The 57,671-nt window shown below is 36.9% G+C and carries 47 protein-coding genes, 2 pseudogenes and 1 riboswitch; of the genes and pseudogenes, 9 read left to right on the top strand and 40 right to left on the bottom strand.

All coding sequences use genetic code 11. The annotated features are described in order from the left end of the window. Position 1: 1 nt before the first annotated feature. The 3 genes from WMO38_RS09815 to WMO38_RS09805 are packed head-to-tail and all read right to left on the bottom strand — an operon-like array spanning position 2 to position 2,616. A complete protein-coding gene (locus tag WMO38_RS09815; protein WP_349162477.1) occupies positions 2-1,369 on the bottom strand; it encodes a citrate/2-methylcitrate synthase in 1,368 nt (455 codons plus the stop codon). Between the two features lie 38 nt (positions 1,370-1,407). Further along, positions 1,408-1,962 (bottom strand): DUF1653 domain-containing protein, encoded by a 555-nt coding sequence (locus WMO38_RS09810; protein WP_021866158.1) that lies wholly within the window; start codon positions 1,960-1,962, stop codon positions 1,408-1,410. Between the two features lie 51 nt (positions 1,963-2,013). Then, entirely contained in the window at positions 2,014-2,616 is a 603-nt protein-coding gene (locus WMO38_RS09805) for a zinc dependent phospholipase C family protein (protein WP_021866157.1), read from the bottom strand. Positions 2,617-2,777: 161 nt separating this feature from the next. Between WMO38_RS09805 and WMO38_RS09800 the strand changes: the two genes are divergently transcribed. Continuing rightward, the gene (locus tag WMO38_RS09800) at positions 2,778-3,626 is read left to right on the top strand and encodes a PHP domain-containing protein (RefSeq protein ID WP_349162475.1); all 849 of its coding nucleotides are present in this window, start codon (positions 2,778-2,780) and stop codon (positions 3,624-3,626) included. A gap of 135 nt (positions 3,627-3,761) precedes the next feature. On the opposite strand, the gene WMO38_RS09795 is transcribed toward WMO38_RS09800, so the two are convergent. The 3 genes from WMO38_RS09795 to pheA all read right to left on the bottom strand — a co-directional run bounded on the left by WMO38_RS09795 (position 3,762) and on the right by pheA (position 7,109). Continuing rightward, on the bottom strand, positions 3,762-4,943 hold the full coding sequence (locus WMO38_RS09795; RefSeq protein WP_021866155.1) for a phosphoribosylaminoimidazolecarboxamide formyltransferase: 1,182 nt from the start codon (positions 4,941-4,943) through the stop codon (positions 3,762-3,764). Positions 4,944-5,005: 62 nt separating this feature from the next. Then, a complete protein-coding gene (locus WMO38_RS09790; protein WP_021866154.1) occupies positions 5,006-5,719 on the bottom strand; it encodes an IMP cyclohydrolase in 714 nt (237 codons plus the stop codon). Between the two features lie 79 nt (positions 5,720-5,798). Beyond that, a riboswitch (ZMP/ZTP riboswitch) is annotated at positions 5,799-5,899 on the bottom strand. Positions 5,900-5,978: 79 nt separating this feature from the next. After that, positions 5,979-7,109, bottom strand: coding sequence for a prephenate dehydratase (gene pheA / locus WMO38_RS09785; RefSeq protein WP_349162474.1), 1,131 nt, complete (start codon positions 7,107-7,109; stop codon positions 5,979-5,981). A gap of 103 nt (positions 7,110-7,212) precedes the next feature. On the opposite strand from pheA, the gene WMO38_RS09780 reads away from it, so the two are divergent. Together WMO38_RS09780 and WMO38_RS09775 are read left to right on the top strand one after the other, a co-directional pair. Further along, positions 7,213-8,238, top strand: coding sequence for a DUF5050 domain-containing protein (locus WMO38_RS09780; protein WP_349162473.1), 1,026 nt, complete (start codon positions 7,213-7,215; stop codon positions 8,236-8,238). A gap of 66 nt (positions 8,239-8,304) precedes the next feature. Next, positions 8,305-8,628 (top strand): annotated as a pseudogene (locus tag WMO38_RS09775) (hypothetical protein); the annotation flags it as partial. Between the two features lie 134 nt (positions 8,629-8,762). Here WMO38_RS09775 and WMO38_RS09770 read toward each other — a convergent pair. The 7 genes from WMO38_RS09770 to argC all read right to left on the bottom strand — a co-directional run bounded on the left by WMO38_RS09770 (position 8,763) and on the right by argC (position 16,328). After that, a complete protein-coding gene (locus WMO38_RS09770) occupies positions 8,763-9,977 on the bottom strand; it encodes a class I SAM-dependent rRNA methyltransferase (RefSeq protein ID WP_349162472.1) in 1,215 nt (404 codons plus the stop codon). 58 nt (positions 9,978-10,035) lie between these two features. Continuing rightward, positions 10,036-10,482 (bottom strand): DMT family transporter, encoded by a 447-nt coding sequence (locus tag WMO38_RS09765; protein ID WP_349162471.1) that lies wholly within the window; start codon positions 10,480-10,482, stop codon positions 10,036-10,038. An 85-nt stretch (positions 10,483-10,567) separates the two neighbouring features. Beyond that, positions 10,568-11,806 (bottom strand): sugar ABC transporter substrate-binding protein, encoded by a 1,239-nt coding sequence (locus WMO38_RS09760; RefSeq protein ID WP_349162469.1) that lies wholly within the window; start codon positions 11,804-11,806, stop codon positions 10,568-10,570. A 7-nt stretch (positions 11,807-11,813) separates the two neighbouring features. After that, on the bottom strand, positions 11,814-13,010 hold the full coding sequence (locus WMO38_RS09755; RefSeq protein ID WP_349162467.1) for an aspartate aminotransferase family protein: 1,197 nt from the start codon (positions 13,008-13,010) through the stop codon (positions 11,814-11,816). A gap of 16 nt (positions 13,011-13,026) precedes the next feature. Then, positions 13,027-13,923 carry an acetylglutamate kinase gene (argB, locus tag WMO38_RS09750; RefSeq protein ID WP_021867252.1) on the bottom strand — a complete coding sequence of 299 codons (897 nt, stop codon included), beginning with the start codon at positions 13,921-13,923 and terminating at the stop codon, positions 13,027-13,029. A gap of 37 nt (positions 13,924-13,960) precedes the next feature. Then, entirely contained in the window at positions 13,961-15,184 is a 1,224-nt protein-coding gene (gene argJ, locus WMO38_RS09745; RefSeq protein ID WP_349162466.1) for a bifunctional ornithine acetyltransferase/N-acetylglutamate synthase, read from the bottom strand. A 97-nt stretch (positions 15,185-15,281) separates the two neighbouring features. Next, positions 15,282-16,328 carry an N-acetyl-gamma-glutamyl-phosphate reductase gene (gene argC, locus WMO38_RS09740; RefSeq protein ID WP_349162465.1) on the bottom strand — a complete coding sequence of 349 codons (1,047 nt, stop codon included), beginning with the start codon at positions 16,326-16,328 and terminating at the stop codon, positions 15,282-15,284. 280 nt (positions 16,329-16,608) lie between these two features. Between argC and WMO38_RS09735 the strand changes: the two genes are divergently transcribed. Beyond that, on the top strand, positions 16,609-17,838 hold the full coding sequence (locus tag WMO38_RS09735) for an argininosuccinate synthase (RefSeq protein ID WP_021867249.1): 1,230 nt from the start codon (positions 16,609-16,611) through the stop codon (positions 17,836-17,838). A gap of 346 nt (positions 17,839-18,184) precedes the next feature. Here the strand turns inward: WMO38_RS09735 and glyA are convergent, their stop codons facing one another. From glyA to WMO38_RS09685, 10 genes are all read right to left on the bottom strand, one after another. Next, a complete protein-coding gene (gene glyA / locus WMO38_RS09730; protein WP_021867248.1) occupies positions 18,185-19,426 on the bottom strand; it encodes a serine hydroxymethyltransferase in 1,242 nt (413 codons plus the stop codon). Positions 19,427-19,478: 52 nt separating this feature from the next. Continuing rightward, positions 19,479-21,986, bottom strand: coding sequence for a methyl-accepting chemotaxis protein (locus WMO38_RS09725; protein WP_349162463.1), 2,508 nt, complete (start codon positions 21,984-21,986; stop codon positions 19,479-19,481). A gap of 67 nt (positions 21,987-22,053) precedes the next feature. Further along, positions 22,054-23,850 (bottom strand): aspartate--tRNA ligase, encoded by a 1,797-nt coding sequence (gene aspS, locus WMO38_RS09720; RefSeq protein ID WP_349162462.1) that lies wholly within the window; start codon positions 23,848-23,850, stop codon positions 22,054-22,056. A gap of 57 nt (positions 23,851-23,907) precedes the next feature. Continuing rightward, complete coding sequence (hemZ, locus tag WMO38_RS09715; protein ID WP_349162461.1) at positions 23,908-25,314, bottom strand: coproporphyrinogen dehydrogenase HemZ; 1,407 nt, start codon at positions 25,312-25,314, stop codon at positions 23,908-23,910. 51 nt (positions 25,315-25,365) lie between these two features. Then, positions 25,366-25,995, bottom strand: a complete 630-nt coding sequence (locus WMO38_RS09710; protein ID WP_349162459.1) for an MBL fold metallo-hydrolase — start codon at positions 25,993-25,995, stop codon at positions 25,366-25,368. A 20-nt stretch (positions 25,996-26,015) separates the two neighbouring features. Continuing rightward, the gene (locus WMO38_RS09705) at positions 26,016-28,310 is read right to left on the bottom strand and encodes a RelA/SpoT family protein (protein WP_349162457.1); all 2,295 of its coding nucleotides are present in this window, start codon (positions 28,308-28,310) and stop codon (positions 26,016-26,018) included. 117 nt (positions 28,311-28,427) lie between these two features. Next, positions 28,428-30,251, bottom strand: coding sequence for an ABC transporter ATP-binding protein (locus tag WMO38_RS09700; RefSeq protein WP_349162456.1), 1,824 nt, complete (start codon positions 30,249-30,251; stop codon positions 28,428-28,430). A 16-nt stretch (positions 30,252-30,267) separates the two neighbouring features. After that, positions 30,268-31,932 (bottom strand): ABC transporter ATP-binding protein, encoded by a 1,665-nt coding sequence (locus WMO38_RS09695; protein WP_349162455.1) that lies wholly within the window; start codon positions 31,930-31,932, stop codon positions 30,268-30,270. A 53-nt stretch (positions 31,933-31,985) separates the two neighbouring features. After that, positions 31,986-32,822: a sugar phosphate isomerase/epimerase family protein gene (locus WMO38_RS09690; protein WP_021867240.1), complete on the bottom strand. Its 837-nt coding sequence runs from the start codon at positions 32,820-32,822 to the stop codon at positions 31,986-31,988. A 92-nt stretch (positions 32,823-32,914) separates the two neighbouring features. Continuing rightward, complete coding sequence (locus WMO38_RS09685) at positions 32,915-35,278, bottom strand: beta-L-arabinofuranosidase domain-containing protein (RefSeq protein ID WP_349162454.1); 2,364 nt, start codon at positions 35,276-35,278, stop codon at positions 32,915-32,917. Positions 35,279-35,463: 185 nt separating this feature from the next. Here WMO38_RS09685 and nrdG point away from each other — a divergent pair, with 185 nt between their 5' ends. After that, entirely contained in the window at positions 35,464-35,991 is a 528-nt protein-coding gene (nrdG, locus tag WMO38_RS09680) for an anaerobic ribonucleoside-triphosphate reductase activating protein (protein ID WP_186836510.1), read from the top strand. Between the two features lie 34 nt (positions 35,992-36,025). Beyond that, positions 36,026-36,469 carry a dUTP diphosphatase gene (gene dut / locus WMO38_RS09675; protein ID WP_349162453.1) on the top strand — a complete coding sequence of 148 codons (444 nt, stop codon included), beginning with the start codon at positions 36,026-36,028 and terminating at the stop codon, positions 36,467-36,469. Positions 36,470-36,575: 106 nt separating this feature from the next. On the opposite strand, the gene WMO38_RS09670 is transcribed toward dut, so the two are convergent. From WMO38_RS09670 to infC, 4 genes are all read right to left on the bottom strand, one after another. Next, positions 36,576-37,619 carry an FKBP-type peptidyl-prolyl cis-trans isomerase gene (locus WMO38_RS09670; RefSeq protein ID WP_349162451.1) on the bottom strand — a complete coding sequence of 348 codons (1,044 nt, stop codon included), beginning with the start codon at positions 37,617-37,619 and terminating at the stop codon, positions 36,576-36,578. A 200-nt stretch (positions 37,620-37,819) separates the two neighbouring features. Further along, complete coding sequence (gene rplT / locus WMO38_RS09665; RefSeq protein WP_021867235.1) at positions 37,820-38,176, bottom strand: 50S ribosomal protein L20; 357 nt, start codon at positions 38,174-38,176, stop codon at positions 37,820-37,822. A gap of 32 nt (positions 38,177-38,208) precedes the next feature. Further along, positions 38,209-38,406, bottom strand: a complete 198-nt coding sequence (gene rpmI / locus WMO38_RS09660) for a 50S ribosomal protein L35 (protein WP_021867234.1) — start codon at positions 38,404-38,406, stop codon at positions 38,209-38,211. 39 nt (positions 38,407-38,445) lie between these two features. After that, positions 38,446-38,940 carry a translation initiation factor IF-3 gene (gene infC / locus WMO38_RS09655; protein ID WP_186836507.1) on the bottom strand — a complete coding sequence of 165 codons (495 nt, stop codon included), beginning with the start codon at positions 38,938-38,940 and terminating at the stop codon, positions 38,446-38,448. A gap of 313 nt (positions 38,941-39,253) precedes the next feature. On the opposite strand from infC, the gene WMO38_RS09650 reads away from it, so the two are divergent. After that, positions 39,254-40,123 carry a DegV family protein gene (locus tag WMO38_RS09650; RefSeq protein ID WP_349162450.1) on the top strand — a complete coding sequence of 290 codons (870 nt, stop codon included), beginning with the start codon at positions 39,254-39,256 and terminating at the stop codon, positions 40,121-40,123. On the opposite strand, the gene WMO38_RS09645 is transcribed toward WMO38_RS09650, so the two are convergent. After that, positions 40,112-41,389, bottom strand: coding sequence for a peptidoglycan-binding domain-containing protein (locus tag WMO38_RS09645; RefSeq protein WP_349162449.1), 1,278 nt, complete (start codon positions 41,387-41,389; stop codon positions 40,112-40,114). The two genes, WMO38_RS09650 and WMO38_RS09645, sit on opposite strands and share 12 nt — an antisense overlap. A gap of 116 nt (positions 41,390-41,505) precedes the next feature. On the opposite strand from WMO38_RS09645, the gene WMO38_RS09640 reads away from it, so the two are divergent. Further along, a complete protein-coding gene (locus tag WMO38_RS09640) occupies positions 41,506-42,387 on the top strand; it encodes an N-acetylmuramoyl-L-alanine amidase (protein ID WP_349162448.1) in 882 nt (293 codons plus the stop codon). A gap of 16 nt (positions 42,388-42,403) precedes the next feature. Here the strand turns inward: WMO38_RS09640 and WMO38_RS09635 are convergent, their stop codons facing one another. From WMO38_RS09635 to WMO38_RS09600, 8 genes are read right to left on the bottom strand one after another with little or no spacing between them, the layout of a single operon-like run. Further along, positions 42,404-43,270 carry a hypothetical protein gene (locus tag WMO38_RS09635; RefSeq protein ID WP_349162446.1) on the bottom strand — a complete coding sequence of 289 codons (867 nt, stop codon included), beginning with the start codon at positions 43,268-43,270 and terminating at the stop codon, positions 42,404-42,406. Beyond that, entirely contained in the window at positions 43,254-43,745 is a 492-nt protein-coding gene (locus WMO38_RS09630; protein ID WP_021867228.1) for a dihydrofolate reductase, read from the bottom strand. The genes WMO38_RS09635 and WMO38_RS09630 overlap by 17 nt, the downstream gene beginning before the upstream one ends. 26 nt (positions 43,746-43,771) lie before the next feature. Then, positions 43,772-45,016 (bottom strand): GTPase HflX, encoded by a 1,245-nt coding sequence (hflX, locus tag WMO38_RS09625; RefSeq protein WP_349162445.1) that lies wholly within the window; start codon positions 45,014-45,016, stop codon positions 43,772-43,774. Then, entirely contained in the window at positions 45,016-46,827 is a 1,812-nt protein-coding gene (gene ptsP, locus WMO38_RS09620) for a phosphoenolpyruvate--protein phosphotransferase (protein ID WP_349162443.1), read from the bottom strand. Before ptsP ends, hflX begins: the two co-directional genes overlap by 1 nt. A 27-nt stretch (positions 46,828-46,854) precedes the next feature. Continuing rightward, on the bottom strand, positions 46,855-48,660 hold the full coding sequence (locus tag WMO38_RS09615) for a glycerophosphodiester phosphodiesterase family protein (RefSeq protein WP_021867225.1): 1,806 nt from the start codon (positions 48,658-48,660) through the stop codon (positions 46,855-46,857). Between the two features lie 55 nt (positions 48,661-48,715). Continuing rightward, positions 48,716-49,282 (bottom strand): putative ABC transporter permease, encoded by a 567-nt coding sequence (locus WMO38_RS09610; RefSeq protein ID WP_243204224.1) that lies wholly within the window; start codon positions 49,280-49,282, stop codon positions 48,716-48,718. Positions 49,283-49,331: 49 nt separating this feature from the next. Continuing rightward, positions 49,332-49,928, bottom strand: a complete 597-nt coding sequence (locus tag WMO38_RS09605) for a CDP-alcohol phosphatidyltransferase family protein (protein WP_021867223.1) — start codon at positions 49,926-49,928, stop codon at positions 49,332-49,334. Between the two features lie 28 nt (positions 49,929-49,956). After that, positions 49,957-51,168: an NADP-dependent isocitrate dehydrogenase gene (locus WMO38_RS09600; protein WP_021867222.1), complete on the bottom strand. Its 1,212-nt coding sequence runs from the start codon at positions 51,166-51,168 to the stop codon at positions 49,957-49,959. A gap of 205 nt (positions 51,169-51,373) precedes the next feature. On the opposite strand from WMO38_RS09600, the gene asnB reads away from it, so the two are divergent. Beyond that, positions 51,374-53,227 carry an asparagine synthase (glutamine-hydrolyzing) gene (gene asnB, locus WMO38_RS09595; RefSeq protein WP_186836500.1) on the top strand — a complete coding sequence of 618 codons (1,854 nt, stop codon included), beginning with the start codon at positions 51,374-51,376 and terminating at the stop codon, positions 53,225-53,227. 78 nt (positions 53,228-53,305) lie between these two features. Here the strand turns inward: asnB and WMO38_RS09590 are convergent, their stop codons facing one another. From WMO38_RS09590 to WMO38_RS09575, 4 genes and pseudogenes are all read right to left on the bottom strand, one after another. Continuing rightward, a complete protein-coding gene (locus WMO38_RS09590) occupies positions 53,306-54,076 on the bottom strand; it encodes a hypothetical protein (RefSeq protein ID WP_349162440.1) in 771 nt (256 codons plus the stop codon). A gap of 16 nt (positions 54,077-54,092) precedes the next feature. After that, a complete protein-coding gene (locus WMO38_RS09585; protein ID WP_349162438.1) occupies positions 54,093-56,012 on the bottom strand; it encodes a hypothetical protein in 1,920 nt (639 codons plus the stop codon). A gap of 18 nt (positions 56,013-56,030) precedes the next feature. After that, entirely contained in the window at positions 56,031-56,489 is a 459-nt protein-coding gene (locus tag WMO38_RS09580) for a hypothetical protein (RefSeq protein WP_186836497.1), read from the bottom strand. Between the two features lie 18 nt (positions 56,490-56,507). Next, a pseudogene (locus WMO38_RS09575) lies at positions 56,508-57,671 on the bottom strand (hypothetical protein); the annotation flags it as partial.

Below are 57,671 nucleotides of genomic sequence, written 5' to 3'. Positions count from 1 at the left end.
CTTATCGTTCACTTAAAGGAGTGTATTCATTATGCGGGCTTATACTCTTATAAGCCGGACGAATAATCTTTCCACAGTTAATAAGTTCTTCTATTCTGTGGGCACTCCATCCCGAAATTCTTGCCACCGCAAAAATTGGTGTATACAACTCATGCGGAAGGCCTAACATACTATACACGAAACCGCTGTAAAAGTCCACATTTGCACTGACACCTTTGTAAATTTTTCTCTCTTTTGCAATAAGTCCGGCAGCAATCCTTTCAACATCAGACATAAGCTTGAATTCTTTTTCCCTGTGTTTTTCCTGCGAAAGCTGTTCTACAAAACCTTTGAACACTCTTGCTCTCGGGTCTGAAAGCGAATAAACGGCATGACCCATACCATAAATAAGACCCGTTTTATCGAATGCTTCTTTGTGAAGAATTGCATCAAGATATTTAGTGAGTTCTTCTTCATCATCCCAGTTCTTAACATTATGCTTGATATCTTCAAACATCTTTACAACCTTTAAATTGGCACCACCATGCTTAGGTCCCTTTAATGATGCAAGTGATGATACAACTGCGGAATATGTATCTGTACCTGAAGATGTAACAACATGTGTTGTAAATGTTGAATTGTTACCGCCGCCATGTTCTGCATGAAGAACAAGTGCAATATCAAGAATCTCTGCCTCAAGCGGTGTAAAATTACCATCATCACGCAGAAGATGAAGAATATTTTCAGCCGTAGACATCTTAGGATCCGGCTCATGTATTATAAGGCTTCCTCCTATGTGTGAATGTTTATACGCCTGATAACTGTAAACAGCAAGAAGTGGAAGCTGTGAAATAAGCTGGATTGACTGACGTACCACATTAGGAATGCTCACATCATCTGCCTTATCATCATATGAATAAAGCATAAGCACACTTCGTGCCACAGCATTCATAATATCGCAGCTTGGCTTTTTCATTATAATATCTCTTACAAAATTAGGCGGTATACATCTGTAATATCCAAGAAGCTCTGTAAAATCTGCAAGCTGTTCATCATTTGGCATCTCACCAAAAATCAGAAGATATGTAACTTCTTCAAATCCATATCTTTTGTCCTTTGTAAAACCTGCAATAATTTCTTCAACATCATATCCACGGTAATAAAGCTTTCCGTCACATGGATGAGATATCCCATTCTCATCTGTTTCTGTAGATTTTACTTCTGAAATTTCAGTAAGTCCTGTAAGAACACCTTTACCATTCAAATCCCTAAGTCCTCTTTTTACCTCATATTTATCATACAAATCAAGACTTATTCTATTATTCTCCCTGCATTTTTCAGCGAGACTTTCAATCTCAGGTGTCACCTTTGTAAATTTCTTTTCTTCCATAAAAACCCTCCTGTTCAATTATAATATATTACATATTGTTATCTTAACCTCGTACATTCATATTTTGCGTGTGCCTGTATGCAGTGTCTAAGCGATGCATATCTTTCGTCAATGGTTCCCGGAAGCACCTCTACATCCATTGAAACCGCCATAGCATCAATAAGCTTATCATCAAGATTATCTCTTAATTCAGACAGCACCTCAAGTTTCTGTGCATACCCTTCTGCATCAAGAAACTTCATAAGTCTGTCATCAACAGCCTCGGTCTCTTCATCAAAAACCGGTAGAATCACCGGTTCATTATCCAATGAATCTTCATTACCTTTTTCATCAACGCTTACATATCCGCTGTCTTCATCGAAAAACACCTGTTCAAACCTGTATCTTTGCTTAACATCCGGATATTTAACATGGTCAACCTCACTCATAAACATATCATATGGTCTTACATATACTGCAAAATCTCCATACAGAGCCTGATATACTATCATCTTTTCCTTAGTCTCGGAGTGAATTGCAACAGCTTTTACCTGATATAGCTTATTTTTAAAATGTCTGTACAGACCTCCAATCACAGGTTCCCGTTCCTGCATAAAATCTCCTCCCTTCATGCAATCCCAATAATAATCTTATTATTTTAAAAACTATGCCACATTCGGGCGTAGTCTGTTAATATAACCATAACTTCTGTTTTCAATAAGAAGCTTTAATATTCCTCCGACAATTATATGGCACATAGCGACTATATATATACAGTCGTTGTTTACTGTACTTCTTCCGCTTACATATTGTGCGTGCAGATTCTTTATGAGCCTGCAAATATCTTCAGGCTTCCTGAAACTGTCTATAAGACTTTTATTAATATAAATCTGTTCACTGTCAATATAACTTTTCAATGCTTCTTTCAAATTTTTCTCATATATGCAATGGTCTTTTATATTACCATCAAAAACTTCATTATGCGGATATGTAAAATAATCAGCTACATAATGCGTTACTTCGCCCAGCTTTCTTACATATGCCGTAGAAATCCTTTTGTAATCATGTGAATCTACTGTAAGTTGTGAAATAAAATCCGAAACCATATCAAATGTTTCTTCCATGTTATGTTTCGTAGTTACAAATGACGGACGACAATCCGGCAGGATACTTCCAAGCAAAAATGCCTTCCTGTGGTTAATCAATAAGCTGCTGTCCATATTATCAATAAGATAAACAGCTAATGATAAGTGTGACTTTTTTCTCATGTTACAATGCCTTTCAAAGTTTACTATTAATACGTAACATATTTTATTTTAAACTTAAACGTGGTAAAATACAATAAAATTACTGTAAAATATTCGCAAAAACAATAATGTGCAATCCACTTTATGCCATTGGATTCTCATTTTAACAAAAAGGAGGATTTATGAAATCCATAGATTTACATGTTCACTCAACATATTCAGATGGAACACTCACACCATCTGAGCTGGTTAAAAAAGCTTTCTCAATAAATCTTGCTGCCATGGCTCTCACCGACCATGACACTATTGACGGGATACCTGAAGCTGTCAGCTGTGCCGCCGATTACGATATTGAACTTATACCCGGCATAGAATTAAGCACTTTCTATGACAAAAAAGAAATACACATAGTTGGTCTATATATAGATTATACTGACAAAAATTTCAAAAAAGAATTAGAATCTTTAAAACAAAGCCGTGAAAAACGTAATGAGAAAATTGCTGCCAGATTCTGTGAAATAGGAATTCCTGTATCTTATGATGAAATGAAAAAGATGTATGAAGGTGCTGTTATAACAAGAGCTAATTTTGCCGACTACCTTGTAAGAAAAGGTTATGTAAAAAGCCGCAATGAGGTATTTGACCGGTATCTTGGGGACTCAAAGCCATGTTATGTCCCTCGCGAGAAGATGCTTCCCGAAAAAGCTATCAAAATGATAAAGTCAGTCGGCGGCGTACCTGTTCTTGCACACCCTGTCCTGTATCATATGGGAAATGATCAAATGAACAAGCTGATGGATTATCTGTGTGAACATGGAATTGCCGGACTTGAAGCCGTTTATTCAACCTATACAATGGGTGATGAGCTTGAAATGAAACATATCGCCAAAGAACGAAATCTTTTAATAAGCGGCGGTTCAGATTATCATGGTGCAAACAAACCCGATATTGAACTTGGTACCGGACGCGGACACCTTTTTGTTCCCGAAGAAATTCTTACAAAAATTAAAGAATATAAAAATAACATATAACAGCTATATTCATAAATCAACCATGACCTGATATCTGCATAAATACAAAAATCCCGAAGACTTTCAGCCACAAAAGCAGCATATGAAGTTCTTCAGGATTTTCTTTTTTATACCAGTTAAAAATCTGCCTGCAAATTAGTGATGGAATAATCTCATTCCTGTAAAGCACATTGCAATATTTCTCTTGTTACATGTCTCAATTACATTGTCATCACGGATTGAACCACCCGGCTGTGCAATATATTTAACACCGCTCTTGTATGCTCTCTCAATATTGTCACCAAATGGGAAGAATGCATCTGAGCCAAGTGCAACATCTGTATTTTTATCAAGCCATGCTCTCTTTTCTTCCTTTGTAAATACTTCCGGCTTTTCAGTAAATACTCTTTCCCATTCACCATCAGCAAGAACATCCATGTAATCCTCACCGATATATAAATCAATTGCATTATCTCTGTCAGCACGACCGATATTTTCTTTAAACGGAAGATTTAATACCTTTGGATTCTGGCGTAAAAACCAGTTATCTGCCTTTGAACCTGCAAGTCTTGTACAGTGGATTCTTGACTGCTGTCCTGCACCGATTCCGATTGCCTGTCCGCCCTTTGCGTAACATACGGAATTTGACTGTGTATACTTTAATGTAATTAATGCAATAATCAAATCAATCTTTGCCTGCTGAGAAATCTCTTTATTTTCTGTAACTACATTGCCAAGAAGTTCTTCATTAATTACAAACTCGTTGCGTCCCTGTTCAAATGTAACACCATAAACCTGTTTTCTTTCAATTGGTTCAGGCTTATATGAAGGGTCTATTTTAATGATGTTATAATTGCCTTTTTTCTTTGATTTTAAGATTTCAAGTGCCTCATCTTCATATCCCGGTGCAATGATACCATCTGATACTTCATGCTGGATAAGCTTTGCAGTTGCAACATCACAAACATCTGAAAGTGAAATAAAATCACCAAATGATGACATTCTGTCAGCACCTCTTGCTCTTGCATACGCACATGCAAGTGGAGAAAGTTCTCCAATTGACTCATCTACCCAGTATATTTTCTTTAAAACATCTGTGAGTGGAAGACCAACTGCTGCACCTGCAGGAGATACATGCTTAAAAGAGGTTGCAGCCGGAAGTCCTGTCGCTTCTTTTAACTCTTTTACAAGCTGATAACCATTAAATGCATCAAGGAAATTAATATATCCCGGTCTGCCATTTAGGATTTCAACCGGAAGTTCACTTCCGTCTGCCATAAATATTCTTGAAGGTTTCTGATTAGGATTGCATCCATATTTTAACTGAAATTCGTTCATTTTATATCCTTTCTGTAGATAAACATACATCGTAAATAGTATTGCTGTTTCTTAACCTTAAATTACTTATTCTTATTGATAATTCTTGTCTCATATTTTCCAGTCTTAATATCAATAAAACGAACAAATAATGAAACTTTGTTATCCTCATTTAAGTTATTCCAGAGCATATCTGTAAATGAATCAATATCACCTGAAATCTTTACCCATGCAGGTTCTCCCTCGAAGCTTGGGAGTGGTGAGCCATCACCCATATATGTATGAATAAAACGTCCTTCACCTGCAAGTGGTGTCTCATATGAAAATGTGTATCTGTTACATGCTGCACCATTGCCGTTATTGCTCTTTAAAATTGACATTGCATAATCAAATTCACCATTTTCAAAATTAAGTATTCCTGAAATTCTAGGTGTAAAATTCGGTTCATCAGGCTCAAATTTTCTTGTTCTTAAAGACTGTTCAAATGTCTTTCCGGCTTTCATCAAATCATAAATTGTATCTGTCTGGTCGCCGTTTGTAACGATTGTACTGTTGTTAAGGACTCTTACAGGTGCATAGATGATAAGGCTTGGATCTTCAAGCTTGCTCTCATCAAATGCCTGTGTACGGATTCCTTCTCCATCCTCGACAAATACTCTGTTGCGGCTGTTAGCACTTCTACCCATAATGAAATAAGCCGTTACAGCCTTTGTGCCGTCTTCTGACTTTCCGATTACAATTCCTCTTCCCGGATAAGCACATCCTGATAATTCATTTTCTAATAATTGCATTTCCATAAACAGTACCTCTTCTAAGTTTTATTTTGTAACCTTTTCCACACGCAAAAATGCCGGCTCACCCGGACAACCTGATTAAAAAGGTCGCCCAGGCGGTCGGCATTTAAAAACTGCTATGTTCCCTGTGAGTAATCTCACTGTATGTAAAAACATACATTTCCGCCAGTCACACAGCTTATATATTTACCATACACTATTTATTTTAAAAATGCAACAGCTTAAATTAATAATTTTTTAAATAAATTGTTCACATAAAAGATTAATAATTTCCAAGAAGTTTTATCGCTTTAGCTTCTTCCTGTATTCCACGAAGTGCATTCATAACAGCCGGGTCATCAATATTCCCCTCAAAATCTATGAAAAATCTGTATTCCCAAGGTCTGCCTTCTATTGGTCTTGACTCAATCTTATTCATATTAAGTCCATTATATATAATATGGCTTAAAAGGTTATAAAGGGTTCCGGGTTCGTTAGCTGTCTCAAATACAATACTCATCTTCTTTGCATTTTTTACAAATTTTCTTGTATTTGTAACTATAACGAAACGTGTTGTATTGTTATCAAGGTCATTAATCTTTTTGGCAAGAACTGAAAGATTATAAACTTCAGCTGCTTCTTCACTTGCTATTGCAACGTGTGTCTTATCATTTTCTTCAAGCACTTTCTTTGCACTTCCGGCTGTATTTGCCTGGCTTATCTGCTGCCAGTCCTTATGCCTTGAAAGAAACTTCTCACACTGCATAAATCCCTGTGGATGAGAATAGACTGTTGTCACTTTATCAATGTCTGTTCCTTCAAGTCCCAAAAGTGCGTGCTCAACTTTTACAAATGTCTCTGCTATTATATAATTATCATATTCCTGAATAAGGTCATAAACATCTGCGACACAGCCAGCCGTCGTATTTTCTATTGGAAGGACAGCATAATCCGCTTCACCGTTTTTTACTGCTTCCATTGCATCACGCCATGTAGGCACAGCAAAGTTATTAACGTCTTTTCCAAAAAATCTTCTCATTGCAATATAACTGTATGCACCCGGAACTCCCTGATATACAACACGACAGTTCTTTTTATCTATCTCATCAATTGCTTCATATGGCTCTCTTAATGTCTGTGTAGTCTCTTCTAAGAGTCTGTATTGCATCTTTCTTGAATTAGCCATAATCTGCGAAAACAAATCATCTATGGCATGCACATTCTCAGGATCTTTCACCATCTTACTGACAGCCTCTATCTTTGCTTTTTCCCTGTCTGTATCAAGCACTTTCTTGCCTGTCTCAATTTTATATTTTGCAACATCTGTACAAAGCTGCATGCGTTCTTCAAACAAATCTACGAGCTGTCTGTCAATCCCATCAATCTTATCTCTTATCTCGCCTAAATCCAACATTACTTTCTCCAATCCATATATCCAATAGTCCATTGCATATACAAGCATTTTATGTTATTTTACTATATTATAGGTTGAATAACAAGCACGATTGGAGATTAGCATGAAAAAAATAATAACAATCATTGTCAGTATTGTTGCTGTCATTGCACTTGCAGGAGGGCTGACTTTTTCTTATTTTTCAACAAGATTTAAGTACAACTCCAAAACTGCCGTTGGAAATACTGCCGGAAACCTCAACAATAAAGGACGCTTTTGCGAATATGACGGCAAAATTTATTTTGCAAATCCATATGATGACGGACACCTTTATGTTATGAATTCTGACTGTTCAAATGCCAGAGCCTTAAACACAGATTCAGTATACTATATCAACGTCTGTGGCAATTACATTTATTATGTAAGAAATAATCTTTCTTCAGCAAAAGAAAATTCTTTTACAGGTCAGATGTTTGGTGTTTATCGTACAGACCTTGACGGACAGAATGCGGATACAATTACAACTACAAAATCCGGTATTGCCACCCTTTACGGCAATGACATTTTCTATCAATATTACAATGCAAACGAAGGAATGTATGTATACAAAGCCGGAATAGACGGAAAAGATGATAAAAAATTTTCCTCAAAAGTATATAATCTGGCAAGCGTATACAATGGCAAATTCTATTTTGCAGATACATATAACAAGAATTATATAAGTACGCTTGATGCATCAACCGGAAATGTAAGTGCATATTTTAATGTAAATGCATATCTTGTAGATGCTGCTGATAATTATATTTATTATATTGACCTTGACAAGGGATACGCCCTCATGCGTCTTAATACATCAAATAAGACACTTGAACAGCTTTACAGTCCTGCGGATGGTGGAAAAGTCATCAATTACAACCGCTACGGCAACAAAATTTTCTTTCAGGTTGAAGGCACTAACACAGGTCTTTACCGCATGAATGCCGATGGAACACAGATTGAATATATTGCTGCGGGCAATGTTTCAACAATAAACTGCACTTCACAGTATACATTTTTCCAGTATTATGAGGATAATGAGACTTTATACAGAATTCCGACTGTAAACCCTATTACAAAAGTCGAGGAAATTAAAATTAAGACTGGCAAATAATAAAAAAGCACATCATAGTTAGTTACCTTGCAGTATGTTACAGTAAAAACAGGCTGAGCTTTTAGGAAGTGGATTACCTCTATCACTATGACTATTTTTTACGTCGTACTCTATCATATATGGCGTGAGTGTTATCAGATTAAAGGCTATAAAGCAACTACAGCAGCTATTTATGATCTTGCAGGATTAAGAATTGTTTTGTGTATGATGCCTCAGAATGCCTGGCTCGGTGCATTCGCTCCGCTTTCCTGGGGAATCTATCGAAATATTCCGGTTGTACTGTGGGCTGATGTAATTCCGATGATTGGTATGCTGATGATTCCAAAAACCTGTGCGTATGTGTGGACAGTATTAATTGGCTACAAGGCAATGAAAAAAGAAATAGCATAAGATATAATCTTTGCTTTTAAGAAATTTTCAAATATAATCTTAAAACAAGCAGCATGTGAGCATAAATCCAGCCACTCCCACAGCTGCTTGTTTTATATTTATTGATGCTGACTTCCTATTTTCCTGCCAAACGCCTAACGTTCGTCCACAACCTGGAAGATGTAAAACTTCAAATAAAGTGAAGAATCTGACGCCCAGAGTACAGGATGGTCAGGTGCCTGTGTGCGGAATTCAATCTGACGCAGACGTTTATGTACATTTCTTGCCGCCTCGCCGATTGTCTTTGTAAAAAGTTCTGTATCCATAAAATGTGAGCATGAACATGTAGCAAGGTAGCCGCCGTCTTTAACAAGCTTCATCGCACGAAGGTTAATCTCCCTGTAGCCTTTTACGGCATTTTTGATTGAACTGCGTGACTTTGTGAAAGCAGGCGGGTCAAGAATTACAAAGTCAAACTTTTCGCCCTTCTTTTCAAGTTCAGGCAGAAGTTCAAACACATCACGGCACACAAATGAAACTCTGTCCTCAAGTCCGTTAAGCTTCGCATTTTCGCGTGCCTGTTCAACCCCAAGTTCTGATGCATCAACTCCAAGTACACTGGCTGCCCCTGCCATTCCGGCATTTAAAGCAAATGAGCCTGTATGTGTAAAACAGTCTAATACTTTTGCATCCGGACAAATCTTCCATATTGCTTTTCGATTGTACTTCTGGTCAAGGAAAAATCCTGTCTTTTGCCCATCCTGAACATCAACGTAATACTTTACGCCATTTTCCTCTATCATAACTTTTGTATCAAACTCTTCGCCAATAAATCCTTTGAAACGCTCAAGTCCTTCATTCAGACGTACCTTGGCATCACTTCTTTCATACACACCACGTATATTCATACCATTTTCAGCAAGAACTTTTTTAAGTTTATCAACTATCATTGGCTTGAATCTGTCTATTCCCAACGCAAGAGACTCTACTACAAGAACATCCGAAAACTTGTCAATAACAATTCCCGGAAGGAAATCAGCCTCACCAAATACAAGACGGCATGAAGACATATCAACTGTATGTTTTCTATACTCAACACAGTCACGCACTCTCTGCTCAATAAAATCCTCATCAATAACATGCTGATGTCTGCTCATCATCCTGACTGTAAGCTTTGACCTTCTGTTAATAAAACCTATTCCCATAAAATATCCGTCAAAATCATGCACTTCAACAAGTGTTCCATCAGGAGCATCTCCCATGATGCTTTCTATCTCATTATCATATACCCACATTCCGCCGGCTTTGATAGTACGTCCCTCACCTTTTTTCAAATTAACAATTCCGCATATTTTAAATAAATCTTCCATGTACTCTCCTTTACTAATATAAATTTAAATTATTGTATATTTTGATTTACATATGATTTTACTCTTTTGAATTACCACACATACTAAATATTACTACACCTGTAACTGCAACCGCAATGCCTAACAGCTTTATCCATGAAAAATCTTTTTTCTCACTTCCAAAAAGCCCTAACAATTCAATAATGTAGGCAACCGCAATCTGACTAATAACAATAGTAATCTCAGCTTTTGCAACTCCAAGGTCAGACATAGCCTTTACAACCGTATATGTTATAAATGCACCAATAACACCGCCCAGAAGCGATATCTTCGGCGACACATTAAACAGACCCATTATCTGCGGTCTTCCGTCAACAATCCACATCACAGCACATGTAAGAAATGCTGTAATCTGCACGAATCCAGCTGCTACCCATATACTGCTGCTCTTTGTAACTCCCGTATTAAACACTCCCTGGATACTCATTAATGCACCCGATAAAATTGCAATCAAAAAACCTGCCATCAGTACCTCCTAAGAATTAAATTTACTATTATTTTCAATCTAATACTTAATTATGTACTCATAACAGGTTTTTTATTCTTTATTTTTATTGGACTTTTAATTCAGATAAAAATGAATTTACTGATGTTTCTATATCAGTTCCATCCCATACCTGATGAAGCATTATATCAAATTTTGTATAAAAATATGCAGCTCCCATAAATTTTGCTTTGACATCAGCCGTTGAATATATTTCATATATTTTACCATATGTGTCCTTATATTCTTTGCTGTTAATGCTTATAGTTCTTGAACTTAGAAGCCCTGTTGTGCTGTTTACAGCAGCAGCATAATCATAGCTCAAAGCGTTGGCAACTGCCTTTGCAGTCTGGACATCGGATGAATACGGATTAACAAATGCACATAAATTTTCGGAAATATTTTCAATCTGCATATCATCTGAAAGTGCCGGAATACTACATACGCCATATGAAATTCCTGACTCAGCAATTGTATTAATATGCGAAACATCTGTAATTGTATATGCAAGTTTTCCCTGTGCAAATAAATCAGCACATGAATCAAGCGTTGTCTCGGCACGCACAATACCAAATTCGTTTCTTAATTTTACAAATTCAGTCAGCGATTTTTTAAGTAAATCTTTATCAGCACTGAGCTTTGTATTATCATCTCCGCTTTCTCCACCTATTGTAACCGAACCACACACAAGTCCGTAATTAACAAGCATGTCTGAGACATCCCATGATACGAGCTGCTCAATATTCTGATTATCATCATTAACTGTATAATTATGACAATAATCTATAAGCTGTGAAAATGTTTCTACAGAAGATGCAGCAGTTTTATTGTATACAAGAAAAGGAACATCAAATGTGACAGGATACCCATAAAGTTTACCTTTATATGATGCTGCTTCAATTGCACTGTTTCCATAATTTTTTTGTGTATATAAATCAGAATATGTACTGTTCTCAACTGTAAGTCCCATCATGCTTGCTTTTTCAAGCTCATCTGTAAGCATAAGATATACATCTGCCACGTTATCGTTTCGTACACTCTCTTCATATATATTCTCAAGATAGTTATCAGAATCAACCAAAACCGGTTCAATTGTAACAAGTTCGTTTGCAGAATGAAATCTATCCGCAACAAATTTCAGATAATCTGTATATCTGTCATCACAATACCATACTCTTATATTCTCTGCCTGCTCAATGTGAAGATTTTTTGCCGTTTTATCAATATTGACGCCACCACACGCAGCAAGCGAAAAAATCAGACAAACTGCAAGAAAAACCGCCGCTGCTCTCTTTAACTGCTTCATATAATAATTAACTCCTTGTTTCATCAAGGGCTTTTCTTAATTTAACTATCATCTCATCAACATCTTTTTCTGTTATTACAAGAGGTGGTACAAATCTTATAACATTTGTGCCAGCTGAGAACAGAATAAGACCATTATCAAGTGCATTGCAAATCACATCCTTAGGATTTAATGACAACTCAATTCCCTGAATAAGACCTACGCCCCTGTGCTCAATTACTATATCATAATCCTGAACAATCTGCTCTAATTTTTTAGCCATATATGCACCAACTTTTTGTACATTTTCAAGTACATTGAGTTTTTCAAATAATTCAAATACCTTTGCTGATGCCGCACATGCAAGCGGATTGCCACCATATGTAGTACCATGGTCTCCAGGAACAAGTGCTTTTGCAACATTTTCTTTTGCAAGAAATGCACCAATAGGAACGCCACAGCCAAGTGCCTTTGCAACTGTAACAATATCCGGCTTCACACCATACTGCTGATATGCAAACATAGAACCTGTACGTCCCATGCCACACTGGATTTCATCAAGAATAAGAAGAATTCCTTTCTCATCGCAGAGTTTTCTTACACCTTCGATAAATTCTTTTTTGGCAGGATATACGCCGCCCTCTCCCTGAACTGTCTCGAAGATAATGGCACATGTCTTATCATTCACAAGTGACTTGACACTTTCAAGATCATTGTATTTTGCAAACTTTATTCCCGGAATCATAGGACCAAATGCTTCCTGATAATGACGGTTGCCTGTTACAGCAAGAGCCCCCATGCTTCTTCCATGGAATGAATGTTCCATTGCAATAATTTCATGGTCTGTTGAGCCATCCTTTAAATATGCATATTTTTTGGCAAGTTTTATAGCTCCCTCAACAGCTTCCGTACCGCTGTTCGTAAAAAACACTCTGTCCATGCCGGAAGCCTTTGTTACAGCCTGGGCCGCCTTTACTGCAGGCTCATTGTAAAAATAATTTGATGTGTGGATGAGCTTGTCAACCTGAGCTTTTACTGCATCATTGTATTCTTTATTATTATATCCCAATGCAAATACCGCAATTCCGGCACCAAAATCAAGATATTCTTTTCCATCTGTATCATAAAGTCTTACTCCATCACCTTTGTCAAGTACAATCTGGTAACGGTTATATGTATGAATAAGCTTTTCTTCAGCTGTTTCAATAATTGTCTTTGTATCCATCATTTTTCTCCCTTAACTAGATATTTGTATTAAAAAATTTCTCTGCTTCTTTACTAAGAATAGCTGTACCAACACCCTTATTAGTAAATATTTCAAGAAGAAGACAATGCGGAATACGTCCGTCAAGAATATGAACTCTTGAAACGCCATGCTCTATCGCATCTATACAGTTATTTAACTTAGGAAGCATACCACCTCCAATTGTTCCGCCAGCAAGAAGTTCTCTTGCCTCATCAGTTGTAAGTTCAGAAATAAGAGACGACTTATCTTCATAATCCCTGTATACACCCTCAATATCAGTAAGAAATGCAAGTTTTTCAGCATTGACAGCTCTTGCAATTGCACATGCCGCATCATCAGCATTGATATTATATGAGTGAAATGTATCATCATATCCTATAGGACAGATTACAGGTATAAAATCATCTTTTAAAAGTGAAGTTATAATTGTAGTATCTACATCTTTTACTTCACCTACATAACCTATATCTTCGCCACCTGAAAGCTTCTTTTCAACCTTTAACATGCCGCCATCCTTACCGCTGATACCACACGCTTTGACACCAAGTTCTTCTATAAGTGCAACAAGACTCTTATTTACCTTATTTAATACCATTTCAGCAATTTCCATTGTAGGTTCATCAGTAACACGTAGGCCATTGATAAACTGAGGATTTCCACCTGTCTTTGATACCCACTTACTGATTTCCTTTCCGCCGCCGTGAACGATAATAGGCTTAAATCCTACCAGCTTTAACAACACAACATCCTGAATTACTTTTTTCTTTAATTCCTCGTCAACCATGGCACTTCCGCCATATTTTACAACGATTATTTTTCTGTTGAATTTCTGTATATAAGGCAATGCCTCAACGAGAATCTGTGCTTTTTTTAATTCTTCATTCATTTCCATGTCAATAATTTCTCCTTAAAATTCTTTCTTATTTTAATTATGAACGGTAGTCTGCATTAATTTTTACATAATCAAATGTAAGGTCACAGCCCCATGCCGTTGCGTTGACATCACCCTGCTTTACATCAGCTATAGCCGTTACAGGATTCTGTGAAAGAATCTTTGTTGCCTCTTCTTCACTATAATCAGTTGCCTTGCCATTTTCAACTATCTTTAACTTTCCGGCACTGCTCTCAAAGTAAATATCAACTTTTTCAGGTTCAAAATCTGCTCCGGAATATCCCATTGCACAAAGAATTCTGCCCCAGTTGGCATCATGTCCAAAAATAGCTGCCTTTGTCAGACTTGAGGTAACAATTGATTTTGCAAGTGTTCTTGCCTGTTGTCTTTCTTTTGCATTAATTACTTTTACTTCAAAAAGACAGGTACAACCTTCACCGTCTCCTGCTATCATCTTTGAAAGCTCTGTAAGTATATATGAAAGTGCTTTAAAATATTCATCGTACTCAGGTGTATTTTCCTTTATACATTCATTTTCTGCCATTCCGTTTGCCATTACAAGAACAGTATCATTAGTTGATGTATCGCCATCAACGGAAATCATGTTAAATGAATCATCTACTATTGCACTTGTCATCTTCTGAAGTGCACTCTTTTCGATATTTGCATCACTTGTGATAAAACAAAGCATTGTTGCCATATTAGGATGAATCATTCCCGCACCCTTGCACATGCCGCCTACTGTAACTTTCTTTCCTTTTATGTCAACTGTCACGGCAACCTGCTTAGATCTTGTATCGGTTGTCATAATTGCCTCTGCAGCCTGTGTTCCCGCTTCCTGTGTATCAGCAAGCATTGATGGAAGTGCATTGATTCCCGCTACCATTGTATCCATAGGAAGCTGCATTCCGATTACACCTGTTGATGCAACAAGCACAGAATTTTCAGGAATCCCAAGTGCCTTAGATACTGCCTGTGCTTCCCTAAGGCATGCATTGTCGCCCTCCTCGCCTGTGCAGGCATTGGCAACACCACTGTTAATAACAACAGCCTGTGAATATTCACTGTTATATACAATATTTTTATCCCACTTTACAGGAGCTGCAAATACTTTATTGGTTGTAAATGTACCTGCTGTAACACATGGTTTTTCAGAAAAAATCATCGCCATGTCTTTTTTTGTCTTGTTTTTGATTCCGGCATTCATACCTGCCGCCTTAAATCCTTTTGCGGCTGTAACGCCACCCTGTATAATTTCCATATTGATTAATCTCCTCACGCTGAATTTATTACGGTGTATTTATATTGTGTGATTTATTTTTCGTTGCTGTCCGGTTAATCCCACAAAATATCTACTATTATGGGAACATCGGTGCAAGCTGCAGTCCTTCATTTTCAGGAAGTCCGAATAAAAGATTCATATTCTGTACCGCCTGACCTGCAGCACCTTTAACAAGGTTATCCAAAGCACCCATCATAATGAGTCTGTGTGTTCTAGGCTCTACCTTATATCCTATATCGACAAAATTGCTTCCCTCAACCCATCGTGTCTCAGGACATACACCTTTATCCAGAACTCTCACAAAATACTCATCTTTATAATATTTATCGTATACAGCCTTTACATCATCATCTGTTACATCTTTTTTAAGATTTGCATATGCTGTTACAAGAATTCCTCTGTTCATAGGAACGAGATGCGGTGTAAATATAAGCTTTAAATCATCTCTTCCGCATGCATATCCGAGCTGTTCTTCAATCTCAGGTGTATGTCTGTGTGTTCCGACGCCATATGCTTTCATGCTCTCGTTTACTTCACAGAAAAGATTGGCAACCTTTGCACCTCTTCCCGCACCTGAAGTTCCACTCTTTGCATCAATTATAATTGTATCAGGGTCAATAAGTCCTTCCTTTACCATAGGATAAAGTGTAAGGATTGAAGTAGTTGTATAACATCCAGGGTTAGCAACTATTCTTGTATCCTTTGTAATCTTGTCCCTGTTAATCTCACAGAGTCCATAAACCGCTTCATCTATGTACTGAGGAGCTTTATGCTCGATTTTATACCATTTTTCATAAATATTTACATCTTTAAGTCTGAAATCAGCACTCAAGTCAATTATCTTTACCTTATTTAATATGTCATCATTAACAAGTGATGCACATAATCCCTGTGGAGTTGCTGTAAATATTACATCAACCTGATTGGCAAGTTCTTCCATATTATCATCCATGCAGACATCATCTACAAGCTGAAACATATTTCTGTATACATCTGCATACTTCTGGTCGATATAACTTCTCGAACCAAACCATACAATCTTTACATCCTTATGTCCAAGCAATAATCTTACAATCTCATTTCCGGCATATCCTGTCGCTCCGATAATTCCTACTTTTATCATATACTTCCTCCAATCGCATCTGCATGCATTTTGTGTATGTTTTTTATTATAGCAACTTTTTTTCTTATGTAAAGTCTTATTTGCATATTTTTTATATTTATGCATGAATTATGTATTTTATTCACATTTTTCTGCATAAAAATAATTTTGCCTATTGCTTTTTTATTATGATTGGATTATTATAAAACACATGAGATTCACAACACGAGGAGAACAGATTTCTGTCGTATATTTATAAATGCGGCATTATTTTCCCCGCAATAATAAGGAGGATTTATTTATGAAAGAAAAAGTTGTTTTAGCTTATTCCGGCGGTCTTGATACTACTGCTATTATCCCATGGTTAAAGGAGAATTTCGATTACGATGTTATCTGCGTATGTGCAGACTGCGGACAGGGCGAAGAACTTGATGGACTTGAAGAACGTGCTATTTCATGTGGTGCTTCTAAGTTATATATTGAAGATATTACAGATGAGTTCTGTGACGAATATATTGTTCCTTGTGTAAAGGCACATGCTGTATATGAGAACAAATATCTTCTTGGTACATCAATGGCAAGACCTCTTATTGCTAAGAAGCTTGTTGAAATTGCACGTAAAGAAGGAGCTGTTGCTATCTGCCACGGTGCTACAGGTAAAGGTAATGACCAGATTCGTTTTGAACTTGCAATCAAAGCACTTGCTCCTGATATTAAGATTATTGCTCCTTGGAGAAATGATAAATGGGGTCTTGATTCCCGTGAAGCCGAGATTGAATATTGCAGACAGCACGGCATACATCTTCCATTCTCTGTAGATACAAGCTATAGCCGTGACCGTAACTTATGGCATATCAGCCATGAAGGTCTTGAACTTGAAGATCCAGCTAACGAGCCTAATTACAAACATCTTCTTGTTCTTGGCAATCGTCCTGAAGATGCACCTGATGAAGCTGAATATGTAACAATGACATTTGAAAAAGGTGTTCCTACATCAGTCAACGGCAAACAGATGAAAGTATCTGATATTATCCGTGAACTTAACAGACTCGGTGCAAAACATGGCATCGGCATTATCGATATCGTAGAAAATCGTGTTGTAGGCATGAAATCACGTGGCGTTTATGAAACTCCCGGCGGAACAATTCTCTACGAAGCACATCAGCAGCTTGAAGAATTAATTCTCGATAGAGATACAACAGCGTTAAAGCTTGATATGGGCAATAAATTTGCACAGATTGTATACGAAGGAAAATGGTTCACACCTCTGCGTGAAGCTGTTCAGGCTTTCGTTGATAAAACTCAGGAATATGTAACAGGTGAAGTTAAATTCAAGCTTTACAAGGGCAATATCATCAAAGCAGGTACAACTTCTCCATATTCACTCTACAACGAATCAATCGCTTCATTCAAGACAGGTGACCTCTATGACCACCATGACGCAGAAGGATTTATTAATCTTTTCGGTCTTTCATTAAAGGTTCGTGCTATGAAGCAGGAAGAAGTTAAGAAAAACAACAACACAAAGTAAAATAACAAAAATTCATTTTGTACATAGCAAAAAAGAGCTGGTGGCTTTAACGATTGAAAATCGTAAAGCCACCAGCCCCTTTTTTATTTTATTCTTTCTATTTTTCAGTTAAATTAATACACCCCCCAATCTTTACAATGAGCAACACAAAGCCATAACTATGAGAAACACGCTCCGCGAGTTTCTCAAGTTATCGCGGCAGTCGCCAAGGTCTCGTGCAAGCACGGACTTTGGCTCGTTACACGCGTAAATTATATAACAACAAGCCGCAAAACATTATCTGTCCTGCGGCTTGTAGTTATGTATGTGTTATACAATTTTTTATTTAATTATTCATGAAATTGAATTATTCATAAAGAGGATACTTGTCTGTAAGTCCCTTAACAAGTTCCATAGCCTTTGCCTGATTCTTTTCAACATCATCAACAAGAAGAGCAATTGCTTCTGCAACAACGTCCATATCTTCTGTATTGAATCCTCTTGTTGTTACTGCTGCTGTACCAAGACGGATACCGCTTGTAACGAAAGGTGATGCAGGATCGTTAGGAATTGTATTCTTGTTACATGTGATGTTTGCAGCATCAAGAAGCTTCTCAACTTCCTTACCTGTAACACCCTTATTAATAAGATTTACAAGCATAAGGTGATTGTCTGTTCCTCCTGAAACAATATCAAAACCTCTGTTCATAAGACCTTTGCAAAGTGCATCTGCATTATCAACAATATTCTTTGCATATACCTTGAAACTTGGATCTAATGCTTCTTTTAAGCATACAGCCTTACCAGCAATTACATGCATAAGAGGACCACCCTGTATACCAGGGAATACTGACTTATTGAACTTGAACTTATCTGCGTTTTCAGCTGAACTTAAAATCATACCGCCTCTTGGTCCGCGAAGTGTCTTATGTGTTGTTGTTGTAACAACATCAGCATAAGGAATCGGGCTTGGATGCATACCACCTGCAACAAGACCTGCGATATGAGCCATATCAACCATAAGATAAGCACCAACTTCATCACAGATTTCTCTGAACTTCTTGAAATCGATTGTTCTTGCATATGCACTTGCACCTGCAATAATCATCTTAGGCTTACATTCTTTTGCAATTCTTAACACTTCATCATAATCTATAAAACCTTCAGAAGTTACACCATAAGGAACAATGTGAAAATATTTACCTGAAATATTAACAGGTGAACCGTGTGAAAGATGTCCGCCGCAGTCAAGGCTCATACCCATAACTGTGTCGCCCGGCTCTACCATTGCAAAGAATGCTGCAAGGTTAGCCTGTGCACCTGAGTGTGGCTGAACGTTTGCATACTCACAGCCAAAGAGCTTTTTAGCTCTCTCAATGGCAAGAGTTTCAACAACATCCACATATTCGCATCCGCCATAGTAACGTTTTCCCGGATAACCCTCTGCATATTTATTCGTAAGCGGGCTTCCCATAGCTGCCATAACGGCCTTACTTACAAGGTTTTCTGATGCAATAAGCTCAATGTGTGTTCTCTGTCTTGTGAGTTCGTCCTCCATAGCTTTCGCTACTTCAGGGTCGTAATTTAAAACTTCATCAAATGAATACATTGTGCAACCTCCGTATAATTATTAATTTTTTGTATATTCTATTATAATATAATCAAATCTTAAACAAGTCAATAGCATTTGCCAAAGCTGATGAATTCTGGTTAAGATTCTGTGCTGCCTCATTAAGTGCTTCAACCTGCTGAAGCTGACGGTTAGCTGTTTCTGTTACCTCTTCTGATGCCGCAGCAGTCTCCTGTGACACAGCTGAAATACTCTGAATTGCATCTATTGTCTGTGCCTTTGCATCCGCTATTGTATCAATACCGTTTGTAATTTCATCAAGATTACTTATGAGTTCTGTAAACTGTTCCTGAATCTTGTCAAATACATGCTCAGCATTCTGAAGCGATTCGCCCTGGATTTCAACAACATCTTCTGCTTTCTTTGCAATATTAACTGTATCATTAGTCTTTGCATTAATATCATCAACAATCTTACGGATTTCATTTACAGAATCCACAGACTGTTCTGCAAGCTTTCTGATTTCATCAGCAACTACAGCAAAGCCTCTTCCTGCTTCACCGGCTCTTGCAGCTTCTATTGAAGCATTGAGAGACAAAAGATTAGTCTGCTCTGCAATTTCATTAATTGCACCAATAATATGTGCAATTGACTTTGATGAATCTTTAAGTTTTGTAATTTCTTCGATAACCTGATTTGTTATCTGAACTGTACTTTCCGCATTGCCTTTAAGTTCCTGTATTGATGTCATTCCGCTTTCAACGATTTTTGATGTATCATCTGCAATGCGTGCAATCTTGTCTGAATTATCAGATACAAGATTAATCTTATCTGAAAGATTATCCATCTGTCTTAAACAATCCTCAGAATCTTCTGCCTGTTGGACAACACCATGTTCAATTTCCTGAATTGCAACAGTAATCTTTTGTGTATCATCAAGAAGCTGCTGTGCATTCTGTGCAACGGTTTCAACGGAATTATCAACCATGCCCGATATATTCTTTGTCTGTTCAATAAGACTCTTTACGTTGCTAATCATGCCGTTTGTACTCTTTCCGAGTATTGCAAATTCATCATGCCCCTTAACATCAACATTTATTGTAAGGTCACCAGCCGCAGCTTTTTCAAGCCTATCCATAATATGCTTGATTGCCTTGATAATATTTGTAGAAAGGAAACCGGCAATTATAATTGCAATTATAATTGATGCAATAACAACACCTACAGAAACATATTTTATTGTATTTGCCTGTGCAAGAATTGTACTCTGAGGAATCATTGCACATACCATAAATCCGTCATCTGTCACGCTATATACGAAAAGCTGGCGTTTCCCGTTATATTTAACAAACTTGCTTCCGCTCTTTTCCTCACCATTAACAGCTGTCTCATAAAACTCTTTGTCAGATATATACTTTGCATTACTGTCTGCATTATCCGTTGCACCTATCTCACCGCCATCCGGAGCAATAAGAAGTACCATGCTGTTCTTACCAAGATCAATATCTTTAAGTGTATCTGATACATAATCCGACTTTAAATCATAGAATATGTAACCTACACCCTTTCCTGAATTACCGGAAAGCTGACGTCCAAAGCTTACAGAATAATCTTTTGCACCCTTTTGGTCGAGGTAATCTCTTGATGTAAACCATGCTGATTTATTTTTATCAATTGTCTGTCCCTCTGATGCTGCCTTAACACTGTTATACTCACCAGTAGGATTCATTGATGTGGCACTTGTAAAAATATTCTTTCCGTTTTTACCAATTACATATACCGCCTTTACAGCCTTATTTCCAAGTGCTGTAGATGACAGATTAGTATTGAGATTATCATAAACATTTTTCTCATTAAGCGGGTCTGATGCAAGCGAACCTGAATAATACGATCTAACATCGGCATTATTAGCAAAATCATTTGCAAGTGCCTTAATATTAGAAAACATCAAAGTATAATAATCTGCTGTTTTCTGTATCGTTGACACTGAAGTTTCCATGAAGCTTGACTTTATGGCATTTGCTGCTGTCTCATACGAAACCACACCAAGAAGCACTATAAGAAGTACCGGAATTATAAATGCACTAATAAGCTTAAACTTTATGGATATTCCATTTTTAAAGCCAGTCGAAAGCTTGAATTTTCCAAGATTTTTCATTAAATCTTCTGTTTTTTTGCTTTCTGTTTTTGCTTTTTTGTTATTCTTGTTTTTTCTCTTCTTTTTCCTGCCGCCAGAAGTTTTATTATCTTCTTCAGACTGCAAATCATTTTCTGCAAATAAATCCTGCATGACATCGTTACTGTCAACAGTTAAATCATTACTACTGTCTTCTGTTAAATCATCCTGCAAAATATCATCATCAATATTATCTTCTGGTTCAGAAGATTGAGATGATTCAGACTCATCTGACTGAACATCTTCAGATATAACATCATCGCTAACATTTACATCATTACCTGACTCATCATACTGTTCAACAGCGGTCTCTGCGTCAATCACGTCGATGTCATTGTTGTAATTCTCATTAGCTGTTTCTTCTGATGATACGTCTGTTATTAAATTTTCGCTTTCCTGATTTTTTTCTTCAAAATCTCCCATACACGTATACCTCTTTCTAATGCTCTTTCCTTTTGCAACAGCAACACAGCACTTTTAGTATCTCTTTTTATTTATCGTCTTCTTCAACATCTATATTTATTGAAAGTTCCCTTAACTGTTTCTCATCAACCACATCAGGTGCATTTGTAAGAAGACATGATGCATCTTTAACCTTTGGAAATGCTATTACATCACGGATGCTGTCTCTCTTTGCCATAATCATTACAAGTCTGTCAAGACCATATGCAAGACCTGCGTGTGGTGGTACACCATACTTAAACGCATCAAGAAGGAATCCGAACTTTTCATATGCCGCTTCATTTGTAAACCCAAGTGCATTAAACATTCTCTGCTGTACATCTGCCTGATGAATTCTTACTGAACCACCACCGATTTCTGTACCGTTAAGTACAATATCATATGCCTTTGCACGTACTGCACCAGGGTTAGTCTCAAGCATATCAAGATCTTCATCCATAGGCATTGTAAACGGATGATGCATTGCCACAAATCTGTTCTCTTCATCAGACCATTCAAACTGAGGAAATTCTGTTACCCATAAGAATCTGAATTCATTCTTGTCAAGAAGTCCAAGCTGGTCTGCAAGTTCAACTCTGAGTGCACCAAGAACATTCCATACAATCTTATTCTTATCTGCCGCAAAGAGAAGTAAATCACCATTTTCTCCATCCATTGCCTTGATAAGTGACTGCATTTCTTCTTCTGTCATAAACTTCGCAAATGATGATTTAACTGTTCCATCTTCATGAATAGCAATATAGGCAAGTCCTTTTGCACCATAACCCTTTGCAAAATCAACAAGTGCATCAATCTTTTTACGAGGCATTGCACCCTGACCCTTAACATTAATACCACGTACTGAACCGCCATTTTCAATAGCTCCTGTAAATACTCCAAATCCACAGTTCTTAACTATATCTGTAACATTTTTGAGTTCCATGCCAAATCTCAAATCAGGCTTATCTGAACCGAATCTGTCCATAGCCTCCTGCCATGTCATTCTCTGGATTGGAAGTTTAACTTCAACTCCAAGAACCTCTTTAAAAAGATATGCAAGAAGTCTTTCATTTACATCAATAACATCATCTACATCAACGAAAGAAAGCTCCATATCTATCTGTGTAAATTCAGGCTGTCTGTCTGCACGTAAATCCTCATCACGGAAACATCTTGCAATCTGCATATATCTGTCATAACCTGAACACATGAGCATCTGCTTAAAAAGCTGTGGTGACTGCGGAAGTGCATAGAACTTACCAGGATGAATACGGCTAGGTACAAGATAATCTCTTGCTCCTTCCGGTGTACTCTTTGTAAGCATTGGTGTCTCTATCTCAAGGAATCCTTCATTGGCAAGGAATGCTCTTGTAAGCGTGGCAACCTTGCTTCTCATAATAATATTTGACTGGATATCCGGTCTTCTTAAATCCAGACATCTGTACTTTAATCTCAAATCTTCCTTCGTATTGATATTAGCTTCGATTGGAAATGGTGGTGTCTCTGATTCTGAAAGAATTCGGAGCTGTGATGCAACAACTTCTATATCACCTGTTTTAAGATTTTCATTTACTGCACCTGAACGCTTCTCAACCTTTCCGACTACAGCTATAACATATTCATTTCTAAGTGTATATGCTTTATCAAATCCTTCTTTTCCAACTGAATTTTCATCAAATACAATCTGCAAAAGGCCGCTTCTGTCTCTCAAATCCACAAATATAAGCGAGCCAAGATTTCTTCTTGTCTGAACCCAGCCCATAACTGTTACAGTCTCGCCTACATTGGCAGCTGATACCTCCGTACATCTATGTGTTCTTTTTAAGCCTACCATTGCTTCAGCCATTACTAACTTTCCTCCTGTAAATAACATAATTATTATTTATTATAACATGTTATTTAATTATAACATATTATTGTCAAAAAATAATCTTTTTCTTTCAATCATTTCATCAATTCTTGAAATATAGCTTGTCAGGTCTTTTACATTCTCGACACGCTCTATCCGCGGATTCGGTTGATCCGCATCAAATACAGCTTTTGTTGATGCACCTGCACCCATGGCTATTATTGTCTGTTTTTCCTCCATAATAAGAATATTATAAATACATTCTTTTCCAGGAACAGAATAACCTACATTTTCAAGATTTCCTGCCATATTTTTCTGACGATACATATAATATGGCATACAGCCGATATCACCGGCATACTTTTGTGCAAGACTCACAGTTTCATCACTGTTTTCAAACTTCAGGTCTTCATATTTTTCACGCCATATATTGAGTGCGGCTGCCCTCTTTATCGCAAGCGAATGAACAGTCAGACTCTCCGGCTTTAACTCTTTTATTTTGTCAAGTGTATACCGCAGTTCATTAATTCCTTCACCCGGAAGTCCAAGAATAATATCCATATTAATATTATCAAAGCCAACGCTTCTTGCAAGTTTAAATGCTTCCTCAACCTGCGTGGCACTATGTCTTCTCCCAATAATTTCAAGAGTCTTGTCATTCATCGTCTGCGGATTTATAGAAATCCTGTCAACACCATGTTTTTTTAACACTTCAAGCTTCTGTACCGTCACACTGTCAGGTCTTCCCGCCTCTACAGTCAGCTCCTTTACGGTACTCATGTCAAAGTCTGCTTCAAGCTCATTAAGCAGCCTGTCAAGCTGTTCAGGTTCAAGCGTGGTCGGCGTTCCGCCTCCAAAATATACTGTATCGAGACGTCTGCCTTTCATTCTGTCCGCAACAAATCTCATTTCTTTGACAAGTGCATCAAGATACAAATCAACTTTGGACCTGTTAGCTGCAAGTGAATACGATGTAAATGAACAATACAGGCATGTTGTCGGGCAAAACGGAATTCCTATGTAAATACTGTAACCATTTGTATAATCAATGTCTTCAAGAATCTTTTTCTCTGTCTTTGCGACCTGCATTGCAAGTTCTGCTTTATCATGAGACACAAAATGCTTTTCTTCAAATTCTGACATGATCTCCTCATCAGAATTACCAGCTTCTAACATTGAATATGCAATTTTACTTGGTCTTACACCTGTAAGATATCCCCATGGAAGATTTTTTCCCGTATCACCCTGAAGCTTTAAATACAGATTTTTCTTAAATCTGTCATGTGCCTCTTTCTTTGAAACGCCTTCACACATTGAAGTATCTGCATATATAACCGTATCCTCATCCGTAAGCCGGGAGTCGTCTTTTAAGAGCGATGTCTGCATTCTAGGATAAAACGACTTTATAAGCACTTGTGCATCATCATAAAAATCAGAATTCCGCAAATCTACATAAATCATATTTTTCTCATTTCTGTTATTAATTTTTTATATTGCAGCCAGACAGATATTTTACTGGCAATATGGATTATATTTCTTTTCATGGGCAATTGATGTGCTCTCACCATGCCCCGGAAATACAACTGTATCATCAGGCAGTAAAAACAATTTATCTTTTATGCTTGAAACAATATCTGAAAAACTTCCCGTTGCAAAATCTGTCCTTCCAACTGATTCAGCAAACAAAGTATCACCTGAAAAAAGCACAGATGCATCTTTAACATAATATGACACACCGCCTGATGTATGTCCCGGCGTATGGATTACTTCTATATCTATTCCGGCTGGATTAATATGTTGTTTATCTTTAATCCAGACATCTGCCTCAAGTGTTATCTTAGCTCCCATATGAGCCGAAAGATTCTTGTATGCATCTGCCAGAAGTTCCTTTTCATGCTCACCCGCGTACACTTTTATTCCATATTTAACGGCAAGCTGCCTTGCTGCACCTATATGGTCATAATGGCCATGAGTTATAAGTATTGCACATGGACGACATTTGTTTTTTTCAATCAAAGCACTAATCTGTGGCTCATTGCCAGCCGGGTCAATTATAACTGCTTCGTCTGTATCTTTGTTTATCAGGAGATAACAGTTTGTTGAAACTCCCGGTATTACCGTATAATCCATTTTTATATTCATATTATTTCTCCAGTTCTTAATCAGCCTGCTGTTCTTGCTATATCTGTAACGCCTTCGATATTTCTAAGCTTTTCTACAAGCCTGTTAAGCTCATCTTTTCCATGTATGTCAAATCCAAGATTAATTGTTGCAATACCTTTCTTATTAACACGGCTGTTCATAAATTTAACATCTATGTTAGCTTCTGTAAATATTCTTGATATATCTACAATAAGTCCGGTTCTGTTAGCTGCAAAAATATTAATCTCAGTGCTGTATTTATCAGCAGATGAATCAACCTGCTCCCATTCAGCCTCAATGAGACGTTCTCTCTCATTTTCAGGGAAATTAATAACATTTACACAGTCTGTACGATGTATTGTAACACCTCTTCCTCTTGTTACAAATCCGACAATCTCATCACCCGGCACCGGATTGCAGCACTTTGAAAATCTTACGGCTACATCATGTATGCCTTTGACTACTATACCGCCACGTGTTTTTTTATATTTATCTTTATTCTTTGCTTCCTGCTGTACAATGCCTTCCAGTACATCATTATCAGTAACTTCGGCTTTCTTGCGTTTTTCATTTTCCTCAACAAGCTTATTGACAACCTGACCTTCCTTTAATCCGCCATGTCCGACAGATGCCAGAAGTGAATTCCAGTCTTTAAAGCCATACTTGTTAAGTGTCTTTTCCTGATTTTCAGGTTTCATAATATCAGAAAGAACAATGCCTTTTGTCTTACAGTAATTAGTTATAAGCTCCTTGCCCTTTAAAATATTATCTTCTTTTAACTCCTGCTTAAACCATTGATTAATCTTGTTTCTTGCCTGCGTGCTCTTGACAATATTAAGCCAGTCACGGCTCGGTCCTTTTGAATTCTGCGATGTGATAATCTCAACTCTGTCACCGCTCTTTAATTCATAATCTATGGTTACAAGTTTGCCGTTGACTCTTGCACCTACCATCTTATTGCCGACTGCACTGTGAATGCTGTATGCAAAATCAACAGGACATGAACCGGCCGGAAGATTCTTGACATCACCTGTAGGTGTAAAACAATATATATTATCTGAAAAAAGATTCAAATCACTCTTAATAGAAGAAAGAAATTCTTTGTTATCAGACATCTCTGTCTGCCATTCAAGCATCTGGCGAAGCCAGCTAAGCTTTGCCTCTTCATTGGAAGGTGCACCGCTCTTGCCTTCTTTATATTTCCAGTGTGCCGCAATACCATACTCAGCAGTTCTGTGCATCTCATAAGTACGAATCTGCACCTCAAACGGCTGTCCGTTAGAAGCAATCAATGTTGTATGAAGCGACTGATACATATTAGGCTTAGGCATTGCTATATAATCCTTGAAACGTCCCGGGATTGGCTTATACATCTCATGTATTACACCGAGTGCGGCATAACAGTCCTTTACTGTGTCAACCTTGATTCTTACTGCAAAAATATCATAAATCTGGTCAAGTGTCTTATTCTGGTTGACCATCTTTCTGTAAATAGAAAAGAAGTGCTTTACTCTTCCGTCAATCTCTGCCTCAATTCCGGCATTGCTTATGTGCATTCCGACTTCTTTTATAATGCTCTTGATAAATGCTTCCCTGCCGGGTCTGTTGAGATTTACCTGCTCAACAAGATCGTTGTATACATCAGGCATAAGATATTTCATTGAAAGGTCGTCAAGTTCAACCTTAATCTTTGAAATACCGAGCCTGTGTGCAATAGGAGCGTATATTTCCATAGTCTCTCTTGACTTTTCAATCTGCTTAGCCGGTGACTGGTATTGCATTGTTCTCATATTGTGAAGTCTATCGGCAAGCTTTATCATAATTACACGGATATCTTTTGCCATAGCAAGAAACATCTTACGAAGATTCTCTGCCTGGACTTCTATTTTATCATGCTCATAGTTGAGCTGTGTAAGCTTTGTAACACCATCAACAAGAAGTGCAACTTCAGAGCCGAATTCTTTTTCTACATCTTCACTTGTCATAACTGTATCTTCAACTACATCATGCAGAAGACCCGCTATAATCGACTCCTTATCAAGCTCAAGTTCTGCAAGTATAATTGCAACACAAAGAGGATGAATTATATATGGCTCCCCCGACTTTCTCTTCTGTCCTTCATGTGCCTTATAAGCGACCTTATATGCTTTCTCAATATCAGATAAATTCGATGATGGATGATATTTTTTAATCTCTGTGATTAAATCCTGATAAAGCACCTCCGGGCTTGTGAAATCCGCAGGAGTATCCACCGGTCTCTCAACTTCTTTTGTTTTAATATTCTTATCCTGTTCAAGTACAATCTTTTCCGGCATACCATTACCTCCGCTTCATCATCAGCTCCAGCTGTGTCTCTTTCTAGTTTTAATATTAATTATATATTCTACCATCTGAAAATACAAGTAGTCAATTACTGTATAATCCCTTGTTTTTCACGAAAACTGAGCATTATACATACTGTAATAGAACTGTTTTTTATCAAGCAGTTCCTGATGTGTTCCCTGCTCTACAATATTGCCGTCTTTTACCACAAGAATCCTGTCTGCATTCTGTATTGTAGACAGTCTGTGTGCAATGACAAAGCATGTTTTATTTTTCATAAGTTTGACCATTGCACCGGATATATCCGCCTCTGTTACTATATCAACATTTGACGTCGCCTCATCAAGTATGAGCATTGACGAATCAAGAAGCATTGCTCTCGCAATCGTAAGCAGTTGTTTCTGTCCTTTTGAAATATTTGTTGCATTTTCAGTAAGCACAGTATCATAACCATCAGGCAGACTTTCAATATATCTGTGAATCTTTGCTGCTTTAGCTGCTTCTATAACCTGCTGCCTTGTAGCATGTTCATTACCATATGCAATATTTTCGTACACCGTTCCGTTAAACAGCCATGTATCCTGTAAAACCATTGCAAAAGATTTCCTTAAATCCGACATTTTATAATCCCTGTAGTTTTTATCATCAATGCTTATCTTGCCGCTGGCAATATCATAAAAACGCATAAGAAGATTAATTATTGTTGTCTTTCCGGCTCCTGTTTCACCTACTATTGCTATTACCTGTCCGGGTTTTGCTGACAGACTTATATCTTTAAGTATCATCTTATCTCTTACATACCCAAAGCTTACATTATCAAAATCAACTTTTCCTTCTACATTACTAAGGCTGACTGCATCAGGCTTATCTACAGGCTCTTTCGGTTCATCAATAAGCCTGAACACCCTTTCTGCCGCTGCAATTGCAGACTGGAATTCGTTCAGTACATTTGCTGCCTCATTGATAGGACCTGAAAATTTTCTCGAATAAAGTACAAACGAAGAAATATCACCAATTGAAATCTTAGCTCCGATGTATAATACAGCACCAAAGACAGATATGCATGCAAGCGAAAGATTATTAACAAAATTAACACACGGACCTGTCATGCTTCCGAAATACTCTGCCTCATAATAACATTTTACGGCATCATCATTATTTTCTTTGAACTTGTTAATAGTATTTTCTTCCCTGTGATATGCTTTTATTGTCTTATGCCCGCCTATCATCTCTTCAACAAATCCGTTGAGACGTCCAAGTGCTGCTGAACGCTCCCGAAACAATGGTCTTGTTTTCCCTGTAATAAACTTTGTTATAAGAAATGACAAAGGTATTGTTACAACAAATATAAGTATCAGCATCGGAGATATCGAAAGCATCATAAAGAACGAGCCGACAACCGTTATAACACTCGTGAGTATCTGCACAAGGTCAGTTGAAAGCGATGTATTTACTGTATCTATATCATAAGAAATTCTGCTTAATATCTCACCCGTCTGATGTTTATCAAAATATGATACCGGAAGTTTCATAAGGCTGTCATAGACATCTTTTCTCATCTGGTAAACACATTTCTGTGTTATATGTATCATAAGGACAGAAAGTATATAAGACATTACTGAAGATGCAATATAAAATATTGCCATCAGAATACAGTAATGTGTGACTTTTTTAAAATCCACCTGACCGGTACCGGTTATTGCATCAATCGCCTGACCTGAAAGCTTTGGTCCGATAAGTGCAAAAACATTACCCGCAATTGATAAAAATAACGCTGCTGCCATGAGATATTTATATCTCATAAGGTATTTTGACAGTCTCAAAATAGTACCCTTTTTATTGATACTTCTGCTGTTTTTATATATCTCTTCCGCACTTGTTCCCTTTGCAATCTTTGGTCCCATACGGAACATATCTGCACCTGTTTTTGCCATGATAACACTTTCTCCTTTACTGTGTTATTCCGCTCTGAAGACTGCTTATTCTTGCATAAATTGCACATGTTTTAAGAAGCTTATCATGATTTCCGCATGCTGCAATCCTGCCTTCATCTATAACAATTATCTTATCACAGTCAAGCACTGAACTTACTCTTTGTGCAACTATAATTGTAGTTGTGTTTTTTCCCATTTCATCAATATTTTTTCGTATTGCTGCATCAGTCTTGTAATCCAGTGCACTTGAAGAATCATCGAGCACAAGAATCTCAGGATTTCCCGCAATCGCACGCGAAATTAACATTCTCTGTTTCTGTCCACCACTAAGGTTATTTCCTCTTATTGCAAGAAATGAATCGTATCCTTCATCCATCTGGCTTATATGTGAATCAATACATGATGCTTTTGCTGCTTTTTTCATATTCTCGTCAGTTATATTTCTTCCAAGTTTTATATTTTCCGAAACACTGTCTTCAAATATAATGTCATTCTGAAATACAGCACCGAATTTCTCACGCAGAACACCCACATCATAATCACGAATATCTTTTCCATCAATGAATATCTTTCCTGATGAGACATCATAAAATCTCATTAAAAGATTGATAATTGTTGTCTTTCCAGAGCCTGTTGCACCAATAATTCCAAGCTTCTGGCCTTTTTCCAGTGAAAATGAAATATCAGAAAGGTTATCAACGTTTCCATTATATGAGAAACTCACATTATCAAAAACAATATACGGAAGGCTCTCATCACAGCTTTTATTATCATTAGCATCCTGATTCTTAATGTCAGACCGGGCTTGTAATATTTCTTCTATTCTTTCGGCAGATGAACCGGCTCTTGAAAACATAACGAAAAGACGTGTTACTGAGAGCATGGCATTAAGAATTATTGTAAAATATGTAAGAAATGCAATAATTTTACCAGGTGCTGTAAGTCCGGCATTTACACGGACTGCCCCGACAAATATAATCATTACCCAGCCAACATTAAGAAGAAAATTCATAACCGGATTGGTAAGTGCCATTGCTATACCCGCTTTTTTCTCCTTTTCAACGACATCCAGATTGATATTTTCAAATCTCTCACGCTCATAATCACCTTTTGAAAGTGCCTTGATAACTCGTATTCCTGTAATACTTTCACGCACACGGCCTATCATGACATCACTTGCCTTCTGATGCGTGTTATAAAGAGGAATGCCTTTTTTAGCAACATATATGACTACTATTGCAAGAAATGGAAGTGTTGATGCAAGTATTGCCGAGAGCACCGGATCAAGTGTCATAGTAACAATAATCCCGCCAATAAGAAGAATCGGTGCACGCACACCCATTCTCTGCATAGAATTCATAATCTGATGAATATTATATGTATCACTTGTCATTCGTGATATAAGTGTGCTCTGAGAGAAGTTGTCAACCTGTCCGCACGAAAGATTCATAATTGCCGTAAATGTATCATTTCTTAAAACACGCATTGAATCTCTCGCAACTGATGAAGCCATTCTGTTTGCTGTCACATTGCCGAGTACCGCAATAAATGCACAGACAACCATGACAAGTCCCCACTGTACAACTCTCGCAATATCTGCCTCAGGCACAACTTCATCAATAATATATGCAAGTATCCACGGAAGCAGCAGATCCATTACTGTTCCGGAAAATTTAACCATAAACCCCACTACCATGCGTGGGAAGTGGGGTTTCATATATCTGAATATTAAATTCATACTTCAGCGTATGTTCTTTCCATAAATTCTCTTGTTGCGACAGCATTTTCAGGCACCGTATTTTCAAGCGTACAGTGAACATATGGCTTGTATTCTTTTATCTTCTTTAAGAGAAGCGGATAATTAAGGCTTCCTGTTCCGGCAGCAATAGACTTTAACTCATTGCCCTCAACGACATAATCCTTGCAGTGGACTACAGCTATATCATCTCCGAGAAGTTCAAATGCCTTTTCAATAATCTCATCCTGTTTATCGATATTATCAACACAAAGAAGATTTACAGGGTCAAATATAATCTGAAGATTAGGTGAATCAATAGCATCCAGAACTTTTCTTGCTCTCTCAACTGTGTATACAATATGCTTCCACACCGGTTCAATTGCAAATATAACACCAAACTGCTCTGCATATTTTACTATAGGTCTCAGATTTTCTATAAATGTCTCAAGTGCTTCCTCAGAATGATTTGCCGGTTCGTACTTGTATTCTTCGTTAACGGCACCAGTCTCTGTTCCAACAACTCCACAGCCTAAAATACTTGCAAATCTTATATGTGCCTTGTATTTTTCTACTATCTTTTTATGCTGCTCCGGATTAGGATTGCATAAATTAAGATAACAGCCAAGCACAGCCACATCAACTTTATTTTCAGCACACAATTCCTTGATATACATTGCAAGTCCGGGTGTCATTGTGCTTATCTCCGGCTTAAATTCCTTAATTGACTTGCTTAGTGCTATATGCATGCAATGAAATCCCTGATTATGTATATTTGGAATCAGTTCATCAAGCGGTGCATATTTTACATCATGAGCTCTTATACCTATTCTCATATTATCCTCCATTCCGGCACATATAGTGCATTACCATATAATCAATATTTTAATATTACTACGGTTTTTTGGTCTTTGCAAGACATGGCGGATTAATACAATCCATTTTCTGACAATGCCTTGTAATATGTAATAACAGGGATAAAACTCTGAGCAAATCCCTTTGTGCTTGCACCGGCACATATCACTGCATCATCAACAATTTTCTTGACACCGTTTGTCGTTGCTGCCTTTGAATCAATTGTTTTGTCGAATGTCTTTATTCCTGGTTTAAGATACTTCACATCTCCTGTGAGCTCATAAGCTATTGCAAGAGATTCAAGCAAAAGCGTATTATTACCAAGTCTCTGCAGACTCGGAAGTTCTTTATAATAAAATACTCCACATCCAAGCATACAGTTTTCAATAAGATCATCAACAGCACGGATTATCATATCTTTGATATCTTCACGCGGAAATACTCTGTAATATCTCATAACACTGCCAATCGCAACAGAAATCATAAATCCTACACGTATTGTTGTATTGTCTGTATATGGTGCAAGCCAGTAGCCATATTCTTCTTCCCATTTCTTAAAGCTGTCAACAATCCATTCACATTTGTCAATCCACTTTGATTCACCAGTCTCAACATATAATGCCGTCAGTGCTCTTAGTGCCCAGCCTGTTTCTCTTGCATTTGCCTCACCCGGAACAGCATACATTGGTGTATCAAGAAGCTTTAATATATTATTTCCAATTCCAACAGCCGTAGTTAATGCTCTTTCGTCGCCTGTAAAATGATAATAATCAAAAAGGCCTTCAACCCACTCATGCGAACACACCATAATACCATTCTTGCAATGTCCTGCCGTATGTTCCCACTGACCGCCGATTCGTAACGGATTATCACTGTAATGGCACACATCTACATCCATCTGATGCTCTGTTGAAACAAGAAGATAGTCAAGGAAACGTCTCACACCGGTTCTTGCATACTCCAACGCACATGAATGTGGATAATCATATTCATTATTACTCCACACTGTCTTTCCGTTGCCTCTTCCCTGCTGTGTATAATTAGAATCCCATGTGTCGCCCCAGTTAAGCATGCCATAACATCTTGCATGTTCGTCAGCTCTTCCTATAAGAAACATCTCAACATCATCATTTAACTTATCAGGGAAAATATCCGGCATAACTCCGGCATTTTTAAACACCTCAGGAGAAATATATGGTCTGTCAGGCATCTGGTAAATAAGACTTCTGTTATCAATTTCAAGAATCTTCTCATCTGCAGCATGAAAATGCATAAGCATTTTCTGTGTTCTTGCCATTCCCGGCTGCATGATAACCTTGTCTTCTCCCTCCGGAACAAGCATAACAGCAATACCTTCACTGTCTGACTTTACTGCCTTTGGGTAATTTTGCTGTGCCTGATATACAGTTATGCAGAGTCCACCTTTAGCATCTGTCCTGTCAGCAAAAAATGTACCATACAAAACTTCCGCAAAATGCTCATTTGCCTCTTTCATAAGATAATGTGCATCTATATGGCGGTTTACTTCTTCTCCATTTTTTCCTATATAAAAATCTGTCCTATAATTAGAGCTTCCCACCATCGTCCTTACATCCAAAACAGGTGCTTTCTCATCAAAAAGTTCAAGTTCGTGCGTTCCCCTTGTATGAAAAACAGGTCCGGTACAGCTTGTATTATCTGTCATTATATCGCCACATCCTGTAGAATCCGGCTTCTCATCAAAATTCATAGGTTTCATAATATCACTAAGGCGGCTTGAAGAATCAGCTTTTGCATAAAATACAAGTGATGCTATATCAAGTTCTTCCATGCTTGTGTTTATAATTCTGTATGAAAGTTCAACCCACGGTTTTCCGGCATATGCATTAATTCTTATCTCAAACTTTATCTTTTTATCTTTATCTTTTGATACATTTACGCCTTTTGTACACAAAGACACACACACCTGACCGCACTCTATTATATTCCATTCTTCAAGTTCTATATCATAACTTGTTCCATCAGCTTCTTTAAGATATGGGCCGACAAAATTTTCATTTGTATATATCTTATTTCCATCATTAACTTCCTTAAAAATGTATGAGGCATAATCTTCAACCTTAAACTTTAACGCCCCCGTATCAACTTCTATTCCTGTACTACTCTCAGTACATAAAATGTCCGGATTATCATTGACATCTTTACAATCAAGTTCACAATATACTTTTGTGCCCTTATTTGCCGGCAGATCAGCCATAAACCTTACAAAAAGATATCTTATTGATGTGTCATCATATCTTGATGTAACCTTTGCCTGTGTAGGAACCGGTTTTCCATCCTGCATAACGCATACATTATCTTTAGAATATATTTTTCCTTTTTCTACCGGAATACATATTGTACACGGTTCTGCAATCCTTGGATATCTGTAAAGTTTGTCAAAATTAATCTCTATCATAATGCTGTCTTCCTTTCATGTAAAAGTCTTATTTATGTTGTTATTATTTTAACATATATTCTGTATTTTTCCACTGAACTATAGATATTTATATATATTTTTACAGATTTTTAAACCTATTCAACATACTTTTTTTCTGTTATAATATGTAGTGCTAATTAACGTAAGATTGGAGACTGATCATAATGAACTATGCAGAAATCAAATATTGTGATGTAGCCAATGGTCCGGGAGTACGCACATCTCTTTTTGTAAGCGGATGCAGCCATCACTGTCCCGGATGTTTCAATGAAATCGCATGGGATTTTAATTATGGGAAACCATTTACACAGGATACAATTGATTCTATTATCGAATCTTTGAAACCTGATTATATACAGGGGCTTACACTTCTTGGCGGTGAACCATTTGAATACAGTAACCAGAAAGGTCTTCTTCCTCTTGTAAGACAGGTACGTGAAGTCCTGCCACAAAAAGATATATGGTGTTTTACCGGGTTTTTATTTGATAAAGATATCATAGAAAACATGTGTAAAAGATGGAAAGAAACCAATGAACTGCTAAGTTATATTGATGTTCTTGTTGACGGACGCTTTGTTGAAGAGCTTAAAAATCTCAATCTCAAATTCAAAGGCTCTGAAAACCAGCGTACAATCCTTGTAAACGAATCATTGAAAAGCGGCAATGTCATTTTATATGACTTTGATAAATAAACCTTTATTATTTTTAAGAATGGAGACTATTAAAATGAAACAGACTGTAAGATTAAAAAAGTTAAGAGAAGATGCCATTATTCCAGCTTATGGAACTGAGTTTGCCGCTGGTGCCGACCTTTATGCATGCATGGATAAAGATATAACTATAAATCCCGGCTGCACCGAATTTATACACACAGGAATTGCACTTGAGATTCCAACAGGCCTTGTCGGTCTTATTTATGCAAGAAGCGGAATGGCTTGTAAACGTGGACTTGCTCCGGCAAATAAAGTAGGGGTAATTGATTCCGATTACCGTGGTGAAATCATGGTTGCTTTATATAATCACTCTGGTGAAGCCGTTACTGTATCAAAAGGTGAACGCATCGCACAGCTTGTACTTGCACCTTTTATAACTGCCGATTTTACAGAAGCTGATTCATTAGAAGATTCTGTCCGCGGAGAAGGCGGTTTTGGTTCTACAGGAACACACTAATCCACAAAACAAATAAAAAACATGCAAAAATCCACAGACCATAAACATCTTCGTTTATGTCTGTGGATTATTTTATGCAGACAGCCAATGCCTTGCTGGCAGATGCCTACTTATATACAGCATTATCCATTACGATATCCTGTGCTTTCTGAATAATCATATTCTTAACAATCTTATCTTTACCATACTTCTCAACAAATGAATCTTTATCAGAATATCCTCTGTCTTTTGCAAACTGAGGAAGCTCCCCTTTGTAATCATAATCTTTAATTGATATATTTTCCTTATCGGCAATCGCCTGTAAAATCATCTCCTGGGCAACAGCCTTTTTAACATAATCATCAAAGCTCATATTAAATGTCTTCTGGCAGTACTCATCAACTGTTATTCCCTGCATCATTGAATAAAACTTAATTGACTGTTCATAATCACTTGTCTTTGTTGCAAGATAATCCTCCGGATAACCTTTGATTGTACATCTTTCCTGAAGCTTTGTAAGAACAGCTTGTTTCTTTGCTTCAGTTACCTTTTCATCAATAGTATCCTGAATCTCATTCTTGATACTCTCTCTGTATTCAGCAACTGTATCATAATTGTAATATTCTTTTGCATAAGTATCTGTAATCATAGGTACATTAGGCTGTGCAACTGTTTTTACTGTAATCTCAAATACAATCTTACGTCCTGCATACTCAGGTGCATCGCTGAAATCTTGTGGAACTGTAAGTGTAACAACCTTGACATCACCGCTCTTTACTCCGTAAAGTTCATCAACAAACCCTTCAACCGTGAATGTATCTTTTCCAAGTACAATAGAGTAATCATTATCACTGAAACCGGATACCTGCTCTCCACCGATTGAACCCTTAAAATCAATTGTAACTTTATCATCAGCCTGGGCAGCTCTTGTTGTTTCAACATATGTTGTATTGCTCTCAAGATCATTCTGTATTCTTGTATTGATAAGATTGTTCTCTATTGCATCAGTATCAACGCTTACCTCTATGCCCTTATATTCTCCAAGCGTAACATAATCTTCCGCTTTATAATCATAAGTAACTTTAATCTTTGTATTACATGCTGTCATGGAAACCATCATAGCTGCTGACAGCAAACCAATACTTATCTTCTTTAAAATATTCTTTTTCATATTCACTCATCCCACACTTTCATAATCATGAAAGGTCTCTTCAATCAGAAACCAATCTAATAGATAATAACATATCTTTCAACATATGAACAGTGTATATATCATTTTTCACATTTATTTCACAAACTTAAAAGAGGCCCGCTTCAACGATATATAACCGTTAAAGCGACAGCCCCTTCAACTTATAACTTAATATATAATTAAGCAACCTTAGACTTTGCTAACTCAGCAAGCTTTGCAAATCCTTCTGCATCATTTACAGCCATCTCTGACAATACTTTTCTGTTAAGGTCAACATTAGCAAGCTTTAAACCATACATAAATTTGCTGTATGATAAACCATTGATTCTTGCAGCAGCATTGATTCTTGCAATCCATAACTGTCTGAACTGTCTCTTCTTCTGCTTTCTGCCCTTATAAGACTCTGTGAGAGCTCTCATAACAGACTGCTTAGCTACTCTATACTGCTTTGATCTTGCACCTCTATAACCTTTAGCGAGCTTTAAAACTCTGTTGTGCTTTTTCTTTGCGTTCATTCCGCCTTTAATTCTTGCCATTTTATATTCCTCCTTCTATACCGTTTATCTGATTAAAGATAAGGCATAATCTTCTTCATTGTCTTAACATTAGTTGCATCAGTCATTGCTGCGTGTCTTAAATTTCTCTTTCTCTTTGTTGTCTTCTTTGTAAGAATGTGGCTCTTATAAGCTTTCATTCTCTTTAACTTACCTGTACCAGTTACTTTAAAACGCTTTGCAGCGGCTCTTTTTGTTTTTACCTTTGGCATAATAAACCTCCTGAATTTTTAACATGTAGTATTTATATTTTAACGTTTTTCAGTTAAAAACATCATCATGCTCCTGCCTTCCATCTTAGGAGCCTTTTCAACAACGGCTATATCACTTAGCTTCTCAGCGAAATCTGTAAGAATGTGTTTGCTGCTCTCTACATGAGCCATCTCACGTCCTCTGAATCTCAATGTAACTTTTACTTTGTTACCCTTCTCAAGGAACTTTCTTGCAGCGTTGCTCTTTGTATTAAGATCATTGACATCAATATTTGGAGAAAGTCTTACTTCCTTCGTCTCTATTGTCTTCTGTTTCTTCTTAGCTTCTTTCTCTTTTCTGATTAATTCGTACTTATATTTACCATAATCAATCAGCTTACATACAGGTGGCGTTGCAGATGGTGCAATCTTAACAAGATCAACATCAGCCTCTCTTGCAAGTTTCATGGCATCCTTTGCTGACATAATTCCAAGCTGTTCTCCGTCAGCTCCGATTAATCGGATTTCTTTGTCCCTGATTTGTTCGTTAATCATTAAATCGCTAATAACAGTGCACCTCCATAAAAAAAGTGGATAGCAGCAGCCATCCACATACATCACAAAATAAAGACCTGTTATAAGTCATATATTTATAAAGTATAAACCCGAGTCGCCCTTGCGCTAAGGTGAGAGTGGACACTCTGCTTCATTAAAATTCACATCTTTTGTATCTTATCATCATTTGACAGATGTGTCAATAGGATAAATGAAAATATTTTTAATTTACACATTCACCTATATAGTGATATTATATATATGAATATAAAATATTGCAAGCAATTTTATGTTATAAAACAAGGAGGATTTTATGCGTCAATATCTAATTTCAACCGACACAACAGCGGATCTTACTGATGATTTCGTCCGTGAAAATTCTATCGACATACATACTCTTTTTTATGCTTTCGGTGAGCAGCTCTACGGACCTGGAAACGAAATGCCAGTAAAAGAATTCTATACACGCATGCGTAACGGAGAAATGCCTACTACAATGGCATGTAATCCCGAAGACGTTGCAAAAATTTTCAAAAAAAGAGTTGAGGAAGGCTATGATATCCTTCATATTGCTTTTTCTTCAGCACTCTCCAGCAGCTACAACAACTGCTGCATAGCTGCCAGAGAAATAATGGAGGAATATCCTGAATCAAAAATTATTGTAATTGATTCTCTTGCCGCTTCAATGGGAGAAGGGCTTACTGTATATCGTGCTATCCAATTAAAAAACGAAGGAAAATCCATTGACGAAGTAGCTGATTACATTAATGCACACCGCCGCAATTTTGTTCATTTCTTCACAGTCGATGACCTTCATCACCTCTACCGTGGAGGACGTGTTTCAAAGACAACAGCTATTGTAGGAAGTCTTGCCGGTATCAAACCTATTCTTCATGTAAATGATGCAGGTCAGCTTATACCTGTAGGCAAGGTCAGAGGAAGAAAAAAATCTCTTCTCACACTTGTATCAAAAATTGATGAACTCATGGGTTCATATAAAGACGAGACAGATGCAATTTTTATCGGTCATGGCGACTGCCTTGAAGATGCAGAATTTGTAGCATCTAAAATAAGGGAAAAATACAATCACAAAATTGTAATAAACACAATCTGCCCGACTATCGGAGCACACTCAGGTCCGGGAACACTTGCATTGTTCTTCATGGGTGAATCAAGGATTTAATTCCGCAATACCTGAAAGTGCAACATATTTTCCGGAAATCTGGTACCATGTTGCAAAATCAACAACACCAGTCTGAGGCATATCAAATATTTTCTGGAATTTTCTTACTGCTTCCGCCGTTTGCTCGCCGTATATTCCATCCGGCTCAACCGGCGGAATTGCATTATAAAATTCACCAATAAGATTAAGCTGCTCCTGAAGCTGGCGGACTTTTTGTCCTGAAGAACCAATGTCAAGATTGTATCCCGGCCATGATGCAGGAATCCCGCTTATCTCCTCAGCCGTGTTAATATACATTGAATCACCGTAATAATATCTTAATATATCTATAGCACTATAATTCTGGTCTCCAAGATATTTGCTTCCCCACTGGCTCATCCAATCCGGACAGCTCACCCTCTTCCCATCGCAATACTGAGTAAGAATCGGCTGTTTTACATTTGGTCTTGAAAGATACTGGTTAAATATGTCATCAACAATATTCGATATGCTTGTAAATATATTTCTTCCGTAAATCCATTTATGGTCAAATGCCGTTGATGATGTGATTGTAAATTCATATCCTTTATTTCTGTAAAACTCTGTATACACCCTGTTTAATGTAAACGACATAATTGCAAGCACGTTAGCTTTTATCGTTTCAACCGGCCACGTTGAATATATCTCACTGCTTGCCACATTCTTAATATAATCAGAGTATCTCACATAATAATCTGAAGCTGTCGGGTCAGCTGGCACACCATCGTGGACAACAACTGTTTCAGGAACAACAACTTTACTAAGCACAATCTCACCGCTCGTATTTACGGGCTGTATCTCATTTTCAGGTATCTTTGGAGGATACGTTCCAAAAAGAGTATTTGCCGGAATCACAACTACATCTGACGCGGCATCGCTTTCCGTCTGTCCTCCGAGCGATGCCTGCTGTGTACTGCTCACTCCCGAAAAAATTTCAGAACCCGATATAAGCATATCAACATATCCTGATGCGGTAATTTTTACATTATACTCTGAATATGGCTGTGAATCCTGTGGCTCCATGCTATATTCAACCGGAGGTGCAGGAAGTGCTATTGTCGGTGTAAGTCCACTGTCATCAGTAACCAGTTCCTCAATAACACTGTCCGGCCGGCCTGTATATGAAATTTCCACTCTCGCATTCATAACAGGTCTTTTTGTCCGTCTGTCAATTACATTTACTTTGAGATTACCTCTGTCAACCGCATTTTCCGGCCTTTCAAATGTATGCACATAATTAATATTCATAATATTTTCCCATTTATTTTTTTACCATTCTATGCTTCTTTTTGTCCTACAATGAATCATTTAATCCGATTTGAATATAATAATGTGAATATTGTTTTGTAATAAAAGGGGAAAACATGTCTGATATAACTATTGCACTTGATGCAGGCCACGGCGGAAGTGATCCCGGTGCCGTCTATAACGGACGTGCTGAAAAAGATGATACACTCCGCCTTACCCAGGCTGTCGGAAAGATACTTGAAATGAATGGCATTAATGTATATTATGTGCGGGACAATGATGAATATGAAACTCCATTTAAAAAAGCAACCGATGCCAATAATTCAGGTGCCGACTATTTTATTTCAATACACCGCAATTCATCCGAAAAAAATAACCAGTATAGCGGCATTGAATCTCTTGTATACAAAGATTCCGGAATACGCCACACTCTTGCAAAAAATATCAACAAAGAACTTGCCGATGCCGGTTTTGAAGACCTCGGAATAACAGAACGTCCTAATCTCGTTGTCTTAAAAAGGACCCAGATGCCTGCTGTTCTTGTAGAGGTTGGATTTATCAATAGCGATACAGACAATAAGATTTTTGATGAAAATTTCAATGAAATTGCAAGGGCAATTGCCGACGGCATTCTTGAAACAGTCTATTCACAAACTACAAAAACAGATGCCCCCGACACTGGCTCTTCTCCTGACATTCCGGCAAATTACAGTATGCCTGCAAGTCCCGGCATTTCTGAGAACCCCGGCATGCCCGCATGCCGTTGTGACGAAGAGGGAACAAAACTTTACAGAATCCAAACAGGTGCTTACCGCAACAAAGAAAATGCCGACAGAATGCTTGATTCTCTTTTAATAGAAGGTTTCCCTGCATTCATTATATCCGATGACGGTTATTATAAAGTACAGGTCGGGGCTTTTCTTTACCTTACAAATGCAATAAAAATGGAACAGCGTTTACGGCGTTTCCGATATAATACCTATATCGTATATGACTGAAAAACACGCCATCGGGTTAATTTCCCGGTGGCGTGTCTGCTGCATCATCAAATTTTATATCAGCCGATACGGTAAAATCATACTCTGTTCCGTCATAATCAAAATCAAGCTGGTAATTATCAATTTTTATTCTTTTGAGATTATCATTTTCACCAATATGGATATCGGCCTGTGCATATGTAAACCGTGCAAGCTGTCTGTCCGTATATCTTTTTAATTTTTCACGGCTAACAACTCCGTATGCCGAAAACATTCCCATATAAACTGACGTATCACTGTTGTCATACAACGCATCTATCGTGCCGGATGCTGCCTTTTTAAGATTTGACTTTTCAAGTAAAACACTGTATACAGATACATGCGAGCCATTCAGCTCATAGCCTTCACCAGGCTTATTTTCATACTTCATACTGTCAGCAAGTGATGCAAAATTCTCATAAATGCTGTCCAATGCAGTATTTATAGACTTTGAATACTTTTCAAAATCATATTTTTTTATAAATTCCGGCTTTAATAACTCTGAACTTTCAACCTTGTAAATCTTTCCTTTTTCCTGCGTTATCTCATAATACAGAATTCCATTATAAAAATAAAAATCTATTCCTGTATTTTCATACACACCTTTATTGTCTGAAACATATACTGTTCCACTTATCTTTTTTCTTATAAGGCTTTCAACAGACTGCTTATCTATATAATCCCTTATAATATCCGCAGCCTCTTTTCCCTCATTTTTCAATGCCGCCGCCGCATCTGGATTGTTTTGTTTTTCTTTTAAAAAAGGTGTTGCAAAATAAGTTCCGGCATAAACTGCCGAAATAAGCAGTGAAAGTGCTGCCAATATAAATATTATTTTTCTGTTTTTATTACTTTTTCTTTTCATACTTCACAAACTCATATACAATATCAAAATACGTTTTTTCTTCACTGTTTGCCGTTATGTGCCACTCACTGTTTTTATCAAGATTTTCAAGATATGTGTCGGCATCATACTTATAATCAATCTTCGTTATATGTGCCACATCGCAGTATGGGAGAAATTCTTTATAGATTTCACCACCGCCTATTACATATATATCATTATCATCATAATCTTTTACTGCATCAAGCACCTCTTCAACACTTGCACAAACAACTGCTCCTTTTGCATCATACGACTTATTTGTTGTAAGCACAATATTTTTTCTGCCATATAAAGGGGATTTTTCTTTAAGGCTTTCAAATGTTTTTCTTCCCATAATGACAACTTTTCCGTTTGTCTCCTGTCTGAAAAGCTGCATATCCTCCGGAATATTTACAAGAAGCCTGTTATTTCTTCCTATTCCCCAGTTTTTATCTACTGCTGCTATAAGTTTCATTTTTCTGCCCCTTTCACTAAAAAATATTATAATTTGTCATATATTTCTTTAGGAACATATGCTTCAACTTCTATTCCGTCCTGCGTATACTCTTCTGAAATAAGTGTACCAAATTCACGTATAAGCTGTATTCTTCCAGCATCCTGATATTTGAAGCATCTGTTAATGTGAATTCTGTTTTCGCGAAGAATTTTTCCAAGTTCATCAAGAAATTCATCTATTCCTTCACCTGTTTTTGCTGAAACCCTCATGCTGCATTTTGCACGCATATCCTTTATTGTCTCAGCATTTCCGGCAAGATCTGTTTTATTAAAAAGAGTAATAACCGGCTTATCTCCAACCTGAAGCTCATCAAGTGTCTCATAAACCGCCGCAATCTGTCTGTCCATATCAGGATGAACACTGTCAACAACATGTATTATTATATCTGCGTATTTTGCCTCTTCAAGCGTGCTTTTAAACGCCTCAATAAGATTATGCGGAAGTTTTCTTATAAATCCTACTGTATCAGTAAGAAGAACCTTATCCGTGTTAGGAAGCTTTAACACTCTTGTTGTAGGGTCAAGTGTCGCAAAAAGTTTATCTTCAGATAAAACCCCTGCATTGGTAAGTTTATTTAAAAGTGTTGACTTGCCTGCATTTGTATATCCCACAATCGCTGCAACAGGAATTGTTGAATCACTCCTTTTTTGTCTCTGGATTTCCCTGTGATTCTCAATTTCTTTGAGTTGGGCGTTAAGTCTTGATATCCTGTCCCTTATGAGTCGTCTGTCAGTCTCTATCTTCTTCTCTCCGGGACCTCTTGTTCCTATTCCTCCACCAAGCCTTGAAAGTGTTGTTCCAAGACCTGAAAGTCTTGTCATTCTGTACTTGAGCTGTGCCATCTCAACCTGAATCTTACCCTCGCTGGTGTTTGCTCTTGATGCAAATATATCAAGAATAACCATTGTCCTGTCCATTATTTTAAGATTAAGAACATCTTCAAGATTCCTAAGCTGAGCCGGTGTAAGTTCATCATCACATATAATGCCTGTAGCATCAAGCTCATCAGCCATCAGGCGTACTTCATCAAGCTTTCCTTTACCTATATAAGTTGCCGGGTGAAAGTATTCTCTCGGCTGTATCAGCCTGCCCACAGTTACGGCTCCTGCTGTCTTTGCAAGCTCTGCAAGCTCATCAAGTGAGCTTTCCGCTTCATCATTATCATCAAGTGCAACTCCTATAAGAAGCACTCTTTCTATCTCTTCATCAGTCTCATAAATCTGAGCCATCATATCCTCCTTGTTTGCGAAGCAAATGCGACTGCCCTTGCAGGAGCAGAGGATTTGTCCTCCTTGTTTTGCGAAGCAAATCCACTGCGTTGTTCTTTTGCTGCAATATAGTCACTAAGGTAATTTGCCACTTCTTTTTCAGTACACATTGCCATTACACTTGTCGTAACCTCATCGGCTTCCCTTATGCTCCATGATGCAATGTTTTTTCTTGTCTCAAGCACATTGGATGGAGAAACCGAAAATTCATCAAGCCCAAAACTTAAAAGCAGTGGTATCATACATGGATTTCCTGCCGCCTCTCCACACATTCCGGCTTCTATCCCAGCTTTTTTTGCATTTTCAATAATATATTTAATTATTCTTAATACCGACGGATGAAACACAGAGTAAAGATATGCAACATTTTCATTTCCTCTGTCAACTGCCATCGTATACTGTGTCAGATCATTCGTTCCTATCGAAAAGAAATCCACTTCCTTTGCAAGCAAATCTGATATAAGTGCTGCGGCCGGCGTCTCAATCATAATGCCAAGTTTAATATCTTTATCATATGGTATCTTTTGCTTGTCAAGACTTTCTTTTACTTTTTTCAGAAGTGTCTTTACTCTCAGGACTTCTTCAAGCGATGTTACAAGCGGTATCATTATCCTTACTTTGCCAAATGCACTTGCTCTTAATATTGCTCTTAGCTGCGTTGTAAAGACATCAACTCTTCCAAGACAGAATCTTATTGCACGATACCCGAGAAACGGATTAGTTTCTTTTGCAAGTCCCATATACGGAATATTTTTATCGCCGCCTACATCAAGCGTTCTTATCGTAAGTGTTTTTCCTTTTAAAACTATTGCCGCCTTTTTATATGCCTCAAACTGTTTTTCCTCATCCGGCATTGAAACACCATTCATAAACAGGAATTCTGTCCTGAATAGTCCAACACCCTCAGCACCGCTTTTCATACCTTTTACGGCATCATCTTCATTTCCGATATTGGCCGCAAGGCACACCTTATATCCATCAGATGTAACAGTTTCCCTATCAATATATTTTTTTAATTCTTTTACTTTTTTCTGATATTCTTTTTTCTTTTTAGTATATATCTGAACCGTCTTCTCAATAGGTTTTAAGAAAACTTCCCCATATTCGCCATCTACAATAACGCTTTCATTATCGGCAATCTTTGAACATGCATCCTTCACACTTAAAACTGCCGGAATTTCCAGTGCTCTTGCAAGGATAGCCGCATGTGATGTCTCACCGCCTTTTTCCGCAATTATACCCACAACATGTTTCGTATCCATCGCTGCAGTGACAGAAGGATGAAGCTGCTTTGCAACTATTATTGTATCAGGTTCAAGATTTGATAAATCTACTGTGACATTGCCTGACAACATCGATAATATCCTGTGCTTCAGATCTTCTATATCTGCCACACGCTGATTCATAACTTCGCTGTCGAGCGAGGCAAATATATCCGCATAAAGCGAACATGTTCTGTCAACTGCGGCATCTGCACAAAGGTGCTCATTTTCAATAAATCCGATTATCTGCTGGTTCATCTCAATATCTTCTATAAGATAAATCTGATTCTGAAGAACAAGAGACGTCTTATCATTTTTTTTTAACTTTTTCTTTAATTCTTCTATTATATTTTGTGTATCTGCAATAAACTTCTTTTTTACATTTTCATATCTTCTTAATTCAGCCGCCGTGTCACTCACAATCTCAGTCTTCGCCTCTATCTGAGGTTCATCTATTATAAGTGCATGTCCTATTCCTATACCTTTTGAAGTTCCAATACCCCTTATCATACACGTCTCCATTCCGGACATTATGTCTCACTGATTAAATACATATTTTGCCATATTTACAAGTGTCTCACTCGTATCTCTCGAATATATCGTTTCCCTTGCAAGAACCGGGTCATCAGTAATAATATTATCAACGCCTTTATTCGTAAGATTCTTTATCGATGTTGCATTATTAACAGTCCATGCATATACTTGTTTTCCAGAATTATGAATTGCATCTACTATCTGTTTTGAAAGGAATGACGCATTCATACTGAAGAAATCCACATCATCCATACTGTAAAAATCACCATATGCTATAGATAAAATGTAGCCCACCTGTATATCATCCGTAAGTTCTTTTACTCTTTTTAACATATTATAGTCAAATGATGTAATAACGCAATCATTCTGCATATCATATTTTTGTATAAGTTCTGCCACTTTATCAGCCGTATATACCGTATCTCCGCTTTTTAATTCAATATTAAGCCGTGCTTTTCCTTTTACAAATCTTAATACTTCTTCCAGCGAAGGCACTTTTTCGCCTGCAAATTCTTTTCCAAAATATGAGCCTGCATCAAGTTCCCTTATCTGGCTGTAAGTAAGTTCTGAAACCTTTGCATTAACACCGGTTGTTCTGTAAAGGCTGCGGTCATGCATAATAACCGGCACATTATCTGATGTCAGCTGGACATCCAGCTCAATAAAATCTGTCATATTTTCAACTGCAAGTTCAAATGCAGCCATTGTATTCTCCGGTGCTTTTATTGATGAACCCCTGTGTGCCGTGATTTTTGTTTCATGGAATATCGCAATACTCTCAAACGGATTTTTGTTAAACGTCCTGACAACATAAAAACTGTTAAGACCTATTGACATTATAAGTATCAGAAAATATATCATTCTTTGAAGCCTGAAAAACTTTGATTTTATCCTTATAACAACATAATCAATTTCTTTAGGGTCAGAATAATAATAATACATTCTTGATATCATAGTATATGATATTGGTACAGCAAGGTATAAAAGCAGTATTCTTATGCCAATTCTTATATTTTTTAATACTGACAGATATATGGCACTTCCCATATAAGCCATGTTAAGAATTTTTACTCCGGCAAACAAAACAGCCGTAATTATTACATAAAACAATATTATAACTGCAAGTATTGCCAGATTATATAATATAAGTGACATTAATGTAGGCAGGAAATGTTTTCTTACTGTTGATGCACTCTGCCTGTATGACGTCCTGAAATTATCACCCTCAAGCACACATATATTAAATGAGTAAACACCCATTATTACAATTGTATAAACCACTATTACAGCTGCAGCCAGCCCAGCCTTTACAATTGCAGGTCCATTAATTACATATATTCTGAAAGCAGTTATTGTTTTTTCTGACAATACAAGACTGCCAAGCATCGTTACATTAATTGCGAGTATTGAAATAAAATAGAAGAAAATAAGCGGTAGATTCCGGATATTAATGAGCCTTTTCATCCTTTTTAAAGATGTAAATGCTATCTCAAGAACAGATGCTTTACACTGCTGCCGTTTCAATTCAAAGCACGCTGCAAGAAAAGACATCTCATATATACAATAAAATACAAAAATAACAACAGCCGCAAGCATAACTATCCACGAAACAGGATTCTTGAAAATCCGTATTATATACTCATTCGTAAGATACTTTGCTCCGGCTGCTTTCATAACAAGATTTATTATTAAAATTGCAATAGGATAAAATACTGCCGTTGCCGCAAGTTTATATGTAAGTTCAAATACTAAAATGTTTCTTCCACTTCTTCTTAACATCCAGAAGTCATCTTTAATTTTTCTAAACATAAACTGCTCCCAAATTCATAATCATACGGCAGCACATTTTTATGTGTGACACCGGTTATCTTCTTAGAAAACCTTTTAAAACCCCATCATTATTTTCACCTGCAATCTGATGTGCAAACTGCCATGTGAAATCAATAAGATAAGTTATAACAATTATAGTTCCCGCTGCATATGCAACTCTTACATCAAGCATCTTAACCGCACCTTCTACATAACGATTAAAAACACCAAATATAAACAATGCAAGCACGCCCCATGCCAATGTGCTTTCGAGGCACAAAATTCCTTTATAGTTAAAAGGAAGATGTTCATAATTCCACCATACCGAACCAAAAAGTTTTAACATGAGTCTGGCTGTAAGATACTCAAAAATCGTTGCACATACGCATCCTGCAAAATAAAGTGCCACATAATTATGCTCAATCGGAGCAAAAATATTATACGCAATAAATGTGCCAAATCCATATATAACACAGAAAGGCAACCTGGCAAAACCTCTGTTCTCCCATCTTTTGAGCTGGATGCGTATAACAACGCACTCCATTGCCCATCCAAAAAAACTATACGCAAAAAACCATAAAGCAAATTGTCCGAAATTCATTCCGTGAAAAGTATAACCCATAATTTTCCTCATTCAAATATCCATATAAACTGCATATGGTCTTTATATTTTAATATAATATTTTTTCGTTTCTGCCATTTCTGGCGTCAACAATCATTATAATGTATAGTCTTACATACATTACAAATGCAAGCATAAGTGCTCCGGCACATACAAGAAGAAGAATATCCTGAACATGAACCTCCATCTGAGGAAATGCGACAAGTGCAAGCATAACAACATATAAAATTGCAGTACACACTTTGCCGTACCACTTTGCTCCATTAAGTCTCTTTTTCGCAAATTTCATCACAAAAAAACCTGTAACTGCTGATATTACCTCTTTCAAAACAAGAAATATAACCAAAAGGTACATATATTTTACTCTTACAGTAAGTGCAACAAGCATTGCAAGCTGCATAAGCTTATCTGCAAGCGGGTCTATTATTCTTCCCAAATCTGTAATCATATTGCACCTTCTTGCAATCTGTCCATCAAAAAAATCAGTCAGCCCCGACAGCATGACCACAAGTGTTGCAAGATAAAAATCCTGTGGTCTTTCTGCCGTAAAATAAATATGAAGAAAGAGCGGAACCATAAGTATTCTCAAATAACATAATATATTTGGTATTTTAATTAAGTCTCCAAGCTCAAATTTAAATTTCATAACTCATCCTCATAAATCAGACACATGATTATGCCATAAGGCTGTCAAGTGTAGCACGTACTGCCTTTATGAAATCCTGTGTATTTAATGTCTTTGGATTTGGAAGTGTTGTAATAAGTGCCAAATCCTTTGTCATCTCACCATTCTCAATTGTCTTGATACAAGCCTCTTCGAGCTTATCTGCAAATTCACCGAGTGCAGGAATATTATCAAGTTCGCCTCTTTTTCTCAATGCACCTGTCCATGCATAGATAGTTGCAATTGGGTTTGTAGATGTCTCTTCACCCTTGAGATGCTTGTAGTAATGTCTCTGAACAGTACCATGTGCTGCCTCGTATTCAAAATATCCGTGAGGTGATACAAGCACTGAAGTCATCATTGAAAGTGAACCGAATGCCGTAGCAAGAAGATCACTCATAACATCACCGTCATAATTCTTGCATGCCCAGATATAACCGCCCTCAGAACGGATAACTCTTGCAACCGCATCATCAATAAGTGTATAGAAATACTCGATTCCAAGTTCTTTGAACTTATCAGCGTATTCCTTATCATATATATCCTGGAATATATCCTTGAATGTATGGTCATATTTCTTAGAGATAGTATCCTTGCTTGCAAACCATAAATCCTGCTTTGTGGCAACAGCAAATTCAAAACAGCTTCTTGCAAAACTTTCAATACTGTCATTTAAGTTGTGCATACCCTGAATGATACCGTCACCCTTAAAGTCATGTATAAGTTCTCTTGTCTCGTTACCGTTAGCATCTGTATATACAAGTTCAGCCTTTCCAGGTCCTTTCACCTTCATCTCTGTTGCCTTGTATACATCACCATATGCATGTCTTGCAATAGTAATAGGCTTCTTCCATGTCTTAACATATGGCTCAATACCTTTTACAATAATTGGTGCCCTGAATACTGTTCCGTCAAGCATGGCACGTATTGTACCGTTAGGACTCTTATACATCTCTTTTAAGTTATATTCTTTTACTCTTGCTGCATTAGGTGTAATTGTAGCACACTTAACAGCAACACCATACTTCTTAGTTGCCTCTGCCGAATCAATAGTAACCTGGTCATTAGTCTCATTTCTATGTACAAGACCCAAATCATAATATTCTGTATTCAAATCAATATAAGGAGTGAGGAGTTCATCCTTAATCAACTGCCAGAGAACTCTTGTCATCTCGTCTCCATCCATCTCAACCAGCGGTGTTGTCATCTTAATCTTTTCCATGCCACAATTCCCTTTCTTCCCTATTAACATATAACCATATAAAGTGAAATCGCTTTTACAGTTAAATTGTTACATTTTTTGTGAACATTATACTTTATTTTAAAATTTTTGTAAACCCTGCACGCTCTATTGCTTGTATTTACTTCATTTGTCTGCTATAATTCTTTTCAATGCAAATATTTCGGAAAAACAAGGAGGATTACACATGTGTGGTTTTGCTGGATTTACTGGTTACCTTGAAAACGGTAAAGATGTTCTTACTAATATGATGAACAGAATCGTACACAGAGGTCCGGACAGTGCCGGACAATATATAGATGATAAAGCATATATGGGATTCCGCCGTCTAAGCATTATTGACCTGGACAACGGAAGCCAGCCTATGTTTAATGAAGATAAAAAGATTGTAATAACATTCAACGGTGAGATTTACAATCATCAGGAATTAAGAAAAGAGCTTATTGAAAAAGGACATATTTTTGCAAATAATTCTGACACAGAAGTGCTTATACACGCTTACGAAGAATACGGTGAAGACATGTTAAACAAGCTGCGTGGCATGTTTGCTTTTGTAATCTGGGACAGTGCAAAAGAAACTATTTTCGCTGCAAGGGATTATTTCGGAATCAAACCATTTTACTATGCCGTTGTTGACGGCAATCTCGTATACGCATCAGAAATTAAAAGTATTCTTGAATATCCGGGATATAAAAAGGAAGTAAATGAAGTCGCTCTCGAAAATTACCTCACATTCCAGTATTCCGTGCTTGAAGAAACATTTTTCAAGGGCATATACAAACTCATGCCTTCACACTGCCTTACTTTCCACAACAAAGAACTCAATATCAAAAGATACTGGGAGCCGGAATTTGATGCAGATGAATCAAAGACTCTTGACGACTGGATTAATGAAATTGACGATGCAATGCACGATTCTGTTGAACACCACAAAATCAGTGATGTTGAAGTCGGCTCTTTCCTTTCAAGCGGCGTAGATTCAAGCTATGTTGCCGCAACATTTAATGGCGACAAGACATTTACGGTTGGATTCGATTATGAAAAATATAACGAAATCAACTATGCAAAAGCTTTATCAGATAAGATTAAGATTGATAATTACAGCAAGCTTGTATCAAGTGAAGAATACTGGGCCGCAATTCCAAAAATCCAGTACCACATGGACGAACCGCTTGCAGACCCTGCAGCAATTGCTTTGTATTTTGTAAGTCAGACAGCATCAAAGCATGTAAAAGTTGCTCTTTCCGGTGAAGGTGCCGATGAATTCTTCGGCGGCTATAACATTTACCGCGAACCTCACGACCTTGCAGGATTCCAGAAACTTCCTCTTGGTCTGAGAAAAGGACTTGCTGCATGTGCAAAGCATATTCCTTTCAAATTCAAAGGCAAAAACTTCTTAATAAGAGCAAGCAAGCCTGTAGAAGAAAGATTTATAGGCAACGCATTTATGTTTAACGAAGAAGAAAGAAGCCGTGTATTAAAGAATCCTACAGGAAAATATAATCACACAGAGCTTACAAAGCCTTTCTACGATAAGGTAAAAGACAAAGACGACGTCACAAAAATGCAGTATATTGACATTAACTTCTGGCTTATCGGCGATATTCTTCTGAAAGCCGACAAGATGAGCATGGCTCACTCACTTGAAGTGCGTGTTCCGTTCCTTGACAGAGAAGTATTTGATGTTGCAAGACACATTCCTACAAAATATAAGGTAAATGCACAAAATACGAAATACGCCATGAGAATGGCAGCACACCGCTATCTTCCTGATATGGTAGCAGAGAAAAAGAAACTCGGTTTCCCTGTCCCTATCAGAATATGGCTTAAAGATGAAAAATATTACAATATCATCAAGAAAGCATTTACAAGCGATGCCGCAAAGAAATACTTTAACACAGACACGCTTATCAATTACCTTGATGAGCATAAAGAAGGCAAAGCAGACAATTCAAGAAAAATCTGGACAGTATACATGTTCCTTGTATGGTACAACGATTACTTCGGCGACGGATACAACCCTGAACTGCCGGCGGCATAAGACAGTAAATTCACAGAGCATATCATTGATATATTAAGTTCAATGATATGCTCTGTTTTTTTGCTTGTTTTTTACACTTTAATACCACATATCTACAACATCGAATTGATTATTTTGACATTTCAACAAAACTTTAATTGTTTTAAGATTCATGTTTTCTTTACTCATCTCATTAGTGGCAAATGTTACTTTTATAAAATATTCACCCTCATATTCAACCACAGCAGAATCAAATAACGAAATTGAAGATTCTGCAAACGGAAATTCTGTAATATTATTTTCCTTCATGAATCCTTGGGCTTCCCATTCCTTCATTGTCTGTATTATTACAGCTTCCTGTTCATGTGTGAATGAGATTTTATGGTTATCAACAACAAATGTTGTCATTTTTTCCTGTGAATCTTTTTTGTATATATCTGTCATTTTTTGTGTTGACGCGGTTCCCGTCGTTACGATATATTCAACTGCCAGTTCTTTAATCCCGTCATTATCAATATCAACTTCCGCAAATCCGACATCTGCTTCTCTTCCTTTGGCAACACTTAACCTTGCATTGTCTATTGTGCAGCTTTCACCTGCATATGTAAAATAATCCTGTTCTTCATCAATTTTTAAAACAGCCTTTATATCATTTTTTTCCCACTCTATCATATCTGTTTCTTTTTTTGATATGTCAGATGACTTTAATGTATAATCAACTCTTTGGACATTGGGATTTTTATCCCATACCCTGACATAACTTTCTGTTTCATTATTTTGAATATTATCACCGACGTTATTGGCATTACCGCAACCTGCAAGTCCCAATAAAATAAATGCCGCCATAAAATATACTATTGTTTTTTTCATAAACTCTTTACCCTCTCTAATGTTGCCATTTGCTCACCATCCGTGTAATTATAAATGTCACCGAAAATGTCACTGTACTTATAATAAGCTTAAAAACAATGAGCAGCAAAAGCCATCCTATAATCGATACGTTAATTTTTATGTCACCCATAAATGTAAGACTCTGCACGGGTGCCTGAAAATATGTAACTTTGTAATATCTTATCAGGTTTGTATATTCGATAATATTTACCGCCAAAGTCAGCAATAAAGTTATCAATCCCACGGAAATCAGCTTCTTTTTGTTGACATACTTAAACCCGCCTGAACTTGAATTAATCAGTTTATCCATTGATGACTTTTTTTCAATATAAACACTTGCAAATGCTATAAGCATAACCACAAACTGCGTTGACATTAAAAGAATAATTTCACGCACTGTACTTTGTTTACCGAATATCTGCTCATATCCTCTGTCAGACATTATATATCCGTCAATTCCCGTTTCTTTTTTTAACTTTGCAAGATATGATAATTTTTCCATCGGTTCTGCTATTTCAACAGACGAATTTGATACACTGTTATAATTGCTTACTGCAGCAAAATATTCTTCAAAATCGATTTCACCGTTATCATATTTTTTCTGTGCTTCAATTCGTTCCTTATTGGCATTGTCCGTTTTTTCAAGCACAGAATCAACATAATTTTTTATATATGTATAATCTTTTCCTCCGTGTTCTTTATATAATTTGTCATTCTGAATCTGCAAATCATTGAAAGTAACATATCCTGTCGTACTGAAATAAACGGCGGCAAATATTGCAGCCGCAATAAGCCATATTCCCTTTGACGTAAGAAGTGTCTTATGAATTTCCTTAAATAAATTGTTATAATTATTAAAAATTTTCTGATATTCCACATTTATCTTATCAGAAATTTTTGCCATAATTCCTTTTTCGGTGTTTGGATACCTTTTAACATAAACAAGTACCGAAATCATAAACATCATAACTGACAGTATAATTACCGCTGTAATCAGCACGTATCTTAATGACACAACATGCGAAAACACATTGACATTGATGTACTCCATGTATATAGTATTAATTCTGAATAAATTACATATATTTATATATTTTAATAATCTATATATACTCTGGGATTCCGTATTTATATATATAAAATATTCAATTATTACAAATGCACCTGTTCCGATAAATACATTTTTTCTGTTTCTAAACACATTCATCAACATATATATAATTGATGTTGCGACAACTACAGACAAATAAGTCAATAAAAAATCAGCAATCAGATACTCTGCTTTATTAATGACAAGCGTACACTGTCCGAATTCTGATATATTCTGTATCGGATTGTACAAGTCACCAAGCCCGCCAAATAAAATAAATGATGTAAAAACGACAGTAATATAAAGCAAAAAATGCTGTATTAATGAAATAATAAATATATCTGCAATTCTCACAAGTCCAAGATAAACACGTCCGTTTTTTGACATATATGTAAGCTGCCACATATTGTTATCCCGTTCTTTAAAAAGATTATTCATAAGAAGCAGCGTCAAAATTGCCGATATTCCTATAAACATCGAATACTTTGATATAGCACGGACTGCTTTGCTGTTATCTGCCGACAAATTAATATTAATCAGCTTCTCATAATCTTTTCCTGTTTTTATTATATTTTTATAAGAAAAAGATTCCGGATTGGAAAACAATCTCTGTTTTTTTAATTTTTCAGCACGGTCCACGATATTCTGTATATTTGATTTATAATTTTCTATATACTCTGTCCTGATTCTTAAATCTCTTTTGCTGTCTTCATTTATTTTATTTCCGCCCGCCGTTGCCTGAAACATAAATAAAATAATATTAAGAACTAATGCTGCACAAACAATAATTATATATTTAATATTAAGTAATCTTTTTAATTCCATAGGCAACCTCACAAAATATTACTTGACATTAATAACAGGCTCATCCACCTTATCTACATAAGCATTAATGTATATCTTATTCTCATCGTAACTTGCTTCTATATACATTCTTTTTGGAAATTCCATTACATAATCATAGTAATCCTGGTCAGAACTTGTATGAATTTTTTTACCTGTAAACCAGGCATATAAGCTTTCTCTGAAATCATTAAGCGTTACCGTATCATTCTGATATTCACCAAATGCCTCTTTTAATGATAATCTGTCACCTTTTTCAAAAGTTTTTCCGTTAATATAACTTGTAAATGTCTCACAAAAACCATCTTCACGCGTCATATTACTGCTTCTTCTGTTCATTATGTGATATCCTGCTGATTTTGTTTCCAGCTCTGCTTCTTCGTTTTTTTCACTTCCACATCCCGCTGTGAAAATTAGAGCCAATACCATAAATGTCACTATCATTAATCTTTTTTTCATAAAACCACCCCTTTTATATTACTTCTGCCATTCAGATTCACTCCAAGTGTCGGCAGTATTAATTTCTGATTTCTTTATATATGTGAGTTTGTACAGGCTTGCATACTTTACTTCTTTTTTCTTTCCTACTTCAAATAGCTTATATCTGTCATCACCAAAAAGTACTCTTCCCCTTGTTTCTATTGTATTTATTACGTTTCCGTCCTTATCAAGAACATATAATGTTCTCGTTAAATCTGCAGTCCTTGTAAACAGACACCATCTTGTATTATCAAGATATATATAATCTGCGTCAAAAGATATATAACATAATGTCGAATTTCTTTCTGCTTTATATATAAGATTTTCTTCTTTATCTTTGATTTTATATTTATATAACCCTTCGTTGATTACATAATAATAAATTATATTATCAGAGGTATCAATTATATAATCACTTATGTTTTTATCTATTAATTTTGTTGTTTTTCCTGTCGATTCATTGTAACAGTATAAGCCATCACCCGTCATAACATTCTGTTTTGTCTCTTTTTTAAATTCTGTTGTTGAATATGTAAAGAAAACTTTATCACCATATGCCCTTACAGAATTAAATAAAACACTTTGCTCATCACTCGTTATAATATCTTCATTTATTTTATTATCAAGCGAAAACCTTTTTATGCTTATCTGTACTGTCTCAGGCAGTCTGCAATTTCCCGTACGGTTGTATACATATACACAGTCATTGTTAAATACAAGAGCATAATCGTCCGCACTGTCTATAGGAACACTTCCTATATCAAACAATTCTTTTCTGTCTGTTCCATCAGGATTAATCTGCACAAGTACAGCCCGTCCCTCTGAACTGAATTTAATCATATATATATGATTTTTATAATACCATACTACCTCTGAATAATCAGAAAACACAGCAGGACAGTCCGAATTTACGTGGTCACACTGTGCATTATTGCACAGAGGGATTAACTCGCATGTTTCATCATCCATATAAGAGAGTATTTTACGCCCCCCGCTGCCAAATGTAACATAATAATATCCATACTCGCCTCTTGCTACAGAATGCACTGCTGATGAATTCCAATAAGGCTGGCTATCCTCAATGTTGCCTGCAAATTCAATATCTTCTATACCGGAAACATTATTTTTTATATCTTCTACTCTCACGCTCTGTGCCGATAC

Source organism: Lachnospira hominis (ex Hitch et al. 2025) (assembly GCF_040096395.1).
Taxonomy (GTDB): Bacteria; Bacillota; Clostridia; order Lachnospirales; family Lachnospiraceae; genus Lachnospira; species Lachnospira hominis.
Note: the sequence above shows the minus strand (reverse complement) of the source record. Positions and strands in the feature narration are given on the sequence as shown.

Bases quoted from the DNA above. Each gene is read 5' to 3' on its own strand.
- WMO38_RS09700 (WP_349162456.1), bottom strand. From the start codon at position 30,251: ATGGCAAAAACAGGTGCAGATATGTTCCGTATGGGACCAAAGATTGCA.
- WMO38_RS09645 (WP_349162449.1), bottom strand. From the start codon at position 41,389: ATGAATATTAATTATGTGCATACATTTGAAAGGCCGGAAAATGCGGTT.
- WMO38_RS09725 (WP_349162463.1), bottom strand. From the start codon at position 21,986: ATGGGAGATTTTGAAGAAAAAAATCAGGAAAGCGAAAATTTAATAACA.
- WMO38_RS09705 (WP_349162457.1), bottom strand. From the start codon at position 28,310: ATGCCGGAAAAGATTGTACTTGAACAGGATAAGAATATTAAAACAAAA.
- WMO38_RS09810 (WP_021866158.1), bottom strand. From the start codon at position 1,962: ATGCAGGAACGGGAACCTGTGATTGGAGGTCTGTACAGACATTTTAAA.
- argJ (WP_349162466.1), bottom strand. From the start codon at position 15,184: ATGGAAATTATACAGGGTGGCGTTACAGCCGCAAAAGGATTTAAGGCG.
- WMO38_RS09780 (WP_349162473.1), top strand. From the start codon at position 7,213: ATGAAAAAAATAATAACAATCATTGTCAGTATTGTTGCTGTCATTGCA.
- pheA (WP_349162474.1), bottom strand. From the start codon at position 7,109: ATGTTGGATTTAGGCGAGATAAGAGATAAGATTGATGGGATTGACAGA.
- WMO38_RS09650 (WP_349162450.1), top strand. From the start codon at position 39,254: ATGCGTCAATATCTAATTTCAACCGACACAACAGCGGATCTTACTGAT.
- WMO38_RS09670 (WP_349162451.1), bottom strand. From the start codon at position 37,619: ATGAAAAAGAATATTTTAAAGAAGATAAGTATTGGTTTGCTGTCAGCA.
- WMO38_RS09755 (WP_349162467.1), bottom strand. From the start codon at position 13,010: ATGGATACAAAGACAATTATTGAAACAGCTGAAGAAAAGCTTATTCAT.
- rplT (WP_021867235.1), bottom strand. From the start codon at position 38,176: ATGGCAAGAATTAAAGGCGGAATGAACGCAAAGAAAAAGCACAACAGA.
- nrdG (WP_186836510.1), top strand. From the start codon at position 35,464: ATGAACTATGCAGAAATCAAATATTGTGATGTAGCCAATGGTCCGGGA.
- WMO38_RS09635 (WP_349162446.1), bottom strand. From the start codon at position 43,270: ATGAAAAGAAAAAGTAATAAAAACAGAAAAATAATATTTATATTGGCA.
- WMO38_RS09630 (WP_021867228.1), bottom strand. From the start codon at position 43,745: ATGAAACTTATAGCAGCAGTAGATAAAAACTGGGGAATAGGAAGAAAT.
- WMO38_RS09580 (WP_186836497.1), bottom strand. From the start codon at position 56,489: ATGAAAAAAAGATTAATGATAGTGACATTTATGGTATTGGCTCTAATT.
- WMO38_RS09690 (WP_021867240.1), bottom strand. From the start codon at position 32,822: ATGAGAATAGGTATAAGAGCTCATGATGTAAAATATGCACCGCTTGAT.
- WMO38_RS09640 (WP_349162448.1), top strand. From the start codon at position 41,506: ATGTCTGATATAACTATTGCACTTGATGCAGGCCACGGCGGAAGTGAT.
- WMO38_RS09695 (WP_349162455.1), bottom strand. From the start codon at position 31,932: ATGGTTAAATTTTCCGGAACAGTAATGGATCTGCTGCTTCCGTGGATA.
- infC (WP_186836507.1), bottom strand. From the start codon at position 38,940: ATGATTAACGAACAAATCAGGGACAAAGAAATCCGATTAATCGGAGCT.
- WMO38_RS09600 (WP_021867222.1), bottom strand. From the start codon at position 51,168: ATGGAAAAGATTAAGATGACAACACCGCTGGTTGAGATGGATGGAGAC.
- argC (WP_349162465.1), bottom strand. From the start codon at position 16,328: ATGATAAAAGTAGGAATTATCGGAGCGACAGGATATGCCGGAAATGAG.
- asnB (WP_186836500.1), top strand. From the start codon at position 51,374: ATGTGTGGTTTTGCTGGATTTACTGGTTACCTTGAAAACGGTAAAGAT.
- WMO38_RS09765 (WP_349162471.1), bottom strand. From the start codon at position 10,482: ATGGCAGGTTTTTTGATTGCAATTTTATCGGGTGCATTAATGAGTATC.
- WMO38_RS09610 (WP_243204224.1), bottom strand. From the start codon at position 49,282: ATGGGTTATACTTTTCACGGAATGAATTTCGGACAATTTGCTTTATGG.
- dut (WP_349162453.1), top strand. From the start codon at position 36,026: ATGAAACAGACTGTAAGATTAAAAAAGTTAAGAGAAGATGCCATTATT.
- argB (WP_021867252.1), bottom strand. From the start codon at position 13,923: ATGGAAATGAATGAAGAATTAAAAAAAGCACAGATTCTCGTTGAGGCA.
- aspS (WP_349162462.1), bottom strand. From the start codon at position 23,850: ATGGCTGAAGCAATGGTAGGCTTAAAAAGAACACATAGATGTACGGAG.
- WMO38_RS09805 (WP_021866157.1), bottom strand. From the start codon at position 2,616: ATGAGAAAAAAGTCACACTTATCATTAGCTGTTTATCTTATTGATAAT.
- WMO38_RS09605 (WP_021867223.1), bottom strand. From the start codon at position 49,928: ATGAAATTTAAATTTGAGCTTGGAGACTTAATTAAAATACCAAATATA.
- hemZ (WP_349162461.1), bottom strand. From the start codon at position 25,314: ATGATTTATGTAGATTTGCGGAATTCTGATTTTTATGATGATGCACAA.
- WMO38_RS09790 (WP_021866154.1), bottom strand. From the start codon at position 5,719: ATGGAAATGCAATTATTAGAAAATGAATTATCAGGATGTGCTTATCCG.
- WMO38_RS09800 (WP_349162475.1), top strand. From the start codon at position 2,778: ATGAAATCCATAGATTTACATGTTCACTCAACATATTCAGATGGAACA.
- glyA (WP_021867248.1), bottom strand. From the start codon at position 19,426: ATGTATTCATTTGATGAAGTTTTAAATTACGACCCTGAAGTAGCGAAA.
- WMO38_RS09815 (WP_349162477.1), bottom strand. From the start codon at position 1,369: ATGGAAGAAAAGAAATTTACAAAGGTGACACCTGAGATTGAAAGTCTC.
- WMO38_RS09795 (WP_021866155.1), bottom strand. From the start codon at position 4,943: ATGAACGAATTTCAGTTAAAATATGGATGCAATCCTAATCAGAAACCT.
- WMO38_RS09590 (WP_349162440.1), bottom strand. From the start codon at position 54,076: ATGAAAAAAACAATAGTATATTTTATGGCGGCATTTATTTTATTGGGA.
- rpmI (WP_021867234.1), bottom strand. From the start codon at position 38,406: ATGCCAAAGGTAAAAACAAAAAGAGCCGCTGCAAAGCGTTTTAAAGTA.
- WMO38_RS09585 (WP_349162438.1), bottom strand. From the start codon at position 56,012: ATGGAATTAAAAAGATTACTTAATATTAAATATATAATTATTGTTTGT.
- hflX (WP_349162445.1), bottom strand. From the start codon at position 45,016: ATGGCTCAGATTTATGAGACTGATGAAGAGATAGAAAGAGTGCTTCTT.
- WMO38_RS09685 (WP_349162454.1), bottom strand. From the start codon at position 35,278: ATGATAGAGATTAATTTTGACAAACTTTACAGATATCCAAGGATTGCA.
- WMO38_RS09710 (WP_349162459.1), bottom strand. From the start codon at position 25,995: ATGAATATAAAAATGGATTATACGGTAATACCGGGAGTTTCAACAAAC.
- WMO38_RS09770 (WP_349162472.1), bottom strand. From the start codon at position 9,977: ATGGAAGATTTATTTAAAATATGCGGAATTGTTAATTTGAAAAAAGGT.
- WMO38_RS09735 (WP_021867249.1), top strand. From the start codon at position 16,609: ATGAAAGAAAAAGTTGTTTTAGCTTATTCCGGCGGTCTTGATACTACT.
- WMO38_RS09760 (WP_349162469.1), bottom strand. From the start codon at position 11,806: ATGAAGCAGTTAAAGAGAGCAGCGGCGGTTTTTCTTGCAGTTTGTCTG.
- WMO38_RS09615 (WP_021867225.1), bottom strand. From the start codon at position 48,660: ATGTTTAGAAAAATTAAAGATGACTTCTGGATGTTAAGAAGAAGTGGA.
- ptsP (WP_349162443.1), bottom strand. From the start codon at position 46,827: ATGATAAGGGGTATTGGAACTTCAAAAGGTATAGGAATAGGACATGCA.